This is a genomic window from Streptomyces marokkonensis, assembly GCF_039539045.1.
GTDB classification, from domain to species: domain Bacteria; phylum Actinomycetota; class Actinomycetes; order Streptomycetales; family Streptomycetaceae; genus Streptomyces; species Streptomyces marokkonensis.
Genome location: NZ_BAABCQ010000024.1, coordinates 1 through 55,863, shown reverse-complemented (window position 1 = coordinate 55,863; position 55,863 = coordinate 1). Strand labels below are relative to the sequence as shown.

Here is a 55,863-nt window from a genome sequence, read left to right as displayed (position 1 = left end):
CACCCAGCAGGCGATCAATCTCACCGGCGACCCGCGCCGCTGGGCCTCGGACAGCGGCACGGCCGGTGCCGTGCACTTCTGGGCGCCCTTCCTCTACCGCTCGCGCTTCTACGCCGAGACCGAGGAGCAGGAGTGCGCGCGGGCGCTGGAGCACCTGGAGACGACGATCGCCTTCGAGGGGCCCGGGACGATCGCCGCGATCATCCTGGAGACGATCCCGGGCACGGCGGGGATCATGACGCCCCCGGCCGGTTACCTGGCCGGGGTCCGCGAGATCTGCGACAAGTACGGGATCGTCTTCGTGCTCGACGAGGTCATGGCCGGGTTCGGACGGACCGGCACGTGGTTCGCGGCGGACCTGTACGACGTCGTGCCCGACCTGATGACCTTCGCCAAGGGCGTGAACTCGGGCTACGTCCCGCTGGGCGGCGTCGCGATCTCCGCGCGGATCGCCGAGACGTTCGCCGAACGGCCCTACCCCGGCGGGCTGACCTACTCCGGGCACCCGCTGGCCTGCGCCGCGGCCGTCGCCACGATCAACGTCATGGCGGAGGAGGGCATCGTCGAGCACGCCGCCCGGCTCGGGGCCGACGTCGTCGGACCGGCACTGCGGGAGCTGGCCGAGCGCCACCCGAGCGTGGGCGAGGTGCGCGGCACCGGCATGTTCTGGGCGCTGGAGCTGGTGCGGAACCGGGAGACCCGGGAGCCGCTCGTCCCCTACAACGCCGCCGGGCAGGCCGCCACGCCGATGTCCGCGTTCGCCGCCTCCGCCAAGGCGCACGGCGTATGGCCGTTCGTGAACATGAACCGGACCCACGTCGTGCCGCCGTGCAACATCTCCGAGGCCGAACTGAAAGAGGGCCTGGCGGTCCTGGACACGGCACTGTCCGTGGCGGACGAGTACACCGAGTGAGGGCCTGCCCACTCGCGGGCGGGGAGAGGGACCCGAGCGCGTAAGGTGTCGTGCTCGTACACGGTAGACATGTGTACGAGCACGCCACATACGTGTGGACGAACACGCCCGCATACGTGTGGACGAGTACGCCCGCAGACGCGTTGTGGACGAGCACTCCACCCGGACGCCATGAGGAGACGCCCGACCATGCCCGGCCCCAGCGGAACCGGCGCCGTCACGCGCAGCACCCTGCGGCAGCAGATCGCCGACGCGCTCCGCGACGAGGTGCTGGCCGGGCGGCTCCAGCCGGGGCAGGAGTTCACGGTCAAGGAGATCGCCGAGCAGTACGGGGTATCCGCGACGCCCGTGCGCGAGGCCCTGGTCGACCTGTCCGCGCAGGGGCTCCTCGACGCCGACCACCACCGCGGCTTCCGCGTGCACGAGTACTCGGTCGACGACTTCCGCGGCATGATCGAGGCCCGCGGCCTCGTCACCGACGGCATGTTCCTCGTCCTCATCGACGACCGCCGGGGCGGCCCCGATCCCGACGATCCGCGGATCGCCGCCGCCCTCGCCGGGGTCCGGCGGCGCGGCGAGGAGGCGCAGCGCGCCGCCGCGGCCGGCGACCTGACCATCCTCATCGGCTACGACCTGCGGTTCTGGCGCGAGCTGGCCGTCCTGTTCGGCAACCGGTACCTCTCCGACTTCCTGCACCGGCTGCGCGTGCAGAGCTGGGTGTGCACGGTTCAGCACCTGCGCCGGCTCAGCGATCTGCGCGGCGCGCTGTGGTGCGGGCACACCGAACTGGTCGACGCCCTCGCCCGCCGCGACGCCCCGCACGCGCGCTCGCTCGTCGACGCGTACAACGCCCACTCGCTCGCCCTCATCGAGCGGCTCGCCGGCGGATGACCGTGGGTACGCCGGGCGGATGACCAAGGCCCGTCGTGTCGTGGTCCGGCCCCAGATGGGTAGGGGAACTGCACGCAACGCGCACCGCCCACGAGCCGCCTGCACACCGACTACGCTTCCCTTCGCTGACCACTGCGCTGTGTGAGGAGCCCTCTTTTGGCCTGTGACCTGTGGCTGGTGCCGCTCGTCGACGTCTTGTGCCACACGCCGGACAACCCGTTCGCCGAAGAACTCGCGCAATACGACAAGGTGCTCGCCGAGGCCGGGCTGCCACCGGTGCCGGTGTACCAGTACATGCCGGGACTCTCCGGCGAAGTCGCCCCGGTGGCCGGCTTCGACTACGACGCGCTGCACTTCCTGCGCCGGTCGTACCTGCTCCAGGTGTGCGGGCTGCCGGTGACGCCGGTCGACGAACTCGGCGGCGACTACGAGCAGTTGCTGGAGATGTTCGAGGCAACGGCCCAGCAGTCGCACCTGGTCTGGCACTACGACCACGCGGGCGCCTACATCCCTGTCGACTTCCCGCACCCGCTTTCCAGTGACGAACTCCTGGCAGGCGGCGGCCCGTTGGGATCCTCGCGCGCCCTGCTGCGGGAGCTGGAGGCCGTGGCCCCGGCCCTGGGCATCGACCCGGCCAACCCCCCGGCACCACCGCGGCCGCCACTCGCCCCGACCGAACTGGAGGAGCCGGCCGTGCCCGCACCGTACGACTCCAGTCCCTTCGCCCGGGAGCGCCATGTATGGCTGGGCCTGCACACGGCGGCCACGCGGAGCCTGGCGCAGGGCTCGATGATCGTCTTCAGCTGAGCCGGGAAAGGCCCTTCCGCAGGTCCTCCGCGTTCATGATCGGGGAGATCTCGACCTCGGCGTTCAGCTGGGTGAAGAACGGCTCACCGGTGGGCGGCAGCTCCGAGCTGTCCTGCATGTCGAAGACCATGAGGGCCGTCCGCCGGCCGCCGAGGGGGCCGAAGTAGGCGGCTTCCGGCTCGAGGTGGTCGAGCGTCCGGTTGATCAGTTCGGGCAACTTGCCGCTGCGGATGGCCTCGTTCGCCTTCTCCGTGTCCAGCGTCGCCCTGAGCAGCACGCGCATCGCACTCACCTTCTCCGCTTCCTCTGCTGACGCGGCGTGTACGACCTCAGCTTATGCCCGCGATGTCCAGTTTGTTCAGGCGTTCCGGTTCCGCTATCACATCGATGCCGGTGATGAGACCGTCGTCCGCGAAGGTGAAGCGGAGCACCACGCGCAGCCGGCCGTTCTCGGCCATCGCCATGCCCGCCCGGCCGTCGACCAGGACGACACCGGCGGACCTGGCCCGGCCCATCGAGGCCATCGCTCCCCTGGCCACCTGCTCCACACCGCTGACGGCGAAGGGCTCGGGCGTCGGGACGACCGCCGCGTCGGCACGCAGGACGACGTCCGGGTGGAGCAGGGCGACCAGCGCGTCGAACTCGCCGCAGCGCGTGGCCGCCAGATACGCGTCGACCGCGCGGCGCCGGCGGGGCAGGTCGGCGTCGGGCGCGGGGACGCCCCGGACCCTGCGGCGGGCGCGACTGGCCAGCTGGCGGGTGGCCGCGGGCGTCTTCTCGAGCATCGCGGCGATGTCGTCGAAGGGCACGTCGAACATGTCGTGCAGGACGAACGCGAGCCGTTCCGCGGGGCCCAGGGTGTCCAGGACGATCAGCAGCGCGATACCGACGGACTCGGCGAGCTGCGCCTCCTCCTCCGGATCGGCGACGGAGGGCCCGCCGGGCAGCGGGGCCCCACCGGCCGGCCCGCGGTCCGTCCCGTCGTCCAACGGCTCCTCGCGACGCGTGTCCCGGGCGCGGAGCAGGTTGAGGCAGACCCGGGCCACGACCGTGGTGAGCCAGCCGGAAGGGTTCTCCACGTCGGAGGTGTCCGCACGGTCGGCACGCAGCCAGGCGTCCTGCAGGGCGTCATCGGCCTCGCCGAGAGAGCCGAGGATCCGGTACGCGACCGCCCGCAGCCGGGGCCGGTCCTGCTCGAACTGCCGGGCCACCGCGTCGGACCGGCCGTCGGACCGGCCATCCGGTCGGCCGTCGGAGCGGCTGACAGGGCGGCTGGCAGGGCTGCCGTCGGAGCGGCTGTCGGATGGTCCGGGCACCGTACGGCTTCCTTCCGCGTCCTTGGTCGCACGGGCCTGGAGCCGCCCGAGTCACCCAAGTGAACCACCTCGGACGAACGCGAGCCCCCAGCCGGCGCTCATCGGATCAGGCAGATCCCCGGCGGCCACAGCACCCCGTCCGCCGGCAGCAGGGACGGCCCCAGATGTACGGCGCACACCCGCAGCGGCACCCGCAGATGCCGGGCGACCTCGAAGCGCGCCGGGTCACCGCAGGCCCCGGCGTCGGTCTCACCGCCGTACGGGCCCTGACAGGACGCGGCACGGTCACGCCCGAACGTGCCCCCGCTCTCACGGTCGGTCGTGCCTCGATCCGACCCCACGCCGCACGCCGGCGCCCGGCGAAGGGAGCCGAACGGCTACAGGACGGTGGCGTCGCCCAGGCCGACGCACTTCCGCTCCTGCTGGATCCACTTCACGGCGGGATCCAGCGTGGCGAGGATGCCGCCCACTTCCTCGCGCGGACCGGAGTACGTGAACTCCACGGCCGGTGAGCGGCCGTACGTCCGCAGGACACTCACGCCGTCGCGCTCCAGCCGCTCCTCGTCCAGGACCCAGTCGACGCCGTCGGCCGTGACACAGAGGTTGATGTTCGGCGGCAGTTCCTCGGCGCCGCAGCGGAACACCGCCTTCTGGCCGCCCCAGGAGGCGACGCCGTCACCGAGGGCCCAGTCGCGCGACGCGCCGGGTATGTCGTCCGGGAGGCGGGAGACGACCTTGTCGCACTTGGCGTCGTCCGCGTGCGGGGCGGCGGAGACGCGGTGGCTGTCGACGTAGAGGAGGCCTCCGGTCACGGCGACGACCGCCACGGTCAGCCAGATCCACATCCGGGTGGTGGGCTTCCGCATGTTCCGATCCGATCCGCTCCGCGCTGTCCGTCCGCTGCCGCTGCCGGCACCAGTCAGCGTATCCGTCCATGGAAAACCGGCGGCCGGGACCCCGCTCGGGGTCCCGGCCGCCGGTGTCGGCCGCTGGTGTCGGCCCGTGGTTCTCTACAGGAACGAGTTGATCTCGATCGTCTCGTCCCGGCCCGGACCCACGCCGATCGCGGAGATCGGGGCGCCGGACATCTCCTCCAGCGCCTTGACGTACGCCTGGGCGTTCTTCGGCAGCTCGGCGAAGGTCTTCGCCTTGCTGATGTCCTCGCTCCAGCCCGGCAGCATCTCGTAGACCGGCTTCGCGTGGTGGAAGTCGGACTGCGAGTACGGCAGCTCCTCGACGCGCTTGCCGTCGATCTCGTACGCCACGCAGACCGGGATCTGCTCCCAGCCGGTCAGGACGTCGAGCTTGGTGAGGAAGAAGTCGGTGAGGCCGTTGACCCGGGTCGCGTAACGGGCGATCACCGCGTCGAACCAGCCGCAGCGGCGGTCGCGGCCGGTCGTCACACCACGCTCGCCGCCGATGCGGCGCAGCGCCTCGCCGTCCTCGTCGAAGAGCTCGGTCGGGAACGGACCCGCGCCGACACGGGTCGTGTACGCCTTGAGGATGCCGATGACCCGGCTGATCTTCGTCGGGCCCACGCCGGCGCCGGTGCAGGCGCCGCCCGCGGTCGGGTTCGACGAGGTGACGAAGGGGTACGTGCCGTGGTCGATGTCCAGCAGCGTGCCCTGACCGCCCTCGAAGAGGACCACCTTGTCGTCGTCCAGGGCCTGGTTGAGGACCAGGACGGTGTCGGCCACGTACGGCGCGAGCTTGTCCGCGTAGCCCAGCAGCTCCTCGACCACCTGGCCGACGGCGATGGCGCGCCGGTTGTAGAGCTTGGTGAGCATCTGGTTCTTGGCGTCGAGGGCCGCCTCGACCTTCTGGGTGAGGATCGACTCGTCGTAGAGGTCCTGGACGCGGATGCCCACACGGTTGATCTTGTCGGCGTAGGTCGGGCCGATACCGCGCCCGGTGGTGCCGATCTTGCGCTTGCCGAGGAAGCGTTCCGTCACCTTGTCGACGGTCACGTTGTACGGCGTGATGATGTGGGCGTTTCCGCTGATCAGGAGCTTGGACGTGTCGACGCCACGCTCGTTCAGCCCGCTCAGCTCGGAGAACAGGACCGACGGGTCGACAACGACGCCGTTACCGATGACCGGCGTACAACCGGGAGACAGGATTCCGGAAGGGAGCAGGTGGAGGGCGTACTTCTGGTCGCCCACGACTACCGTGTGGCCGGCGTTGTTGCCGCCCTGGTAGCGCACCACATAGTCGACGGAACCACCGAGCAGGTCCGTCGCCTTTCCCTTGCCTTCGTCACCCCACTGAGCACCGAGCAGCACAAGTGCGGGCACGCGCGTACACCCCTTCCGGGCGGGGCATGTCCATGGTCGAGGGCGTACGCGGCGATTTTTCGCCACGTGCACCGCGACCGTCGTTGGCCGCCAACCGTCGGACCGGATGCCCCGGAATAGACGAAACCCCTGGCGCAATAGCGCAAGGGGCTCTTGCACAAAGATGCTACCCGAGGAAGCGAGGCATGGCCGAGGTGGCGACTTCCGCGAGGTCCTCCGCGACGCCCGATCAGCTTCTGGTGGTCATCGATCCGGTTGCCCGGCGGGCGGACGGAGAGTCCGTCCGGATCGCGAAAGACGTGCTCAGCGCGGGTGCCGCGAGTACGAAGGTATGTCTGCCGGACAGCCCGGAGGAGTTCGCCCGGGCGCTGCGGCGACGCGGCTCGCGGCGGCCCGTGGTGATCGGTGACGACCGTACGCTGCTGCGGGCCGTCGGCCTGCTGCACCGGCAGCGGGAGCTGGAGGGCTGCGCGCTTTCGGTGGTGCCGGTGGGGTCGGCGCTGGGCCTCACCCGGTCACTCGGACTGCCGTCGGGCGCGGTGGCGGCGGCGCGAGCGGTGCTGGAGGGGGCGGAACGGCGCCTGGACCTGCTCGTCGACGACAGTGACGGGGTGGTGCTGGGGGCGGTGAGTATTCCGCCGGTCGCGGCGCACGACGGCGTGCGGGTGGGCCCGGGAGCGGGCACGGGGGTGGGGCCACCGGCCTCCGGTTCGGGGGCGGGGTCCGGTTCTGGGACGGGGTCCGGTTCCGGGGCGGGGTCCGGTTCCGGGGCGGGGTCCGGTTCCGGGGCGGCGTACTCCTGGCTTCGGACCTACCAGTCGCTCGTACGGACGCTGGCGTCCTCGCGGCCGTCCCGGGGCGTCGCGGCTCCGGGGACATCCGGTCCGGTCCGGCTGCGGGTGGAGGTCGACGGGGTGACGCTGGTGGACCTGGGCCAGCCGGTCGAGGGGGTGTCGGTGATGCCGGGCGTCGACGGGCTGGCCGTGGTGGAGGTGCGGCCGCTGTCGGTGGGCGCGGAGGCGTCACCGCTCACGGCGAGCGGACGGACGGTGACCGTGTCGGGGGCGCACTTCCGGTACCGGGCCGACGCGGTGGTGTCGGGGCCGGTGGGGACGCGCACGTGGACGGTGCGGGAAGGGGCCTGGGGGCTGACGCTGCCGGCGGGGTAGCGGGTGGGCGTGGCGTCAGGGGGCCTTGAAGCCGGTCGTGTCCAGCAGGAGGTCGAAGGGCTCGGGGATCGAGATCTTCTCGCCGAACGGCTTGGTGAAGCGGACCTCGTAGAGTCCCTCCGGGGAGGGGGACCCGTAGACGATGGCCTGCTCCTCCTGCATGTCCAGGATCAGGTACACGGGCACGCCTCCCTTGGCGTACACCTCGACCTTGTTGGTGAGATCGTCGTTCCTGGTGGCAGGAGAGGTCAGCTCGGCGACGAAGGACAGGCCCTCACCGCCCAGGTGGTGGCTTTCCGTCTCGAAGGCCCGCTCATGCGCCACGTGGATGTCCGGCCCGTACGCGCACTCGTCTCCTGGGAAGACGTAGAGGAACGGACCTCGTTCGATCACGTGCGACGCGGGGAGATGCGGCTCCAGTTGAGCGCATACCAGGCGCATGACCCGGTGGTAGTACCCCTTCGACCACGGCGACACGACGATGCTCCCCCTCACGACCTCGGCCCTGTAGCCCTCGGGCACACACAACTCGTCAAGGGTCTCCAACAACCCCTCGAAGCTCTGGGACTCGGTGCCGCTCATCGTCGGTCGCTCTGCCATGACTGTCATGATGCGCCCTCCCCCTGATGCGGACCAGTGGCAACTCAACGTAGCCGACCGAGTACGCAGCCGAGACCGCTTCCCTGATCCCCCTCAGCCGCCCCGCCCGAACCGTTCCTCCCGCCGCACCCGCCAGCGCTCCATCATGGCCGCGATCTCCTCGTCGACGAACTCGAAGAAGGCGAGCGTCTCGGCCATGCGGCGGCCCGCCGGGGTCTCGGCGCCCAGGCTGACGACGCCCTCGCTCAGCGCGCTCTCCCACCGCTTGAGGATGGCCTCGCGGTTGGTGAGCGCCTCGTACCACTGATTGCTGTGCACCCGATACCGCTCCCTGCGCGAGCCGGGTTCGCGCTCGCGCGAGACCATGTGCTGCTGCGAGAGGTAGCGCACGGCCCCGGAGACGGCGGCAGGGCTGACCTGGAGCTGCTCGCCGAGTTCGGCCGAGGTCAGCGAACCCGAGTCGGAGGCCAGCAGCGCGGCGAAGACCCGGGCCGGCATGCGCTGCATCCCCGCCTCGACGAGCTGGGCCGCGAAACCCTCCACGAACTTCGACACCGCCTCGGGGTCGCGCCCTGATGTCGTTGCTTCGGTCATCTTTCGATCATCCCTCACCATCCTGACTGTTTCTTAACTTCACAAGTTTCTGAAGGAAGAGTACTTTCAGAATCATGACGAAGGCAATCAGTGTCTCCGGACTCCACAAGTCGTTCGGCCGGACGCACGCGCTGGACGGCCTCGACCTGGAGGTCGAGGCCGGCGAGGTCCACGGCTTCCTCGGCCCCAACGGCGCCGGCAAGTCCACCACCATCCGCGTCCTGCTCGGCCTGCTGCGCGCCGACTCGGGCGCCGCCCAGGTGCTGGGCATGGACCCGTGGACGCAGGCGGTCGAGCTGCACCGCCGTCTCGCCTACGTCCCCGGCGACGTCGAGCTGTGGCCGGGCCTCACCGGCGGCGAGGCCATCGACCTGCTGGGGCGGCTCCGGGGCGGGCTGGACAAGCAGCGCCGGGCCGAACTCGTCGAGCGGTTCGGCCTGGACCCGACCAAGAAGGGCCGGGCGTACTCCAAGGGCAACCGACAGAAGGTCGCCATCGTCGCCGCGCTCGCCTCCGACGCCGAACTGCTGCTCCTCGACGAGCCGACCGCGGGACTGGACCCGCTCATGGAGGTCGTGTTCCAGGACGTCATCGCCGAGGCGAAGGCCGCGGGCAAGACCGTCCTGCTCTCCAGCCACATCCTGGCCCAGGTGGAGAAGCTGGCGGACCGGGTGAGCATCATCCGCCTCGGCCGGATCGTCCAGTCCGGCACGCTCGGCGAACTGCGGCACCTGACCCGTACCACCATCGAGGCGGAGACCGAGCGCCCCGCCACGAGCCTGGCGGAACTCCCCGGCGTCCACGATCTGCGGACCACCGACGGCCGGGTCCGCTTCGCCGTCGACGGCGGCGAGGTCGACGGTGCGGTCCGCAGGCTCACCGAGTTCGGCATCCGCAGCCTCACCAGCCATCCACCGACCCTGGAGGAGCTCATGCTCCGCCACTACGACGACGCCCTGCCCACCGCCACCGACCGGTACGGCGCGAACGGCACGCGGGGCACGGACGGCACGACGCGAAACCCGGACGGCACGCGGAGCGCGGACGGCACGAACGGCCCCAGTGGAGCCGTGCGATGACCTCCGCGACGACCACCACCGCCACCGCCCCGGCGCGCCCCGGCCCCGCCGCGGGCCGCGCGGACGTGCTGGCCGGCACCGGCACCCTGATCCGCTTCGCCCTGCGCCGCGACCGCGTCCGGCTCCCGGTGTGGGTGCTGGCGCTGTTCCTCGGCACCCTCGCGACGGCGAACAGCTACCAGGAGCTGTACGGCGCGCCCGAGGACCGGGCCAAGGCCGCGGAGTCCATGGGCAGCCCGGCGAGTCTCGCCATGTCGGGCCCCCGCCACTACCTCGACGACTACACCTCCGGCGCCATGCTCGGCCACCAGATGCTCGGCTTCACGGCCGTCCTCGTCGGCCTGATGAGCGTCCTGATCATCACCCGCCACACCCGCGCCGAGGAGGAGACCGGCCGGGCCGAGCTACTGCGTTCGACGGTCGTCGGCCGTCACGCCCACCTCGCCGCCGCCCTCTCCGTGGCGGTCCTCGCCAACCTGCTCCTCGCCGCGCTGCTGGCCCTCGGCCTGTCCGGCCTCGGCGTCGAGGGCATCGACACGGCCGGGTCGCTGCTGTACGGCGCCGACCACGCCGCCGCCGGCCTCGTCTTCGCCGGCGTCGCCGCGATCACCGTCCAGATCACCGCGCACGCCCGCGGCGCCTCCGGCATGGCGCTCGCGGTCATCGGCGTCGCCTACGTGCTGCGCGCCGCCGGCGACAGCGGCGAGAGCGGCGCCCTGTCCTGGCTCTCCCCGATCGGCTGGGTGCAGCGCACCCACGTCTACGTCGACGACGACTGGTGGCCGCTGCTGCTCTGCCTCGCCCTGGCCGTGGCCTGCGCGGCGACGGGGTTCGTGCTCTCCACCCGGCGCGACGTGGGCGCGGGGCTGCGCCCGGAGAAGCTGGGCAGCCCGGTCGCCTCCAACGCGCTGGGCACCCCCGTCGGCTTCGCGCTGCGGCTGCACCGCGGCATGCTCGTCGGCTTCGGCGCGGGCCTGTTCCTGATGGGCGCGATGTACGGCTCGATCCTGGGACAGGCCGAGGACATGCTGAAGGACATCGACGAGCTCCAGGAGGCCCTGGCACGCATCGGCGGCTCCAGCATGGCCGAGTCCTTCGCCTCCATGGTCATGGTGGTGATCACGGTGGTCGCCGCCGTGTACGTGGTGATGGCCGCTCTGCGGCCCCGCTCCGAGGAGACCGCGGGCCGCGCCGAGCCACTGCTCGCCACGGGGCTGTCGCGCGGCCGCTGGGTCGGTGGCCACCTGGCGGTGGCCATGGGCTGCGGCACGCTCGTCCTGCTGACGGCCGGCCTGGGCTTCGGCGTCGCGGGCGCCGCCTCCACCGGCGACGCCGTCCTGCTGCCCAAGCTGGTGGGCGCGGCCCTCGCCTACGCACCGGCCCTGTGGGTCACGGCCGGGGTGGCCGTCGTACTCTTCGGCTGGTTCCCGCGGGCGAGCGCGGCGGCCTGGATCGTGCCGGTGTACGCCTTCGTCGTCGGCTACCTCGGCCAGATCCTCCAGTTCCCGGACTGGATGAACAACCTGTCTCCCTTCGGCCACGTGCCCCGGCTCCCCGCCGCGGACATGGACTGGACGCCGCTGCTGGTACTGACCCTCGTCGCGGCCGGGCTGGTGTGGCTGGGGCTGGCGGGATTCCGCCGCCGGGACCTGGAGACGAAGTAGACCCGGCCGGGGTGATCAGGAAGCGACCAGGGGCGATCGCGGGTTGATCACGTCTCCACCATCAGTCCCTTCAGTCCCCGGATGACGAAGTTGGGCTTTCGCTCCGGCTCGGCGGCGAGCCGGAGCGCGGGCGCCCGCCGGAGCAGGGCCGCCATGGACGCGGCCAGTTCGATACGGGCCAGGGGCGCGCCGATGCAGTAGTGGACACCGGCGCTGAAGGAGACGTGCGGATTGTCGCGGCGGGTGAGGTCGAGGCGGTCCGGGGCGGTGAAGGCCGCCGGGTCGTGGTTGGCGGAGCCGAACAGCATCGCCACCTCCGCGCCGCGCGGGACGGTCGTGCCGTCGATCTCGATCTCGTCCAGCACCCAGCGCTCGAAGAGCTGGAGCGGGGTGTCGTAGCGGATCAGCTCCTCCACGGCGGAGGGGACCAGGGAGTGGTCCGCGCGCAGGGCGGCGAGCTGGCCCGGGTTGCGGAACAGCGCCCACCAGCCGTTGACCGTGGCGTTCACCGTGGCCTCGTGACCGGCGTTCAGGAGCAGGACGCAGGTCGAGATCATCTCCTGCTCGGTGAGCCGGTCGTCGTCCTCGTCGTGGGCCGCGATCAGGCCCGAGACCAGGTCGTCGCCCGGTTCCCTGCGGCGGGCCGCGATCAGTGCGCGCAGGTACTCCGAGAAGTCGACCGACGCGCGGACCGCCCTCGCCGCCGTCTCCTCGGACGGGTTCAGCTCGTACATCCCGCAGATCTCCGCCGACCAGGGGCGCAGCGGGGCCCGGTCCGACTCCGGGATGCCCAGCATCTCCGCGATCACGGCGACCGGGAGCGGTTCGGCCACGTCCCGCAGCAGGTCGCCGCCGCCGTCCGCGACCAGCCGGGACACCAGGTCGTCCGCCAGCCCGTGCACGTACGGCCTCAGCCGCTCCACCGTGCGCGGCGTGAACGCCTTCGACACCAGGCGCCGGATACGGGTGTGGTCCGGCGGCTCCAGGTCGAGCATCCCGTGGTCGTTGAGCGTGTGGAAGGGCTCCTGCTCCGGCGGGGGCGGGGTGCGGCCGAAGTCCTCGTGCGTGAAGCGGTGCTGGTAGGTCCGGCCGAGGCGGCGGTCGCGCAGCAGCGCCGACACGTCCGCGTGGTGCGGGACCAGCCACTGGTCGCTCGGCTCGTAGTAGAGCACGCGCCCCCGGGCCCGCAGCTCGGCGAAGGCGGGATACGGGTCGGCGACGAACGCCGGGTCCCACGGGTCGAATGCGGGATCGGGCACGGAGTCGGATACAGGGCCGGATGCGGGATCGGATGCAGCCGTCATGGACGGACAGTAGGACCTCGACCGGCCCTGTGCCCAGAGTCCCGCCCGCCCGCGTGCACGGGTCTTGACCTTGCGCCGCCGGAGCCTTAGCTTCCTTCACCAATGTTTCGGAAAGCGTTTCGAAACTTTCGGAGCACGTACGACGGAATGAGACTCCCGCATGAGAACCGTTCGTTTCGCCACCGTGGCCCTCGCCACCGCCGCCCTGACGCTGCCGCTCGTCGCGGGAACCGCCACGGCCGACCCGTCCTCCGGCCGGCACCCCGCCCCGCACTCCCACGCCAAGTTCGACCGGCTGCGCGAGGCCGCCCCCGACGGCTTCTACGTCGGCACCGCCGTGGCGGGCGGTGGCCACCATCTGGAGCAGGACTACCCGGACCCGTTCAGCTCGGACAAGAAGTACCGGAAGGTCCTCGAGCGCCAGTTCAACTCGGTGTCCCCCGAAAACCAGATGAAGTGGGAGTTCATCCACCCCGAGCGCGACCGGTACGACTTCGCGGCGGCGGACGCCATCGTCGACTTCGCCGAGCGCCACCGCCAGGTCGTACGCGGCCACACGCTGCTGTGGCACAGCCAGAACCCGCAGTGGCTGGAGCAGGGCGACTTCTCCGACGAGGAACTGCGCGCGATCCTGCGTGAGCACATCACCACCGTCGTCGGCCGCTACGCCGGCCGGATCCAGCAGTGGGACGTCGCGAACGAGATCTTCGACGACCAGGGCAAGCTCCGCACGCAGGACAACATCTGGATCCGCGAACTCGGCCCGGGCATCGTCGCGGACGCCTTCCGCTGGGTGCACGAGGCCGACCCGGAGGCGAAGCTGTTCTTCAACGACTACGGCGTCGAGAGCGTCAACGCCAAGAGCGACGCCTACTACGCCCTCACCCAGGACCTGCTCCGGCAGGGCGTGCCGGTGGACGGCTTCTCCGTACAGGCGCACCTGAGCACGCGGTACGGCTTCCCTGGGGACCTGGAGACGAACCTCGAGCGCTTCGACGCGCTGGGCCTGGAGACCGCCGTCACCGAGCTGGACGTACGGATGGACGTGCCGGCCGGCGGTGAGCCCACCGCCGCGCAGCAGAAGCAGCAGGCCGACTACTACCAGCGGGCCCTGTCGGCGTGCCTGGCCGTCGAGGACTGCAACTCGTTCACGATCTGGGGCTTCACCGACAAGTACTCATGGGTGCCGGTGTTCTTCGAGGGCGAGGGCCACGCGACGGTCATGACCGACGACTTCGACCGCAAGCCCGCCTTCCACGCCCTGCGGCACACCTTGAAGGCGGCGGCCCACAAGCACTGACGCCCGCCTGTCCGCCGGGTCCACCGTGTCCGTCGCGAGGCCGTCGCCCCACACCCCGCGGCGGGCTCGGCCCTCTCACTCACTCCCCTTGCCGGGAGCGTTGCTTGACGTTCTCGATGAAGACGGCGAAGGAGGGCGCGGACACGGAGAGGGTGGCGCGGGCGGGGGCCTTGGAGTCGCGGACGGCTATGTGGGTGGGAAGGGCGGCGATCTCGACACAGGTATTGCCTTCGCCGCCGCCGGAGTAGCTGGACTTCCGCCAGTACATAGCCTCTCTCGTCGCTCACCTCACAGTCACTTCTTCAAAGCGACGATGAAGGCCATGAAGGACGGGATGGGGATGGAAAGGGTAGCGCGGGCGGGCGCCTTGGAGTCGCGGACGGCTACGTGGGTGAGAAGCGGGGCGATCTCGACGCAGGCATCGCCGTCGCCGCCCCCGGAGTGGCTGGACTTCTGCCAGTGCATTACAGCTCCTTCATCAGCCGATGAATCAAGTCTCGCGATGCAGTGGAGTCCAGCGACGCCGCGCGCACTCTCCTGTAAAGCGAACGTAGTTGCTCCAGCTGAGGCTGCGCATCGATGTACGTGGCCCCAGTCGGAGCGTCCCGAAGCGCTGTGTCCAACTGAGGTACTGGGCCACCCAGGTACAGCATGGAAGCCCCGGCTCCGGCAAAGCCTTCGCGATCGATCGGCACGACCCGCACAGTGGCTTGCCTCGCCTCAATCCTGTTGAGCACAACGCATAGTTGAGTATGTGATGCCCGGCGATCGGCCACATGAACACGCAGGGCGAACTCATGCACGATCGTCTCGTAAAGAGTCGGAGTCTCCCGCTCAATGACAGCTTGGCGTTTCATCCGGTGCGCCACACGCAGAGCCACTTCGTCCTCGGACAGCTCGGGCCGCGTGTAGGTGAACACCGAGCGCGCATAGTCGGCAGTCTGCAGCAGCCCGGGGACGTAGTGGATCACGATCTCTCGCAGGAACGCCGCATGGTGCTCGGCCTCGGCGCCATCCAGGAACACCGGCGGGAGCACGCCTCGATACTCCTCCCACCATCCCCTCGAGCGGTCGGTCGCCATCGCGACAAGCGCCTCGATCAACGCCTCGTCTGTGCAGGCGTAATTGGCCGCGAGTCTGCGCACGCGCTTGGCGCTCACGCCCACCGTGCCGGACTCGATTTGGCTCATCTGGACAGCATCGGCCTCCAGCAGTTCTGCGGCCTCCCGAGCCGTCATACCCGTCGCCTCACGCAGTTTGCGCAGCTCAGCGCCCAATCTCACCCTTCGAGCAGTGAGCTGTCTTTTCGGCGGCAACCGGTGCCTCCTCGCTCCAACTTCCCAGCGGGCATCCCTCGTTCGAGCGTCAGAATACGGCAACGGTTGCACTTTCCTAAGGCTAGGAAATACCGTCAGTGACGCGACGCACACGCTGCGAGGCGCCGGGGCACCGGAAGCGCACCGCTCCGTCCTGTCATGACGGCTGCGGCATCGACACCGCCCGGCGGCAGCGACACCCCTCCCTCACGAACGGAGTCGACGCATGCCCGAAGACACTTCCTGGGAGTACTCCCTGCACATCCCGAACGACCCCCGTGCCGTCACCGTCAGTCGCCGCACCCTCCGCCTGATCCTGACCATGCACGGACTGATCGGCCTCGTCGACGTCGCCGAGTTGCTCGCGGCGGAGCTGATCGGCAACGCCGTACTGCACACCAAGGGTCCTGCGGCGCTGCGCGTGCGGTGGTCGGCCGGGGTGCTGCGGATCGGCGCGTGGGACGCGGACCCCGAACCTCCGGACGTTCCCGCCCGGCTGGCGGGCGTGGGCGACGAGGAGAGCGGCCGGGGGCTCGCCCTGGTCCGGGCCTGTTCCGACCCGTGGGGCTGGCAGCCGCTCTCCCGGTTCGGGAACCGGGGCAAGTACGTGTGGTGCGAGCTCGGCGCCCCTCAGCCCGGCGTCACCAGCCGGGCCTCGTAGGCGAAGACCGCCGCCTGGGTGCGGTCGCGCAGGCCCAGCTTCACCAGGACCCGGCTGACGTGTGTCTTGATCGTCGACTCGGCGACCACGAGGCGCTCGGCGATCTCCGAGTTGGACAGGCCCTGCGCGATGAGGACCAGAACCTCCGTCTCCCGCTCGGTCAGGTCGCCGTACGCACCCTGCGCGGGGGACATCAGGCGCGGGCCGTCGGACAGCTTCGAGAACTCGGTGATCAGACGCTTGGTGACCGAGGGGGCGAGGAGGGCCTCGCCGGCGGCCACGACCCGGACGCCGTCGGCGAGCTGGCGGGCCGAGGCGTCCTTGAGGAGGAAGCCGGAGGCGCCCGCGCGCAGCGCCTGGTACACGTACTCGTCGAGGTCGAAGGTGGTGAGGACGAGGACCTTCGCCGCGCCGTCCGCCGCGACGATCTCCCGCGTCGCCTCGATGCCGTTCAGCTCCGGCATGCGGATGTCCATCAGGACGACGTCCGGGGCCAGCTCCCGGACCTTCGCCACAGCCTCCCGGCCGTTGACCGCCTCGCCGGCGACCTCGATGCCCGGCATCGCGTTCAACAGGACCGAGAAGCCCTCGCGCACCATCATCTGGTCGTCGGCGATCAGGACGCGGATCGCGCGGTCGGTCATGCTTCCCCTTCGGTCTGCGCGCGGAAGGGCAGGAACACCGCCACCTCGTAACCCCCGTCATCGGTGGGGCCCGCCGTCATCTCGCCGTCCAGCATCGATACGCGCTCGCGCATGCCGGTGATGCCGTGCCCGGCGCCGGGCGAGGGCTTAACCAGGGAGGTCTGGGGTATCGAGCCGTTCACGATGCGAAGGCCCAGGCCGCCCAGCACGTAGGAGACCTCGACGCGGGCGGTCGCGCCGGGCGCGTGCCGCAGCGAGTTGCTCAGTGCTTCCTGCACGATCCGGTACGCCGACAGCTCCACACCCGGCGACAGCTCGCGCACCGCACCGGTCACCGTCTTGTCCACGCTCAGGCCGGCGTCGCGCACGTTGGCCAGCAGGGCGTCGAGGTCGGCGAGGGTGGGCTGCGGGGCGTCCGGGGCCTCGTAGTCCTCGGCGCGGACGACTCCGAGGACACGACGCAGCTCGGTGAGGGCTGCCACCGCGTTCTCCCGGATGGTGGCGAAGGCGCGCTCCAGCTCCTCCGGGGGATTCTCCACCCGGTAAGGCGCGGCCTCCGCCTGGATGGCGACCACCGACATGTGGTGGGCGACCACGTCGTGCAGCTCGCGGGCGATGGTGGTGCGCTCCTCCAGCAGGGTGCGCCGGGACCGCTCGTGCGCGGTGACCGTCTGCTGGGCCGTCACCTCCTGCCGCGCCTCGCGGCGAACGTGGAGGACCGCGACCATCAGCAGGGCCAGGGCGGAGAGCAGCAGCATGGGCGCGGAGGTGTTGTACTCGCCGTCGCCGATCACGGTCTCCGCGAAGAGGGCGTAGGCGGCGGTGAGGGCCCACATCCACGCGGCCGTGCGGGGCCGGGTACGTATCGCCACGACCACCAGCACCGTCAGGTGGCAGATGAAGACGCCGGGCTGCCACGGCCACTCGCCCAGGCGGCCGTCCAGCAACGCGACCAGCGGTGTCGCCGCCATCGACATCCAGAAGGCGCCGACCGGCCGGACCAGCGTGGCCATCACGGGTGCCGCGCACACCAGCCCGCTCAGCAGAGCCATCGGCCCGTCCATGCTGCCCCCGGCGGAACCGCCGAACATCGCGATCAGGGCGAGGGCCACCACCACCGCCTGCGGCAGGCGGGCGGCGTACCACCGCCGCTTGTCGGAGAGCCGCCGGGTCAGTCGGCCCTCCGTCCCCATGAGCGGCAGCGGACGGTAGGCGAAAGCGTCGTGGAAGAGGTCCTGGCGCAGCCCGCTCAGGACATCCATGGCCAGCCGGAACTCGGGGCTGCGCTCGCCGTCCCCGGAAGGGGCGGTCCGCGTCTGGGTCATCTCGGTCACGTTCGCAACGGTAGGCGTCCCCAAGTACCGCGGTCGTCCCCAGCGAGAGGGGTTCTTCGGTATCCGTCTCAGGTACTACGCACCCACCCCGCTCAGTACCCGGAGGGCCGCACCAGCCCCGACTCGTACGCGAACACCGCCGCCTGCGTCCGGTCCCTGAGCCCCAGCTTCACCAGGATCCGGCCGACATGTGTCTTCACCGTCTGCTCAGCGACCACCAGGCGCTGAGCGATCTCCGCGTTCGACAGGCCCTGCGCGATCAGGGCGAGCACCTCGGTCTCCCGCTCGGTCAGATCGCCGACACGCTCCTTCAGCGGCGCGCGCGGCCGGTCGTCCAGCCGGGAGAACTCGGCGATCAGCCGCCGCGTGACGCCCGGCGCGAGCAACGCGTCCCCGTCCGCCACCACCCGGACCGCCTCGGCGAGCTGGTCGGCGGAGGCGTCCTTCAGCAGGAACCCGGACGCGCCGGCCCGCAGCGCCTCGTACACGTACTCGTCGAGGTCGAAGGTGGTCAGCACCAGCACCCTGATCTGCGGGGTCGTTCCGGTGATGCGGCGGGTGGCCTCGATGCCGCCCAGCTCGGGCATGCGAATGTCCATCAGGACGACGTCCGGGGCGAGTTCGGCGACCTTGGCCACGGCGTCCAGGCCGTCCACCGCCTGCCCGATCACCTCGATGCCGGGCTGGGTGTTGAGCAGCACGGTGAAACCCTGCCGGACCATCTGCTGGTCGTCGGCGATCAGCACGCGGATCACGCGGCCGTTGCTGCTGGTCGTCATCGGGCGTCGTCCTCGGTGGAGTCGTGGGCGGGATGGTCGGGTGGAGCATGGTCGGGGGCGGAGTCGTGGGGAGGAAGGCCGGGGCCGTCGGTCGGCAGGAACGCCGCCACCTGGTAGCCGCCATCGGGCAACGAGTGCACCGTCAGCGAGCCGTCGAGCATCGCCACCCGCTCCTGCATGCCGAGCAGCCCGTGCCCCGCTCCGTGCGACGGTGCCGGGGCCCGCGTCGGACGGGTGTTGGTCACGTCCACGCGCAGCCCGATCGGAAGATGCGTGAGGTGGACCCGGGCGGTCGCGCCGGGCGCGTGCCGCAGGACGTTGCTCAGGGCCTCCTGCACGATCCGGTACGCCGACAGCTCCACACCGGGCGGCAGGGGTCTGCGCGACCCGCTCGTCTCGGTGGTGACGGTCAGCCCGGCGGCCCGAGTGTTCTCCACCAGCGCGTCGAGCCGGTCGAGGGTGGGCTGCGGGGCGTGCGGGGCGGCGTCGCCCCCGTCGGGCGTCTCCAGTGGGCCGGGGTGCTCGGAGCGCAGCACGCCCAGCACCCGGCGCAGCTCGGTGAGGGCCTCCAGCGCGTTCTGCCGGATGCCCGCGAGGTTCTCCTTCAGCTCGTCCGGCGGGTTCTCCACGAGGAGGGGGGCGACCTGGGCCTGGATGGAGATCACCGACATGTGGTGGGCGACCACGTCGTGCAACTCGCGCGCGATGCGGCCGCGCTCCTCCAGCAGGGTGCGCCGGGCTCTCTCCTCGGCGGTGAGCGAGGTCTGCTCCGCGAGCTCCGTCCGGGCCTCGCGGCGTCCGCGCAGGGCGGTTCCGAGCACCACGAAGACCGAGAAGAGGATGACGGCGAGCTGGCCGGTCGGCTGGTAGTTCACCCCGCCCACCAGGCCCTGCACGGCGTAGGTGGCGAGCGCGGTCAGACCCAGTGCCTCCGCGGACACTCGGGTACGGACCCGCAGAGCGAGCAGTAGCAGGACGAACAGGTGCCCGATGACCCCGGCGACCGTCCAGGCCCAGGTGAACTTGTAGCCGTCCACGACCATCTCGGCCCGCACCGCGAAGGCCCCCACCAGCATGGCCGCCATGGACAGCCACCACGCCGGGATCGGCCGCCACAGCGCCAGCACCATGGCGCCGGCCTGGCCGAGGGCGATCAGGAAGGCGAACCCGGGGTCGACTCCGCCGTTGTCGTTGAGCTGAGCCGCGTCGCCGAGCAGCACGCCGAGGGCGGCCAGACAGACGACTCCGTGCGGGAGCCAGAGAAGCCACACCGAAGGCGGCAGCGGGTCCGCCCGCCAGGTCCACAAGTCGTCGTGCAGCACCCGCAACACGCGCTCGACCCGGCCTCCGATACTCATCTGCCGGTTCCCCCGTCGCTTCACACGGCCCACCCTAGACATGACGTGCACCCGCCGCCCCCGTCCGACCCGGCGGACGATGCGCCCGGACGACCCGGGAGCGGCGTCGGCCGCCACCGCGCTCGAAGGAGCGAAAGGCGGCCCAACAACCGGCCAGGACCAGCGCGAACGCCGGAAGCCACGCGAGCCGGGCCGCGACCCAGCCCAGGCCGTCGGGGAACGTGTGCAGGCCGGGCAGACGGCCCGCGAGAAGGCCGGTGGCCGTGGTCGCCATCAACGCGGTCTGGTGCCACAGGAAGATCGTCATCGCTGAGAGGTTGACCAGCGCGACCACTGCCCACGCCATGGGCCGCCGCATCGCACGGCCCAACCACTCGCGCAGCAGCAGCGCCAGCCCGCACTGCGCCAGGCCGAAGGTGACGGCGGCCAGCGTCGGCGGGTTGAGGTTCGATATGTCGGCGCCGGGGACGCCGACCATCGACGCCGGATAGCCCGCCCAGGCGACGAGGGCCACGGTCGCCGCCGTACCGCCGGTGAGCAGGAACCGGCCCGCGCGGCGATGGTCCAGTTCGCCGCGGGTCCAGGCGGCGCCGAGGGTGTAGGGGACCAGCCAGCCGGCGGCGAGGTTGATCCAGCCGAGCCAGGAGGGGGCGCCGAAGCCGAAGCGCAGCAGGTCCGCATGGAGGACGACGACCAGCGGCCACAGCGGGTGCAGCCGGGCCAGGAGTGGGGTCGCCGCGGTCAGCGCGGCGAAGACGAGGAGGAACCACAGCGGGGACAGGGCCAGCTTCAGCAGGGTGTGGACGGTCACGAACTCCGCGCCCGTCAGGAGCAGCAGCGCCGCCGTCACCGTCCACAGGGTGAGGACGGCCGCGACCGGCCGGAACAGGCGGGACAGCCGGGCGGACAGCCAGCGGCCGTAGGACGTGCCGCGGGCTCTGGCCGACGCGTAGCTGCGGGTGGCGACGTGACCGCCGACCAGGAAGAACACGGCGAGGGTCTGGAAGACCCAGGAGACCGGGGAGAACCAGGGCATGTCCTGCAACGGGCTGGCCGCGTGCAGGCTGTTGCCGTCGGCGACCAGGGCCGTCACCAGCCAGTGGCCGAGGACCACGCCGAGGATGGCGAAGGCGCGCAGGGCATCGACGGCCCGGTCCCGCGACGCGGGCGTGGCGGCGTCGATCCGGGCGGCGGCACGGCGCAGCCCTTGCCTGTCGGTGGCGCGGCTCAGCCCTTGCTTGATGGCTGCACGGCGTAGCTCCTGGCTGGGGGTTGCACGGCGCAGTCTCTTACGGTCGGCGGGGCCGTGCCCCCGGTCCGGGGCGGTGTGCGGAGAAGTCGGTCGTGTGGATCGGGTCGCGTCAGTCATGGGTCACCTCCGTGACCTCGCCCAGGGCGATCCGGGCCAGGTTCGTCAGGGATACGGAGCCGGTGTCGAAGTAGTCGCTGTGGCCGCCGTCGCCGGCCGCGAAGACCCGGGCGCCGAAGTCCGGCGAGAGGGGGTCGGTGCCGAAGCCGACGGTGGTGCCGAAGAGGTCGGCGCTGAGGTGCGGCACGTGCTCCACCCAGTCGTCGGCGCCCCGCGCCGCCCAGACCCGGGCGCCCGTGTGCAGACCTGCGGCGGAGTCGCCGCCGGTGCCGGGGCTGCCGACCAGGGCTATGTCGGTGGCGTCCAGTCCGTCGGCGGCGCGGGCGCACACGACGGAGCCGTAGGAGTGGCAGAGCAGGGCGACACGGGCGGTGGGACCGGCGATCCCGTGCAAGGTGTCGACCAGGGCGCGCAGCTTCGGGGCGGCCCGGTCGGCGCGGCCGGTGGTGGCGACCGTGGCGCTGACGGTGCCCGGTGTCTCGTAGCCCAGCCAGGCCACGACCGCGGTGCTCGTGCCCTCGGGCGCTTCCTCGGCGAGCTGCCGGTGCAGGGAGAGGGCGGCGGCACGGAACCGGCCGTACGTGTCGAGGTTCGTGTCGGAGCCCGGGACCAGGACGGCGACGCGGTCCGCGTGGGCCAGGTCACCGAAGATTTCCGTGGCCAGTCCGGCGCCACGGCCGTCGAAGGCGAGCAGGCGCCGGGACGGGTCGGCCATCGAGCGGTCCGCCGCCGCGCGGTGCCGGTCACCGTGGGCGGCGGCCATCCGGGACGCCTCGGCGGCGTTGGCCCGGTTGGCGGCGTACGCCTCGTCCAGCGTGCCCGCCGTCGGGACGGCGAGCGCGGCGGGGGCCGGAGCGGGGATCTCGGGACGCGCGGCGCCGGAGAGAGGAAGAACCACGGCACCACAGATGAGCGCGGCGAGGACAGTGCGACGCACTCTGTTCACGCGCCGCCGCCAACGTACCGCCGTCCCGGACGCCATGGCCTCTCCCCTCCGGCTCGCCCGACCATCGGGCGTGCCTGTAAGGGAAGTTATGAGTCGCGCCGGGTAACCCGCGTCCCGCCAGGGGACTCACCTGCGGGGTAGCTCTCAGGTACTACGGGTACGCCCCTGACACGGTCAGGAAACCCGCACATGGCTCATCTGAGCGGGCCGAGGACAGAACAAGGGAAAAGTTCGCGGATTCCTGCACCACACCCTCCCCCGCCCCCACGCTCACCAAGCCAGCTGCGCGATCTCCTCCGCGACCACCGCGCACGCGTCCGCAGCCGGGTCGATCAGCGGGTAGTGGCCGACATCCTCCAGCAGCGTCACGCCCACCACCTCTCCGGCCTTCGCCGCCGCGTCGGCATACGCCTCGGCGACCGCCTGCGGGACATCCACGTCGTCACGGCCCTGGACCAGGGTCGTCGCGATGCCGGTGGGCAGCAGCAGGGCCGGGTCGGCGTAAGGCCTACGCTCCGCGAACAGCTCCGCACCGCCCAGGAACTGCCGCGCCGCACCGCCGCACACGTCGAGCTTGTCGGCGACCCCGAAGTCCGCGATCGGCGCGAGGGCGACGACACCACGCAGGGGCGCTGGGCGGTCGGTACGCCAGGGTGCGTCGGCGGGCAGCAGGTGCCGGGCGGCCGCCCACAGGGCGAGGTGACCGCCGGCCGAGTGGCCGGCGAGCACGACCCGGCGCGCGTCGGCACCGGGGAGGTACTGCCGCACCAGGGCCGGCAGCGCGTCCAACGCGGCGGCCACGTCGTCGAAGGTGTCGGGCCAGCGCCCCGCGACAGGTCCTTCTCCCGCCACGTCCGCCTCCCCGCCCTGCCCGACGCCTTCCGTGCCACGCCGGTACTCCACACTGGCCACGGCGAGGCCCCGGTGGGCCAGGAAGCCGGCGAACGGGCTGACATGACGACGGTCGTACGGTGCTCGCCAGGAGCCTCCGTGCAGAACCACCACCACGGGAGCGGCACCGCCCGGGCCCCCGCCTCCGTGCGGGGCGTAGAAGTCGATCACCTGGTCGGGGTGGTCGCCGTACACAGCGGTGCTGTCGGGATCGACCGCCGGGTGCGAAAAGGCCGACTCCTCCTCCGCGGCGCCCCTCGCGGCAGCGGTGCCCGGTTCTGCTGCGGCGTCCGGCATGCTCAACCTCTCAGCGGCGAAACGGTGTTGGCGGACCAGGCAAAGGAAACCGGCCGTTGGCGGGACGCTATCAGGCCGGTGACGTGCCCGGACATGGGGATATGACGCTGGGTGAGGGCAGCCGGTCCAGCGGACGCCGGGACTACCCCATGAACTCGGGCCGCTCGTACGGCGTCCACCAGGCGGTCAGTCCCCACACCCCCAACCCGAGCGCGGCCACCGCCACGAGCGCCGCGGCCCACGCCCGGTCCAGCAGGCGCAGGCCCAGCATCCACGCGACGGCCGGCACGAGCGCGCCACCGAGGGCGACGAGCGGCAGGTCGACGTACAGCACGCTGAGATCGCGGTGCTGGTCCTCGAAGCCGCCGGTGACGCTGACACGGGCGAGCGGTGCCCAGGCGAGCAGCGCGGTCGTGGCGCCGGCCACGCCGGCGACGAGGCATCCGGCGCAGCCACGGGTCCGGTCGTTCACATGATCCACACCCACGTTCACGCGCCGGAGCCCGCAGCGGTTCCTCAGGCCCGCTCCATCCCCCTCAGCCGCCCGTCACACCAGCGTCGTGGCCAGCACGCGCGCCGCCCGCTCCACGTCCGCGAAGCCGACGTACAGCGGGGTGAAGCCGAAGCGCAGGACGTCCGGGGAGCGGAAGTCCCCGACCACACCGCCCGTGATCAGCCTCTTCATGACGTCACCGGCGTCGTCACAGCGCAGGGCGACCTGGCTGCCCCGCTCGGCGTGCGCCGCCGGAGTCAGGGACTCCACCCGGCCGTCCGGGACGTACTCCCCGACACAGCGCAGGAAGAAGTCGGTCAGCGCCAGGGACTTGACCCGCACCGCCTCCACCGACACCCCGTCCCACACCTCCAGCGCCGCCTCCAGGGCGAGCAGCGAGAGGATGTCCGGCGTGCCGACCCGGCCCCGCAGCGCACCGGACGCCGGGGCGTACGCGGGCCGCATGCCGAAGGGCTCGGCGTGCGAGTTCCAGCCCGGCAGCGGGGAGTCGAAGCGGTCCTGAAGGCCGCGGCGCACGTACAGGAACGCGGGCGAACCGGGGCCGCCGTTGAGGTACTTGTAGGTGCAGCCGACCGCCAGGTCGACGCCGTGCTCGTCGAGGCCTACCGGCAGCGCGCCCGCGCTGTGGCACAGGTCCCAGACGACGTACGCCCCCGCCCCGCGCACCGCGGCCGTGAGCGCGGGCAGGTCGTGCAGCCGGCCCGTGCGGTAGTCGACGTGATTGAGCAGGACGGCGGCGGTGCGGTCGCCGAGCGCCGACGGCAGCTCGGCGGGGGTCACGGGGCGCAGGGAACAGCCCGTCATCCGGGCCGCCGACTCGGCGATGTACCCGTCCGTCGGGAAGGTGGCGGAGTCGACGAGGATCTCGTCCCGGCCCGCGCCGTCACCCTTCCCCCGGCCCGCGCCGTTCTCCCGGACGGCGCCATGCGCACGGCCCGCACCGTCGTCCTCCCCCGCCATGCGTACCGCCGCGACGAGCGCCTTGAACACGTTGACGCTGGTCGAGTCGCCCACCACGATCTGCCCGGCCGCCGCCCCGACCAGCGGGGCGATCCGGTCGCCGATCCGCTCGGGCGCCGTCCACCAGCCGCTCTCCTCCCACGACCGGATGCGCAGCTCGCCCCACTGGCGGCGTACGACGTCCTCCACGCGCGCGGGGACACCGGCCGGCAGGGCACCGAGCGAGTTGCCGTCCAGATAGACGACGTCGTCCAGGACGAACCGGTCACGCAGGGCCGACAGCTCGTCGGCGGCGTCCAGCTTCGCGGCCTCGGCCGCCAGTGCGAGAAGTTCAGACATACGACCGCGCCGTCCACAGCTCGGGGAACACATTGCCGCGGGCCCGCTTCTCCAGCCAGGCCACCCCGGCGGAGCCGCCCGTACCGGTCTTGGAGCCCATCGCGCGGCGGGTGGCGACCAGGTGGTCGTTGCGCCAGCGCCAGACCAGCTCGGCGACGTCGGTGAGCGCCTCGCCGAGGCGGGCCAGCTCGCCGTTCTGGTCGCCCGCGTAGACGGCCGTCCAGGCGGCCTCCACCTCGGGCGCCGCCTCGTACTTCCGGGTGACGTCGCGCCGAAGGACGGCGTCCGGGATGTCGTACCCGTGCCGGGCGAGCAGCCGGACGACCTCGTCGTACAGGCTCGGCTCGTGCAGCGCCTTCTCCAGCTCCGCGTGGACACGCGGGGAGCCGCGGTGCGGGACGAGCATGGACGCGGACTTGTCGCCGAGCAGGAATTCCAGGCGGCGGTACATCGCCGACTGGAAGCCGGACCCCTCGCCGAGGGAGCCGCGGTACGAGTTGAACTGGGCGGGCGTGAGGCCGGCCAGCGGCGTCCAGGAGGCGTTCAGCGCCTCCAGCTCCCGCACCGAGCGCTTCAGCGCGTCGGTCGCCACCTGGATCCGGTCCTCGCGCAGGGCGCCGGCGGCCGTCTCCCACTCGTGGACGATGACGGTGAACCACAGCTCCATGACCTGGGTCGTGACCAGGAAGACCATCTCTCCGGGATCGTCGGAGAGGGTGTGCTGGAGGTGGGTGAGCACGTCCGCCTTGACGTAGTCCTCGTACGGCGTGCTGCCCTCGAAGTCGAGATTCGGGGCTTCGTGGGACATCGCTGTCTCCTGATGTGCACTTCGGGTAGCGGTCCGCCCTGCCGTTACCGACACGGGGCCCCGGTCCCCAACGTCATCCTCCGCAATCGTCGCAGGAAACCGCAAGGCCCGCCTGCGCACGGCAGACGGGCCGGGGAGCGTGCGGTGTCCGGTCCGGGGTCAGCCCAGTACCTCGGCCGCCGCCGGCGAGGAGTCCTTCAGGAACTGGCTGCAGCGCTCGTACTCCTCCTTCTCGCCGATCGCCTGGGCGGCGCGGGCGAGGGCGTGCAGGGCGCGCAGGAAACCGCGGTTCGGCTCGTGCTCCCAGGGCACCGGGCCGTGCCCCTTCCAGCCGCTGCGGCGCAGGGAGTCCAGGCCGCGGTGGTAGCCGGTACGGGCGTACGCGTACGACTCCACCACGCCGCCCCGCTCGAACGCTTCGTCGGCCAGCTGTGCCCAGGCCAGCGAGGACGTCGGGTACTTCGCGGCGACGTCGGCGGGCGAGGTCCCGCCCGCCAGCAGCTCGCGCGGCCCCGGGTCGTCGGGGAGGTGGGTCGGGGGCGGTCCCCCGAGAAGGTTCTCGTGAATGGCCATGGGCACAAGTCTGCGTCATGCCGGCGGCATACGTACGCGGGCCCGGCACCTCAGGAGAATCCTGAGGTGCCGGGCCCGGCGCGAACGGCATGGCGCGGACGGCGCACGGCGATCGTCACCTGTTCCGCGGTGACCCGTGCCTGTTCCACGGTGACCGTATTTGTCCCGCGGTGACCGTTACTTGATCTTCTGGCCCGCCGAGCGCAGGTGGCCGCAGGCCTCGAGGACGCGCGCGGCCATGCCGGCCTCGGCCAGCTTGCCCCAGGTGCGCGGGTCGTAGGTCTTCTTGTTGCCGACCTCGCCGTCGACCTTCAGGACACCGTCGTAGTTGCTGAACATGTGGTCGGCGACCGGACGCGTGAAGGCGTACTGGGTGTCCGTGTCGATGTTCATCTTGACCACACCGTTCTCCAGGGCGGTCGCGATCTCCTCGGCGGAGGAGCCGGAACCGCCGTGGAAGACGAAGTCGAACGGCTTGCTGCCGGCCGGCTGACCGTACTTCGCGGCGATGCCCTCGTTCAGCTCCTTGAGCAGCTCGGGGCGGAGTACGACGTTGCCCGGCTTGTACACGCCGTGCACGTTGCCGAAGGACGCGGCGAGCAGGTAGCGGCCCTTCTCGCCCAGGCCCAGGGCCTCGACGGTGCGGACCGCGTCGTCGACCGTCGTGTAGAGGGAGTCGTTGATCTCGTGGGTGACGCCGTCCTCCTCGCCACCGGTCGGGGTGATCTCGACCTCGAGGATGATCCTGGCGGCGCGGGCGCGCTCCAGCAGCTCCTGGGCGATGGAGAGGTTGTCGGCCAGCGTCTCGGCCGAGCCGTCCCACATGTGGGACTGGAACAGCGGGTTGCGGCCGGCCTTGACTCGCTCCTCGGAGACGGCCAGCAGCGGACGCACGTACCCGTCGAGCTTGTCCTTCGGGCAGTGGTCCGTGTGCAGGGCGACGGTGACGTCGTACTTCTCGGCCACGATGTGCGCGAACTCGGCGAGGGCGACGGCGCCGGTCACCATGTCCTTGCTGTGCTGGCCGCCCAGGAACTCGGCACCGCCGGTGGAGATCTGGACGATGCCGTCGCTCTCCGCCTCCGCGAAACCGCGCAGGGCGGCGTGCAGCGTCTGGGAAGAGGTCACGTTGATGGCCGGGTAGGCGAACTTTCCTGCCTTCGCCCGGTCCAGCATCTCGTTGTAGACCTCGGGAGTTGCGATGGGCATGTCCGCTCCTTGTATGTGCGGGGGGCGCGATTGGTGCTTACGGCCCTGACCTAGACCTGGGGGGCGACGTCATCGTCGGCCCCATCCTTCCAGACGACGCGGGATACTCCGAGCGGACGTCCGTCCCGGCCCCCGGGGACCGCCTCAGTCCAGGCCCAGCTCGTCCTTGTCGTACGCGTACCGGTACGGCACCCCGGCACCCTCCTGGATCTTCTCGGCGGCGCCCGTCGCCCGGTCGACGATCGTCGCCACGGCCACGACCTGGGCACCGGCCTCGCGCACGGCCTCGACGGCGGCGAGCGGGGAGCCGCCGGTGGTGGAGGTGTCCTCGACGACCAGGACGCGGCGGCCCCTGATGTCCGGACCCTCGACGCGCCGCTGCAGGCCGTGCGCCTTGGCGGCCTTGCGGACGACGAAGGCGTCCAGCCTGCGCCCCCGCGCGGCGGCCGCGTGCAGCATGCTCGCGGCGACCGGGTCGGCGCCCATGGTCAGCCCGCCGACCGCGTCGAAGTCCAGGTCGGCGGTCAGGTCCAGCAGCACCTGCCCGACCAGCGGCGCGGCCTCGCCGTCCAGGGTGATGCGGCGCAGGTCGACGTAGTAGTCGGCCTCGAGACCCGAGGAGAGGGTCACCTTGCCGTGCACCACGGCCTTGTCCTTGATCTGCTGCAGCAGCGCCGCGCGTACTTCCGTCATGTACGTCAGCTTAAAGGCGGCGCCAGCTCCAGGTCGTCGTGGCCTCCAGCGGCTCCAGGGGCGTGACCAGGCGCGGGAGGGTGTTCAGGCCGTTGGGCGGGCCGGTCTGCGGCTCCACGCAGACGGCGGCCGCCTGCTCGTCGTAGACCACGGCCCACTGCTCCCGGCTGGTCACCCTCAGTTCCAGGCGCTCGGGCCAGGTGAGGGTGACGTCGACACCGTCCGGCATGCCGAAGCAGTCGTCCCAGGGGCCCGGCTTCGGGTCGACGCGGTTGCCGGTGGGCAGGTGGTCGTCGCCGCGCTCCTCCTGCCAGGCGGGGTCGAAGGCGATCGTCACACCCGCGGCGTCCCCGCCCTTCCGGCCGTCCTCGCCGTCCTCGCCGTCCTCGCCGTCCTCGCCGCCGAGGGTTCGGTTGAACCACGGGTGCCAGCCGATCTGCGCCGGGAAGGACGAGTCGTACGTCTCCACGGACATGGACAGCGTCAGCCCGTCCTCGGCGAGCGCGATCACCTGGGTGACGCGGCCGGAGTAGGGCCAGGGGTCGGTGAGGTCGTACGTGATGACGGCCTCGTTCCCGGTGACGCGGGCGGTGCGCCAGGCGGCGTCGCGGGCGGTGCCGTGGATGGCGTGCGGCGGGGAGTTGAGCGGCATCTGGTGGACGAGGGCCCCGTCCCGGAAGCGGCCCTCGCGGATCCGGCCGCACCAGGGCACCATCGGGAAGCAGCCGTATCGCTCGCCCTGACGCAGCAGTTCCGTGCCGCCGACGCGCAGCCCGCCGATCCGGCCGCCGTTGCCCGGCAGCACGGTCGCCTCCGCGTCACCCGCGGTCAGCGTGATGGGTTCGTTACTCACGCCATGACCCTACTGGGGTGATCAAGGCCGCCCCACCCGGCCGGGTGCGAAGACGGTCGGTCCGACGGCTGCCCGACGCTGCTCAGCGGCGTCTGCGCAGCGCGCGGCCCAGCACGATCGCCGACGCCACGATCAGCGCCGCCGCGGGGGCGGCCCAGCGCAGAGGGGCACCGATCCCGCCCGCCTGGGGCGCGGGGACAGGGGCGTACCGGCCGCGCGGCGGGGCGTGGTCCACCTCCTCGGCACTGCGGCCGATCATCGTGCGGCGCGCGTGCGCGGCCTCGGCGGGCGGCTCGGGGGCTTGGGGGACTTCGGGAGCTTCGGGGACTTCGGGGGCTTCGGGGACTTCGGGGGCTTCGGCAGCGGCGGGGACTTCGGGGGCTGCCGGGGCGCTCGGGGCCGTAGGGGCACCCGGCTCGTCCCCGACGTCCTCGTCCGGGTCCGTGAGGGAGGGCGGCGGGACCTCGGTGTCGAAGACCGAGGTGTGCTGCGGCTCCGCTTCCACGGCGGGCCGTTCCTCCGGCTCCTCCGCCGCCGTGCCCAGGTTCTCCCCGAACCGGGTGAGCAGCCGGGCCGCGGCCGACGCCACCGACTCATCCGGCAGCTCCGTGACGCGCCCGCCGGCGGTGGCCGACCCGGTGAACGCGAGGGTGGAACCGCCCTCGGCTTCCCGCACGCGCAGGGTGAGGGCGAGCGTGACCGTGCCGGTGCCGCGCGCCTCGGTGGCGTCGCCCTCGACGGCGTACGCACCGTCCTCCCGGGCGGACAGGCGCAGGACGCCCCGGTAGGTGATGGAGTGACTGCCGATACGCACCTTCAGCCGTCCCGCGACGGGCTCGGCGCCGGCGTCCTGCTGGAGCCCCGGAACCGCCCGGGCGACCCGAACCGGGTCGGCCAGCGCGTCCCTGAGCCGCTCGGCCGGAACCGGAACGAACACCTCATGTTCCATGTCAGCGCAGCCTACCCAGCGGGCGCCCGGTACACCCCCCGGCCGCGCAAAGTCACCCGCGACCGGCCCTGCCTCCCGCCTCTCCCGGCCCTCCCATGCCGCCCGGCGTCACCAGCCCCGACTCGTACGCCACCACCACCGCCTGCGCCCTGCTGGTCAGGCCCAGCTTGGTCATCGTGCGGTTGAGGTGGGTCTTCACCGTGGCCTCGCTGATGAACAGGCGGTCGGCGGCGTCGGCGTTGCTCAGGCCGCGGGCCACCAGCTTCAGGACCTCGGCCTCCCGGGTGGTCAGTGCCGTCAGCCCGGGCGGCGGTCCGGCGTCCGACGGCTCCGGCCGCCTCGTGTCCGACATCTGCGTGAACGCCTCCACCAGCCGCCGGGTGACCGCGGGAGCGAACAGCGCGTCACCCCCGTGCACCGCGGTGACGGCGGCCAGCAGCCGTTCGGGGCCGGCGTCCTTGAGCAGGAATCCGGAGGCCCCGGCGCGCAGGGCGCCGTACACGTACTCGTCCAGGTCGAAGGTGGTCAGGACCAGGACGCGGGGCGCCGGGTCCACCGCCTCGGCGAGGATCCGCTCGGTGGCCTGGATACCGGTCATGCCGGGCATGCGGATGTCCATCAGGACGACGTCCGGCCGGGTACTCGCGGCCAGCGTCACCGCCTCGGCACCGTCGGCCGCCTCACCGACGACCTCCATGCCCGGCGCCGCGCGCAGCAGCGTGGCCAGTCCGCTGCGGACGAGGAACTGGTCGTCGACGACGAGCAGCCTTATCGGGTCGTCGTACGGCCCGTCCGGCGGGCGCTCCCCCGGCCGGTCCGCCGGGCGGTCCGTCGAGCGGTCTGCGTCGGTCATTCCCTGACGGCGTCTCCCCGGCGTGCGGTCTGTACCGGCGTCGGCAGGGTCAGGCGCACGCCGAAACCCCCCTCGCTGCGCGGGCCGACGGCGATCGTCCCGCCGTAGAGCTTGGCCCGCTCCCGCATTCCGATCAAGCCATGGCCACCGCGCTCGGGGATTGTGGCCGAATCCGTGCCCTCGCGGATCCCCTCGCGGACCCCCTCGCGGACACTTCCCTCCGGGCCGTCGTCGGTCACCGAGACAGCGACCTCGCCCGCGCGGTACGCGAGCTCGACGGTGGCACACGCCCCCGGCGCATGCTTGAGCACGTTGGTGAGAGCCTCCTGCACCACCCGGTAGACGCACAGCTGGACGCCGGGTGGCAGGGGTCGCGGTGCGCCGGCGACGCGCAGCTCCACACCCACGCCGCCGGAACGCACCCGGGTGACCATCTCGTCCAGCTGGTCGAGACCGGGAGCGGGTGCGCCGACCGCGCCCTGGACACCGTCGGCGCGCAACAGGCCGAGCATGCGGCGCAGTTCGGCGAGAGCCTCGCCGCTGGCACCCTCGATGGTGTCCAGGGCGCCGCGTGCGGTGGGGGCGTCGGAGTGGAAGACGAAGCGGGCCAGTCCGGCCTGGACGTTGATGACGGCGATGTGGTGGGCGACCACGTCGTGCAGCTCCCGTGCGATCCGGACGCGTTCCCCGGCGACCTCGCGGCGGGCCCGGTCGGCCTGTTCGGCACGGAGCTGCCGGGTGAGTTCGCTGGTCCGGCGGGCAACGTACCCGAAGCGCCACAGCACCAGCGGGAAGCCCACGGCCTGCCCCACGACCGACGCCATCGCCTCGGCGTCGCTGACCACTCCGGCGTAGACCCAGACACCGGCGAGCAGGGCGGCGCACGCGGCGGCGATACGGGTGGGGCGCAGGGAGGCGACGGTGTAGACGGCGAGCATGGGACCGAACGAGCCGACGACGGGCCAGTAGCCGAGGGTGACGTAGACCGCCCAGCAGGCGTGGACGGCGAGGCAGACGGTGACAGGGGCCCGGGTGCGCAGGGCGAGCGGGAGGTTCAGCAGGGCGACGAGTGTCCAGGCGAGCGGGTCGAGCGCGGGCCACCCCTGGGCGACGGCCTCGGTACCGAGCAGGACGGCCACGGTCGTCAGCGCCGCGGCGATCAGGCCGTCGGCCGCCAGGGGGTGCAGGCGCATTGCGGCAGCGTAAGTCCGCCCGCCCGGCGGCCGCGTCCCCCTTCCGCCGTACCGCGGAAGTTGCAGGAACCGGGCGCCTACCGCGCTGGGTGGGGTCCCGTGTCCACCCACTGCGGGATTCCGGGACGTGCGGTGCGGCCATAGGTTCTCGGTGCGAACGATCCGCAGGGGGTGTGGCGGTCCGTCCCGTATCCGGGGGAGGGCCGGACCGCCGCACGAGGCCCGTGACGAGGCCCGTAACGGGCTCGCACGGGGTTCGCACGGGGGTGGGACGGCGGCTCGTGCTGGGGGGCGCGGGTGAGCCGTTCCGGGAGCCTGTCCGGGCGGGGTGCCCGAGGGAGAGAGGACGGGCGGCCACGCGGACGTATACGCGGACGGGGGCGGGGGCGCGGGCGAGGGCGCGGGGGCGCCCCGCCCCCGCGCCTTCGCGCACTCCCCTCTTCCCTCTCTCCTCATCCCCTCCCCGGCGCGCTCAGTACCGCGGATGCACCAGCGTCGACGGCGGCAGGCCGGCGATCCGGGTACGGGACGCCGACCGGGCGTCCCGGGCCAGAGCCGGGGACGTGAGGGTGTGCGGGCGGGGAGCCGTCGGGTCCAGGCACAACTCGGGGGTTTCGCGGGCGGCCAGGAGGAAGCCCCAGTCGCGGGGGGTGCGCGAGGTGGCGGGCGTACGGTCGGGGCCCGGTGCGAAACCGGTGTCCCGGGCGTCGACACGGTAGGGGGCGGTCCGCAGACCGGCCACGCGGAGCGTCGCGTCCACCGTCCAGAAGGCCCGGGTACGTGCGGCCACCGGGCCGGCGTGCACGACCAGCCGCCCGTCAGGGGCGAGCAGCCGCCGGAGCAGGCCGTAGAACTCCTGTGAGTACAGCTTCGTGCTGGCTGTGATGCCGGGATCGGGCAGGTCCGAGATCACCACGTCGTACCGCGCGGTGGGTGTCGAGCGCAGTCGGCGGAAGGCGTCCGCCGTGGTGACGTGGATGCGCGGATCGCCGTAGGCGTGCTCGTTCAGCTCGGACAGGCCGGGGTCGTGCCGGGCCAGCCGGGTGAGCCCGGGGTCGAGTTCGACGACGTCGACGCGGCGCACGTCCGGGTGGCGCAGCACCTCGCGCGCGGCGAGGCCGTCACCGCCGCCGAGAATCAGCACGCGTGCGCGCGGGCCGCTCATCGCCGGGTGCACCAGCGCCTCGTGGTAGCGCCGCTCGTCGCTGCCGCTGACGCGCAGCCGGCCGTCCAGGAACAGGTCGAGGGGCCGCCCGTCGGGTTCGCCGGTCAGCACCACTTCCTGTACGTCGGTCTGGACGGCCACGCGGACGTCCTGGCCGTACACCGCGTGACGGGCGGCGCGCTCGAAGTCGTCGGCGAGGACGGTCGCCGTGGCCAGGAGGGCGAGCACGACGACGTTGGCGGCCAGCAGCAGCCAGCGGGCCCGGCGGGTCATGTCCCGCCGGAACAGGCCGAAGACCAGGGCGGCGCCGACGAGCGCGTTGACGGTGCCGGTGAGCAGCGCGCCGGTCAGCTGGCCGAGGAAGGGCAGCAGCACGAAGGGGAAGGCGAGGCCGCCGACGAGCGCGCCGACGTAGTCCGCGGCGAACAGGTCGGCGACGGCGCCGCCCGCGTCCTGGCGGCGGACGCGCTGGATCAGCTCCATCAGCAGCGGCACCTCGGCACCGATCAGCATGCCGATCGCGAGCGAGAAGGCGACCAGGAGGAAGCGCGGACCGTCGGCCCACAGACCGCCCCATCCGCCGGTCCAGGCGAACACGGCGTACAGCACCATCGCGCTGGAGCCGCCGACGAGGGCGAGGACGGCCTCGACCGCGCCGAAGCCGGCCGCCGCGAACCGGCGCAGCCGTTTGGCGGCGAGCGAGCCGAGACCCATGGCGAAGACCATGACGGACAGGACGACGGACGCCTGGGTGACCGAGTCGCCGATCAGGTACGAGGCGAGGGCCACGAGTTCGAGTTCGTACACGAGCCCGCAGGCCGCGCAGACGAACACGCCCGCCAGGACCAGGAACCGCCCGGTCGCCGGCCGGACGGGAAGCCGCGCCGGTGCCCCGGGCCCGTGCGGGGGGCCACCGGAGACACCAGGGGGGCCATCGGAGCCGTCCGGGGCACCCCCAGAGGTGCCGGGGCCTCCGGGGCCGCCGGAGCCGCCCCAGGACGGCGGTGAGCCGGGCGGGGCGGGCGCGTGCGGTTCGATCACGAGGTGACGTTACGTCACTCCCGCACTGCGCTTCGTCACCCACACGTGTGAAACTGGCGTTCCCTTGGCCACCGCAGGTTTATCCCGCCCGGGCCCGCAACGCACCCACTCACACCCCGGACCGACTGAGCTGCGACGTCGGCACCCGGACACCCACCCGGGTCCGGGTCGCCACCAGGTGGCCGTCCTGCGGATAGGCGTGCCACGTTCGCCAGTGCACCTGCCCCCCGCACCGCTGGGCCAGCAGCGCGGTGAAGGCGTGCGGGCTGCCGGGGAAGACGCCGGCCAGGCCCTGCGGGTGGTCGGCGACCAGAGCCAGCAGCTCCTGGGCGCGCCCGGCGAAGGAGCCCGGCGTCAGCACCTCGACGCGGGCGGCGAACTCGTACTCCCAGTCGCCCACCCGCTTGGCAACGCCCAGCGGGAGGGGAGTACTGCTGCCGGGGATGCACGCCACTGTCTCGGAACAGCTGCCCTGCTCCTCCTCGAGCAGGACTTGGTGCGAGGCCCCCAGAAGTCTCAACTGCATTTTGGCGCCAGTCAGTTCGAGGTCGAGACTGGCGAGCGCGGGCAGCGGCTCGCGCCCCAGGGCCCAGGCCAGGTCGGCCGCGCGCGTGTCGGTGTAGGCGGTTTTCAGGGTCGTGAGCATGGATCGGCTCCGCAAGCACACAAGGAGAGGAAGGTGTGGGGCCTGCGCATCCCGGCCACTGCCGGGGATGCGGCCCGCTCAGCCCAGTCGGCCGGTCAGGAGGGGGGTCAACAGGTCGTCCGAGGAGCTGCGTTGGTGATGGAGAGGGAATCATGAACTGTGGCGCCGCCACAGCGTTTTTACCCAACTTCGTGGCGTTTCCATCCCTCAGGGGGCTCCACAGCTCAACTGTTCAACCAAGGCGCACACCCCGCCCGCGATGCGCGCGCCGGTGCGTGGGAGCGCCCACCGGGTGTGTTTCCCGGTGGGCGCTCGTGATGGGGCACCGGGCCCGGCCCCAGGCACGGGCCCCGTGACGGGAATGCGGTTCCCCCCGCGGGAGCTCAGCTGCCCCGTGTCAGCCGCCTCCGCCGCCTCCACCGCATCCGCCGCCGCCTCCGCCCCCACCCCCGCAGGACGACGACCCGCCTCCGCAGGACGAGCCACCTCCGCAGGAGTGGCCTGAATCGCTCCCACCGGAGGTGGAACCGCCGTCTCCCTCGCAAGAGGGCGAGCCGCCGTCTCCCCCGCCGTAGGGCGAACCGCCGGCTCCTCCGCCGACCCACCAGCTGTTGACGTTTCCGTCGCCGCCGCCGCTCGACGCCCGCGAGTGCCGACCACGCGACCGGCCCGTGGACGAACCGCTCCCCGCCGCGGAACGCCGCACTCCGGACAGCAACCCTCCGATCACCAGTACGGCGAACACGATCAGGATGATGCCGACGACCATGGCTCACCCTCCTTCCGCTTCCCGGGCTCGCACCCGGATCCCCCGAAGCAACCCCCCGTTGGGCGCCTCGCACTCTGTGCGCTGTCTCTGTGCGCTGTCGCTGCCTGAAGCCCGGTGAAGCTCATCGCGTGAACGGGAGATGCCCCTCTCCGCCACGCCCCAAAGCAGAGTTGAGGAACATCTGAGGGTCTATCGACAAAAACCGCCCCTGACCTGCACCGACGTGCGAGTCGCGGGCCGTCGGCGGCTCACTGGGCCGTCTGTGGGCCGTGGCCTCTTCCGGGCCGTACCGGAACACGGGGGGACTCGTTCACGCGCCGGTCCCCGCCCGACGGCGGGAGGCGGAGGCGGTGTGGCCGGTGCCCTTGCAGGCCGGGCAGGGCAGGCGGCGGGTCGCGCGGGTACCGTCGCGGTGCCGGGTACTGGTGGACGCCAGCGTGCTGGGCTGCCGGATTCCCGGCTCTCACCTGCACATGGTGCGACGGAACAACGACAACGGCGCCTGGGCGAAGTCAAGCGTTCGCGCGCCGTCCCGGTCGAGACCTCGCATCCGCACACTGATTCGCCGCGTCGATACCGACCTCACCCGACGACGAACGCGAGCAGATCAAGGACGCCACCCCAAGCTATGCGCGCCTGGGTACGGATGACCGTGCTCAGGCCCTGGCGATTCGACGGAAGGCGTCGGCGTTCTCCGAAGCCCACTGCCGGAACGGGCGAGCCGACGTTCCGGTGACCTGAGAAACCGTGTCGCGCACCATCAGCAGCTCGGGGTTCACGTCTCCACCAGTGACGTCGAGCACCGCGTCCGCGGCCTCGGCCCCGAAGACCGCGACCATCTGCGCGCGGGCCTGCCGACGGTTGATCTCGGCGAAGGGAACCTCCCGACCCAGTACTGCCGCGATGGCCTCTACCTGCTGTCGGGCGGTTATCGGCTCTGGCCCGGTCAAGGCATACGTGCGTCCGTGGTGGCCGGGCTCGGTCAGTGCCACCCGTGCCACCGATGCGATGTCCGCGGGGTGGATGGTCGGCAGCGCGGTCTCGGCGTACGGCGCGTGGACGGTCTCGCGGCCACGGATGGACGCAGCCCACATCAGGGCGTTCGACGCGAACTGCGTCGGCCGCAGGATCGTCCAGGCCATGCCGGTTTCCTTGAGCAGTTGCTCCACCGCCAGGTTCTCGTCAGCGGGGCCGAGGTGCGGGTGGGTCTGTACGGTGATGGACGACACCAGCACGACGTGCTCTACTCCCGCCTGCCGGGCGGCTTCGAGGACGTCGGCGTCCGAGCCCAGACCCGACACAAGAAACAGCGAACGCACCCCCTCCAGCGCGGGCTTCAACGACGTCGGCTCTGCGAAGTCGCCCTCCACAGCCTCGACCCCGTGAGGGAAGACGGCCCGTGCGGCATCACGGGTGAACCCTCGCAGCGGCCCGACACCGTGTGCGTGCAGCTCCCTCAGCAGGGCACTGCCTATGTTTCCAGTGGCTCCGGTCACGAGGATCACGAGCGGGTCTCCCATCGTCGGACGATCGAGTAGGAGACACGCTAGAACCTCAACAATGCTTCAGGTCAAGAAGACGCCGGCGGCGTGTCCCGCACGGCCGGAAGCTCCCGTCCCAGGCGTGCGAGCGGGGACAAAGCCATCAGCGCCGGGGACAACATCATTCCCGCAGCCATCACCAAGAGGCTGGTGCGCAGCCCCCACTCGATCGCGAGAAACCCGCCGAGCAGGGAGCCGAGCGGAGCCGTCCCCATGCCGACAAACGTGATCGTCGCGGCCGCTCGGCCCTGCAGCTCATCCGGAGTGACGGCCTGCCGCACCGCCATGACCGTGACATTCACCAATTGGCCGGCGATCCCGAACACGAAGTTGATCAGCAGGAGCGCGGAAACCGTCACCGCCGAGGAACCGTGCAGCGCAGGCACACACAGGAACACACCGTCCCCGAGCGTCGCCGCGGTCACGAGCACCGCACCGTATCCGAACCGGCTCGGCAGGCGAGCGGCCAGCATCGACCCCACAAGCGCGCCCGGCCCCGTCGCCGCGAGCGCCAGCCCGACTGCGGTGCCCGACAGGTGCAGTTCCCGCGGCAGGAAGAGCAGATAGACGGTCATCACCGCCGCGAAGGAGAACTGGAAGGCAGCCGAGGCCAGACACACGGTCCGCAGCGAGGAATCGCCGACGACAAAGCGGAGGCCCTCTTGGATCCGTCGCCATACCCGAGGAGGGCGTTCTGAGCGTTCCGGGATCGATTCGGTCCGGCGGATCCGTCGGATCGACAGGAACGACAACGCGAAGAACACCGCGCTGGAGGCGGCAGCGATCGGCGCCGACAGCAGTGAAATCAACGCACCGCCGAGGGCGGGCCCGCCGATCTGTGCAGCGGACCGGCTGCCCTCGAGCGCGCTGTTGCCCTGCAGCAACTGGTCGCGTTTCACCAGTCGTACGAGAGACGCCTGGTATGCCACGTCGAAGAACACGGAGAGGGCCCCGACGGCGAAGGCGACCACGAGCAGCGCGGGCAGGCCGAGCCAACCGAGGAGACCAGCCACAGCGGCGGCGCCCAGTATCAGGGCCCGGCCGGCGTCCGTCAGCACCATCACCGTGCGGGTCCGCCACCTGTCCACCCAGGCGCCGACGACGAGCGAGAGCAACAGGATCGGCGCCTGCCCCACCGCGCGGAGGACTCCCATCTCGCCGGCGCCGGCGTTTAGCGTCAGGACGGCGAGGAGCGGGAGAATGATCAGAGTGGTCTGTTCGCCAAGTTGGGAGGCCGTCTGCCCCACCCAGAGTCTGCGGAAGTCGCGATCCCGCCACAGACTTGGTGAAACAGATCGACTGGAATCGGATACAGCGAAGGAAGTGGGCGGCACGGAGATCCCTTGGTTGCCGACGACGAAGCCCATCACCCGGCGCACACCAGGTACGCCTGCGATTCAGACAGGGGGAGGCTCGCTGTGCCGCAACATCAAGGGCAGCACGCGATGACAGGCCGATCACGGCCTACAACGTCAACGCGCGCTCGGACGACCGACCATGCTGTCATCTCCTCGTGGGTCACTCGCTGCCCGAAGATTAACCCTCGCAGGCTCGGAGCGAAAGACGATTCCCGTGGCAGAAGGCCGGGCACCGGGCCGGCATGCCCCCCGCGCCCCAACGTGAAGGTCTCCTAGACAACGTTCGGAACCAGGCCGAGATGCCGCAGGTGCTCTGGGACATTGCGGGTCGTGCACAAGCGACGTCCCGTGTGGCCGTTAGGCATGAGAAGTTCGAAGCGACCGGCAATGCCGTGGTGGGCGAGGTCTTGGCACGCCGCACCGCCGTCCTGCGGGAGAGCCGTGCCGTCCTGGAACAGAGCGTCACGGCTCTCGAGGAGTACGCCACGCAGGTCGACACCATTGACCAACTCCTGGCATTGCGCGATGAGGCGGAGCGGGATGAGGCGGAAGCGTCGACGTACACCCACTTGCTTGCGTCGGCTGCCACGGATACAAGCACAGAGGCCGTTGATGCCATCAGGAAGGAAGCGGAGGTTGCCGCCTCAGTCCTCTGTAGCCGCGGTGCCATGAGCAGTAGCCGTAGGTCATGGGTTCCGTCGTGGCCGCAGCCGGGCTGTTCTCGACGTTCTGGTCCTGCATACTCTCGTTCACGTCGGCTCCTGGTCGGGAGCCGGGTTCCCGGCGGCCTCGCGATTCAGGGCGAGTTCGGCATCGCGCAGGTGACGGCCCGACGTGTCCTCACGGAAGCTCCGGGCAGCAGGGTTGGCTCAAATGCAACCGGGCATCGGGACGTTCGTCACCGAGCTGCCGAAGCCGTAGCGGTAGCCGCCCGGCGGGACCGTTCTGACCACGGGTTTCGCGAAGGCCGGGCCCTCTCCCCGTGCAGGCCGCCAGGCCGTCCCTGGGCCGTGCGAGGGGGGCCGACGACGACCGACGATGACAAACGTCGACCGGCCACCCCCAGGTCAGAGGGGGTTTCTGGAAGATCGCCGCAGGTGGCCGGGACCGAAGGTGAGTTGAGGAACTCCAGAGCTTCGGCGCAGGATGACCGCCATGACCCCCATGAGCTCCAGCGCCCGCCCCTTCCTCAACCGCCGGCTCGCCGAGTTCGGGACGACGATCTTCGCCGAGATGTCCGCCCTGGCCGTAGAGACCGGGGCGATCAACCTGGGCCAGGGCTTCCCCGACACCGACGGTCCCGAGGAGATCCGGGAGGCCGCCGTACGGGCACTGCGCGACGGACGCGGCAACCAGTACCCGCCCGGCCCCGGCGTTCCCGAGCTGCGCGCCGCCGTCTCCGACCACCAGCACCGCCGGTACGGCCTGTCCTACGATCCTGACACCGAGGTCCTGGTCACCGCCGGAGCCACGGAGGCCATCGCCGCATCCCTGCTCGCCCTGCTGGAACCCGGCGACGAGGTCGTCGCGCTGGAGCCGTACTACGACTCGTACGCGGCCTGCATCGCGATGGCGGGCGGCACGCGCGTACCGGTGACTCTGCGCCCGGAAACCACGGACGGGCGGGCGGCCTTCCGGCTGGACCTCGACGAGCTGCGCGACGCGATCACCGACCGCACCCGGCTGCTGCTGCTGAACACCCCGCACAACCCGACGGGCACGGTCCTGACCCGCGACGAACTGGCCTCGATCGCCGAGCTGGCCGTCGAGCGGGACCTGCTGGTGGTGACCGACGAGGTTTACGAGCACCTGGTCTTCGACACGGCCGAGCACATCCCGCTCGCGTCCTTCCCGGGGATGCGCGAGCGCACGGTGACCATCGGGTCGGCCGGCAAGACGTTCTCGTTCACAGGCTGGAAGGTCGGCTGGGTCACCGCCGCGCCCGCACTGGTCACGGCGGTCCGTTCGGCCAAGCAGTACCTGACGTACGTGGCCTCCGGGCCCTTCCAGTACGCCGTGGCCGAGGCCCTGCGCCTGCCCGACTCGTACTTCGCGGACTTCCGCGCGGACATGCTGGCCAAACGGGACCTGCTCGCGGGCGGCCTGGAGCGGGCGGGTTTCAAAGTCTTCCGCCCGGCCGGCACGTATTTCATCACCACCGACATCCGCCCCCTCGGCGAGAGCGACGGCTTCGCCTTCTGCCGCGCCCTGCCGGAGCGCGCGGGCGTGGTGGCGATTCCGAACGCCGTCTTCTACGACCACCGGGAGGAGGGCGCGCCCTTCGTGCGGTTCGCCTTCTGCAAGCGGGCGGATGTGTTGCAGGCAGCAACAGATCGACTACTCAAGCTGTGGAAGGACTGAGCCTCGAACTCGCCACACTGTCCGCTCTTCTGTGGGCTGCGAACGGTTTTCCGTAGCCAGACAACTCAACGCGCGGACCAACTCGGCAGGCGAGCACTCGCACTTCGTCAGCGGGCGTCTGCCTCGGGCTCCGGGCGCGGGAGCTCGTCGAGGTCGAGGGTGAAGGTGCGGCCGTCGGCCAGGGGGACGGGGAGCTTGCCCGTGCCGTACTTGTGGATGTGTGCCGCGATGTACCCCGTGGCGGTCGGCTGGGTGTGGAGGACGACTTCCTGCGCGTACGGGTCGACAACCAGGTAGACCGGGATGCCGTAGCGGCCGTACTTGGCGGTGCAGTCGTCGTAGTCCTTGCGCGCGGAGGAGGTCGAGACGACCTCGGAGATCAGCAGGACGTCCTCGAAGCTGTAGCGCCTGCCCTCCTTGCGTGCCTCCTCGCGCAGGATCGCGAGGTCGGGAGCGGAGTTCTCGTCGGCGGGGAAGTCGATGTACGGTCCGGGCAGGTCGCCGCGCGACCCGTGAACAAGTGTGCGAACGAGGAGTCGGCCGGATCATCGCCGCGCCGGCACTGGTCACGGCGGTCCCCTCGGTCAAGCAGTACCTGACGTACGTGGCCTCCGGGCCCTTCCAGTACGCGGTCGCCGAGGCCCTCGCGCTGCCCGACTGGTACTTCGCCGCCTACCGCGAGGACGTCACCACCGACATCCGCCCCCTCGGCGAGAGCGACGGCTTCGCCTTCTGCCGCGCCCTGCCGGAGCGCGCGGGCGTGCCTGGGCGGGTGAGCGGAGGGGGAGGGGCGTGTGCCGGGAGCTGGAACGGCGAGAGCCCGGCCCCGGCACACGACCTCGGTGGGTCGGTGCCCGGCCGGGCTCTCCTCACGCAGGGCGGACTATTCGCCGTCCTCGTCCGTCGGCTTGTCCGACTCGTTGACCTCCTGCTCCAGGCCGAGCTGCTCCACGAGCCACCGGTCGAACTCGATGGCGGCGCGGACCCAGCTGACCGTCGAGGAGACGAAGTGCTCCAGGCTGACGCCCATGCCGATCAGCATCTGGGCCTCGCCGATCAGGCGGACCGTGCCGTCGTCGTGGGTGTGGGAGTACACCTTGGGCCACAGGGTGCGCCGGTTCCAGTCGTCGATCGACTCCAGCAGCTGCGGCTTCTCGTCGATCTGGTGGGGCCGGTCGTAGAACGTCCGCACCGAGAAGACCTGCTGGTCCCCCTCGCCGCGGAACATGAAGTACGTACGGAACTGCTCCCACGGCGCCGCGAGGTCACCCTCGTCGTCGACGACGTACTTCAGCTCCATCTGTTCGAGGAGCTGCTTCACAAGATCCTGATCCGGGACGACGGGGCCCGCAGGTCCTTGGGACTGCGGCTCGGGCTGCTTGCCCCCGAAGTTCGGAATCGAGGACGGGTCGATGGTCACCGTGAATTTCCCTTCGTACGGATCTCGCCATCCTCTCCCATGCGGGGAGGGGCGTGGCAAGCCCGCCGTGGCCCTGTCAGCCCTGGGCTGACATGATCCGGCCGGTCGGGTGGACGTACGGCGGACGGAGGCGGGTCGTGAGACGGACCCGGAACGCGGTGGTGACGCCCGAGGACAGCGAAGTGGTACCGCGGGGACGGACCAGGTGGTGGCTCTTCGCGGCGCTCGCGACGCTGCCGGCGCTCGTCCTGCTCCCCTTGCTCCTCGTGTTCGTAGGCATCCTCCTGTCCGACGAGAACGGCCCGGGCGGTGGCCGGAAGTCCGACCACTCGCCCTGCTCCGAGGCGCTCGCGTTCGGCGGCGCCACCTTGCCGGACGGCGCGCGGCCGGTCGGGAAGTGCACACTCCACGGCTTCCAGGACACTCACTACGGCACGTCCTTCCGCATGCCGCGCACGGGTGTCCAGGTCTGGCCGGCGCACACCTACCCGGACGCCCCGGCACCGGAGACGGAGTTCTGCGCGGGGGACGACGTCGACCTGTGTCTGGGTCTGGGCCATGCCCGGGGCCTGCCGGACGGTGTGCGGGCCCATGCCGTGGAGGTGCGGGTGGTGTACGAGGACGATGCCCGGACGGCACTGGTGCGGTTCGCGGCGTTCACGACGTGACGCGCGCCGGCCCGCCACCCACCGGGGGCGACGGGCCGGGCATCGAGTCGGCGCTACAGCGTCTTGCCGCTCGCCGGCCCCACGATCAGGTCGTCGCCGACACGGTCCACGCGGACCGTGTCGCCGTCCTTGATCTCGCCGGAGAGGATCTCCCGGGCGAGCCGGTCGCCGATCGCGGTCTGGACGAGGCGGCGCAGCGGCCGGGCCCCGTACGCCGGGTCGTTGCCCTCCTCCGCCAGCCAGTCCAGGGCCTCGTCGGTGACCTCCAGCGTGAGCCGGCGCTCGGCGAGGCGCCGGGCCAGGGCGCCGATCTGGAGCCGCGCGATCCGGCTCAGCTCCTCCTTCGACAGCGCCGAGAAGACGACCAGGTCGTCCAGCCGGTTGAGGAACTCCGGCTTGAAGGAGGCCCGTACCACCTCCAGGACCCGCTGCTTCTTCTCCGCCTCGCCGGTCGTCGGGTCGACCAGGTACTGGCTGCCGAGGTTGGAGGTGAGGACCAGGATGGTGTTGCGGAAGTCGACGGTGCGGCCCTGACCGTCGGTGAGGCGTCCGTCGTCCAGTACCTGGAGCAGGATGTCGAAGACCTCGGGGTGCGCCTTCTCGACCTCGTCGAGCAGCACGACGGTGTACGGCCGCCGCCGCACGGCCTCGGTCAGCTGGCCGCCCTCCTCGTACCCGACGTATCCGGGCGGGGCACCGACCAGCCGGGCGACGCTGTGCTTCTCGCTGTACTCCGACATGTCGATGCGGACCATGGCCCGCTCGTCGTCGAAGAGGAAGTCGGCGAGCGCCTTGGCCAGCTCGGTCTTGCCGACGCCGGTGGGGCCGAGGAAGAGGAAGGACCCGGTGGGCCGGTCCGGGTCGGCGATCCCGGCACGACTGCGGCGCACGGCGTCGGAGACCGCCCCCACGGCCTCCTTCTGCCCGATGAGCCGCTTGCCCAGCTCGTCCTCCATCCGCAGCAGCTTCTGCGTCTCCCCCTCCAGCAGCCGCCCGGCGGGGATACCGGTCCAGGAGGCGACGACGTCCGCGATGTCGTCGGCGCCGACCTCCTCCTTGACCATGGTGTCCTTCGCGACCTCCTCCTCGGCCTCCGAGGCGGCCTCCAGGTCGCGCTCCAGGGTCGGGATCTCGCCGTACAGCAGCTTGGAGGCGGTGTCGAAGTCGCCGTCGCGCTGGGCGCGTTCGGCCTGTCCCCGCAGATCGTCGAGCTTCTCCTTCAGCTCGCCGACGCGGTTGAGGGACTGCTTCTCCTTCTCCCAGCGGGCGGTGAGGCCGCGCAGTTCCTCCTCCTTGTCGGCGAGGTCGCGGCGCAGTCGCTCCAGGCGTTCGAGCGACGCGGCGTCGGTCTCCCTGCCGATCGCCAGCTCCTCCATCTTGAGCCGGTCGACGGCGCGCTGGAGTTCGTCGATCTCGACGGGCGACGAGTCGATCTCCATGCGCAGCCGCGAGGCGGCCTCGTCGACGAGGTCGATGGCCTTGTCGGGCAGGAAGCGGGAGGTGATGTACCGGTCGGACAGGGTGGCGGCGGCCACCAGCGCGCTGTCCGCGATCTGCACCTTGTGGTGCGCCTCGTACCGCCCCTTGAGCCCGCGCAGGATGGCGATCGAGTCCTCGACGGTCGGCTCGGCGACCAGCACCTGCTGGAAGCGCCGCTCCAGCGCCGGGTCCTTCTCGATCCGCTCCCGGTACTCGTCGAGCGTGGTCGCGCCGACCATGCGCAGCTCACCGCGCGCGAGCATGGGCTTGAGCATGTTCCCGGCGTCCATGGCGGAGTCGCCGCCGGCCCCGGCCCCCACGACGGTGTGCAGCTCGTCGATGAAGGTGACGATCTGCCCGTCGGAGTCCTTGATCTCGGCGAGGACGGTCTTCAGCCGCTCCTCGAACTCGCCGCGGTACTTGGCCCCGGCGACCATCGCGCCGAGGTCGAGCGCGACCAGCCGCTTGTTCTTGAGGGACTCGGGCACGTCCCCCTTGACGATGCGCTGGGCGAGCCCCTCGACGACGGCGGTCTTGCCGACGCCGGGCTCGCCGATGAGGACGGGGTTGTTCTTGGTGCGGCGGGACAGCACCTGCACGACGCGCCGGATCTCCTGGTCCCGCCCGATGACGGGATCGAGCTTGCCCTCTCGGGCGGCGGCGGTGAAGTCGGTGCCGAACTTCTCCAGCGCCTTGTACTGACCCTCGGGGTCGGCGGTGGTCACTCGACGCCCTCCCCTGGCCTTGCGGAAGGCCTCTTGCAGCTTCTTCGCACTGGCACCCTGCCCCTCCAGTACCTCACCGGCCGCGCCGCCCTTCGCGGCGATGCCGAGGAGCAGGTGCTCGGTGGAGAGGTACTCGTCCCCGAGATCCTTGGCGCGGGCCTGGGCGTCGGCGACCACGGCGAGCATCTCACGACTGGGCTGCGGCGGCGCGACCGTGGACCCGGTCACGCTGGGCAGGCCGGCGACGATGCGCTCGGCGCCGGAGCGCACGGCGGCGAGGTCGGCCTCCACGGCGGCGAGCAGATCGGTGATGTTCTCGTTGTCCTGCCCCTGAAGCAGGGCCAGGAGCAGGTGGGCGGGGGTGAGGTCGGCGTTCCCCTCGGTCACGGCCCGGTTGCTGGCCGCGTTGATCGCGTCCCGGCTCCGGTTGGTCAGCTCGGCGTCCACGTTCTGGCTTCCCTCCTCGCGTCGGCCGTCGGCGGTCGGCCGTGTCTCCCAGTGCTGACTCGGACAACGTACACAAAGTTGAGCCTATTCCGCTCAAGGAAGAGCCGCGGGTTGTGCCCCCTCCGTACGATCACCGGCTTCCCCTCCGCGAGTGCCCACACGGCGCGAGAAGATTTCCAGCCAGGTCGGCGACAGGGAGGTACAGGGAGGTACTCCGAAATGTCACCGCAAACGACAGCGGCGTCACCGTGTTCAGGTCACGGTGACGCCGCTGCCGGGGGGAAGCACCTGAGCGATCTGTTGCGACGGGGGAATCGCGTCAGGCACTGCGGGGGGTGGCTGAGATGGTCCTCACTTCGGGGATCTCCGGCTGCGCGAGCCGGTGGTCCCGCTGGTCCAGGTTCACAAAGATCATTCCGTACCGGATGGCACACCGCACGGGCTGCGGCGCCCCCCGAGGCCGCCGCAGACACCGGTAGGCGCGCACGTCGCCGTCCTCGTCCAGCGTGACGACGACCGGCTCACCGAAGACGGTCACCATCAGGGAGTCACCGGAGTGGGGAATCGCGGTGACCAGGTCGATGAAGTGCCAGCCGGAGCGATAGGCGGTGGCCATCTCGCGCCGGAAGGAGCGGTCGTCGGGTGGCGTCGTCATCGCGATCAGTTCCAGGAGGTGTCGTCGGTGTGATCTCCGCCAACGACCACTCGGATCGACTCGGTACCCGCCTGGACATCACTGGACTCGCCGGCCAGGCCGCTCGCGGCCCCAAACACCACGACGGCGGAAAGAGCAGCGGCAAGTACCGAGCGAAGCATTCTCTTACTCATAGTCGGCTTCGTCCTCACTCGATGGTCTCCTCTTCCCCCGTCAGATAAGACGATGGCTCATTCAGGCACGTCATGGCCACACAATCGGTGCATCATGTTCCTGCATGTTCAGGACCCTGGGGGGTGGACAATTGGGGACAAACGAGACACAGACGGCACATCCCCATGCCATAACCGAACTGTGTGACGAAGGCAGCCGAATATACGTCGGTGCCCTACGTGCCGGTCGTGTCGCTCGTGCGGACATCGAGTCGGCCCCCTGCCTGATGGAATTCGCCCTGCTCCACCCTGATCCCGACGACGCCACCTGGCTGCGCCCCGTGCCTCCGACGGTCGCCCTCGCACAGCGTCTTCATCCGATTGAACGGGAGATCACGGAGCGCAGGCGCCTCTCCGTCCAACTGGCTGACGTCTTCGAGCCGTTCATGGCCGCGAGCACCCAGAGCAACGCGTCCGCCCACGCCATCACTGTGCTGGAGGGCAGGGACCGGATCAACTCGGCGCTCAACCTCGCAACCTCCGAGTGCCAGACCGAGGTACTCGCCGTGCAGCCCGGTGGCCGTCGGCTGGAGAGCAACCTCTTGAAGGGGCTCGAGCGCGACAGACCGCTGATCGAGCGCGGAGTGCGATTGCGGACGCTGTACCAACATACCGCCCGACACAGCCCCGAGACCTTGGCCTACGTGGACCAGATCGCCAACGGCAAGGTCGAGGTACGCACGATCGATGAACTGGTGGAGCGGCTCATCATCTGCGACGAGACCGTGGCCTTCATCCCGACAAGAGAGGACCGGCAAGTCGCCCTGGAACTGCGCCACCCCGGTCTTGTCCAGTATCTGATCAAGGTCTTCGAGTTCATGTGGTCACGCGCGGTGCCGCTCAAGACCGGAACGCCGTATGAGACCGCCCCCGACGGCATCACCGACATCCAGCACTCCATCGCCAAGCTCCTCGTGGAGGGCCACGTCGACGAAGCCATCGCCCGCCGCCTCGGCATGAACGTCCGCACCTGCCGGGCGCACATCGCAAAACTGGCGACAGCCCTGGGAAGCGGAAGCCGCGCCCAGCTCGGCTACCTCATAGCCCAGTCAGGGATCCTCGAGCAGGCGCACCGGGATCTCGGGGGGGAAAGCCACGCATGACTGACGGGACGCACCGGCACGGAGACGAGGCACTGTGCGAGACGGGTCTCGAGCTGTACTCCCGCGCACTGCGTGAAGGCGGTGTGCCCAGCACCACGGCAGCGACGGCGCCCTGTCTGATCGACATCGGTCTCCTGCACCCAGTCATCGACGACCTGGACCGGCTGGAGCCGACCGCACCGACCGTCGCCCTGCAACGACTGCTGCGCACGTCGGAAGACCGCATAGCCCGTGAGCGACGGCGTGGTGAACACCTGGCGGATGTCTTCGAACCCCTCATGCGCCTAGGCACGCGTGCGGCGGCGAGCGAGGACACTCCGGCACTCAGAATCCTCAGTAGCAAGGAGCGGACCGGACAGGCCATCGAGGACGCCATGGCCGAGGGCAGGCAGGAGTTGCTGGCGATTCAGCCCCACGATTCGAAGGTCACCAGGCGCCCTGACATCCTCGCAGGAGCCATCAAGCGGGACCAGGCCTTTCTCGACCGTGGCGCTCGCATGCGCGCTCTCTATCAGCACACCATCCGTCACGCCCCGTACGCACGCGCCCGTTACGAGCGCCTGACAGGCGACGTGGAAGCCCGCACCCTCGACGAAGTGACCGAACGCCTCATCATCGTGGACCGCACCGTCGCCTTCATCCCCGCCAGCGCCGACCGCACCCTCGCCCTCGAAGTACGCCACCCCGCCCTGATCGCCTACTTCATCAACACCTTCGACCGGCTCTGGCACCTGGCCACCCCCATGCACCCCCAAGCCGTCCGCCGACCCACCCTCAACGGCATCACCCCCCGTCAACGTGCCATCGCCGCCCTCCTCGTCGAAGGACACACCGACACCGACATAGCCGACCGCCTCGGCATGAACGTCCGTACCGCCCGCGTCCACATCGCCAAACTCGCCGCCACCCTCGGCAGCGAGAGCCGGGCACAGCTCGGCTACCTCATCGGGCGGTCGGGGATTCTGGACCAGGAACACTGACGGGGGCGGCCGGCGCCGTGCCGCGCGGGGAGCCGTCCAGGCCCGCATGGGCGATGCGTACCCCCAACTGCGTGCGACTGGTCGCGCCCAGGGTCTCCGAGAGGCGAGCGATGTGGGCGCGGGCCGTGCGGACGCTTATCCCCAGGCGCTCCGCGATCACCGCGTCCTGGTGGCCCTCCGCCAGGAGTGCCGCGATGGACTGCTCGCGGTGGGAGATGCCCTCGATGCCGGTGTCGGGGAGTGGGGCGGTCAGGGGGATCGCCAGGCGCCACAGGCGCTCGAAGACGGTGCCCAGGTAGGCGACCAGTGCGGGGTGGCGCAGCTCCAGGGCCATCGTGCGCTCGTTGTTGGCGGGGATGAAGGCCACCGTGCGGTCGAAGAGGATGAGGCGGTCGACGACCTCGTCGAGGGTGCGGGCCTCCACCGTGTCGCCCATCAGCTCCAGGTAGTTGAGCAGGCCCTGCCCGTGCCGGGCGACGTGCGTGTACAGGTCCCGCATCCGCACCCCGCGCCCGCGCAGCGCCAGCGCCCGGTGCAGCCCTTCCGACAGTTCGGCCTCCCGCCGGATGCCGCCGGGCTGGACGGTGAGCACCTCCGTCGTGCACGCCTGTGTCGCCTCGTCCATCGCCGCCTGGATGCGGGCCAGGCCGTCGAGGACCCGGATCGCCGTCCCCTCGGCACCGGCCGACGTCTGGATCTGCCGGCCGAGGCCCGCGTACCACTCGAAGGCCTCCACCGCGGAGCCCACCCGCCGCTGACTGGCGCTGACCTCGTCGTGGACCCCGCGCAGCAGGCGGGTCATGACCTCCTGCGGGGAGGTCGGCACCAGCCAGTCCATGTCGTCGGGGTCCGGGTGCAACAGAGCCAGTTCCAGGAGGCAGGGGACCGGCTCGGCGTCCCGGCGCTGCAACCGGCCGCGTCGTACGGCCCGGGAGTACACGCGGTCCCCGGCAGCGCACAGCCGGTCGGCACCGTGTGGATGCTCATCCGCCCCGTGCCCGGCCATCACCCATCCCACCCCCGGTTCCGGCTCTTTCCGCAGCGCAACTATGCGCGGCCGGGACCGGGTCCGCAACACGGCTCCGCACGGGACAGCGGCCGGAAAACACCGGTTACCACCGGTATGCCAGGGGTGACCTGTCGGGCCGGTCGGGGACTACTTCAGCCCGATCTCCGCGCATTCCTCCGCGTACTTGGCGGTGCAGATGTCGGAGACCTTATAGAAGCCGTCGGCGATGACGGTCTCCTCGATGTTGTCCTGGGTCAGGGCGACGACCGGGACGAGCTGTGCGGGGATGCCCTTGTGCGTGGGGCTGTCGACCTTGTCGTGGGCGAGCGCGTCGAACTGGATGTCCCGGCCCTGGATCCGCGCCACGGCCATCTCCGCGGCGCTCTCGGCCTGCTGCGGGTAGGACTTGTACACGCTCATGTACTGCTCGCCGGTGACGATCCGCTGCACCGCCGTGAGTTCCGCGTCCTGGCCGGTGATCGGCGGCAGGTCGGTGACGCCCGCGTCCTCCAGGGCCTTGATGACGCCGCCCGCCATGCTGTCGTTGGCGGAGTAGACGCCCGCGATGTTCTTCAGGCCGATCTTCTCGATCGCCTCGATCATGTTGGCTTCGGCGTTCTGCGCCTTCCAGTCCTTGGTGTCGAAGGACTGGGCGATCGTCACCTTGCCGTTCAGCTCGGCCATCGCACCCGCCTTGAACTGCTTGGCGTTCGGGTCGGTGGACGCGCCGTTCATCATGACGATCTTGTCGGAGCTGTCCGCGTCGCCGCCGAGCGCCTCGACGAGGGAGCGGCCCTGGACCTCGCCGACCAGCTCGTTGTCGAAGGAGATGTACGCGTCGACCGGGCCCTCGGCCAGCCGGTCGTAGGCGATGACCGGGATGCCCGCGTCGTCGGCCCTCTCCACACTGGTACCGATGGACTTCGCGTCGACCGCGTCCAGGACGATCACATCGACCTTCTCGTCGATCATCTGCTGCATCTGGGCGGCCTGCTTCGCGGCCTTCCCCTCGGCGTTGGCGTACTTGACGTCGCCCTGCTCGCGCGTGAGCTCGGCGACCTTCGCCTTGAAGAAGGGGTAGTCGAAGTGCTCGTACCGCGTGTTCTCCTTCTCCGGAAGCAGCAGGCCCACGGTGATGTCGTCGCCCTTGGTCGGACTCGCCTCGTCACTGGTCTCCGACGCGCCCAGCACGCCACAGGCGGACAGCGAAAGGGCCATCATGGAAGCGGCCACGGATATGGCGATACGACGGGCACGGCTGTTCACTGCACTTACCTTCCGACACACGGGCGTTGTGGTGACCCAGGTGAAGGAAGCCAACGCTGTCTTCACTAAATCGTCAAGAAGTACTAGACCAATGAGACAGCAACGTTGCGAACAGGCCCGGAGGTTCGGTCGAACCTCCGGGCCTGTCGTCGCCGTTCTGCCTTGTGGGAGCGGTCAGTCCGGGGACTGACCGCGCCGCTTCGGCCGCCACACCACCAGGGCGCTGGTCTGCTGTACCTCTTGGTACGGGACCAGGTCGCGGCGGTAGGACGCGTGCACCGCCGCCTCGCGCTGGCGCATCGCCGTCGCCGCGCCGTCGAGGGCGTCCTGCAGCTCCGCCATGCGGGCCTGGAGCGCGGCGACCTGGTTCTCCAGTTCGATGATGCGCTTGATTCCGGCCAGGTTGATGCCCTCGTCCTGCGACAACTGCTGCACCGTACGGAGCAGGTCGATGTCGCGGGCCGAGTAGCGCCGACCGCGGCCGGCCGTGCGGTCCGGGGAGACCAGGCCGAGACGGTCGTACTGGCGCAGGGTCTGCGGGTGCAGGCCGGAGAGCTGGGCCGCCACCGAGATGACGTAGACCGGGGTGTCCTCGGTCAGTTCATACGGATTGCGTCGACGACCGTCCATCTCCGTCATGCTCCCTTCGCGGCCTGGAACAGCTCCGCCCGCGGATCCTCGTCCGCGGTCGCCTCGCGATACGCCTCCAGCGCATCACGAGCCTTCCCCGACAAGTCCTTCGGAACACTCACCTCCACGGTGACCAGAAGGTCACCGCGGGTGCCGTCCTTACGGACCGCTCCCTTGCCCCGGGCGCGCATGGTGCGCCCGCCCGGTGTGCCCGCCGGCAGCTTCAGCGTGACGGGCGGGCCGCCCAGGGTCGGGACCCGGACCTCGCCGCCCAGGGCGGCCTCGGCGTAGGTGACCGGGACCGTGACGGTGAGGTTGTCGCCCTTGCGGCCGAACACCGGGTGGTCCTTGACGTGCACGACCACGTACAGGTCACCCGCCGGGCCGCCACGCTCGCCCGGCGTGCCCTTGCCGCGCAGCCGGATGCGCTGACCGTCCGACACTCCTGCCGGGATGCGGACCTGCATGGTCCGGGAGGACTTGGCGCGTCCGGAACCCTTGCAGACGTCGCAGGGGTCCTCCGCGATCAGACCGCGGCCCTTGCAGTCCGGGCACGGGTCGGTGAGCGAGAAGCCACCTCCCGAGCCCCGGGCGACCTGACCGGTACCGACGCAGGTCGGGCACACGCGCGGTGTGCCGTTCTTGTCGCCGGTGCCCGAACAGGCCTTGCAGGGTGACTGCGAGGACATCCGCAGCGGGACCGTCGCGCCCTCGATGGCCTCCATGAAGCTCAGGGTGACCTCGGACTCGATGTCCTGGCCGCGCCGCGGCTGGGTCCGCGTGCCGGTGCCGGCGCCGCCGGCTCCGGTGCGGTTGAACAGGCCCCCGAAGACATCACCGAGCCCGCCGCCGAAGCCGCCGGCCCCGCTCTGGCCCCCGCCCCCGCCCTGGGCGCCGCCTCCGAAGAGGTCGCCCAGGTCGAAGTTGAAGGTGCCGCCGCCGCCCGCGCCCGGCCCCGGACGGAAACCGCCGTTGCCGAAAAGGCTGCGGGCCTCGTCGTACTCCTTGCGCTTCTTGGGGTCACCGAGGATGTCGTTGGCCTCGGAGATCTCCTTGAAGCGCTCCTCCGCCCTGGCATTCCCCTTGTTGGCGTCCGGGTGGTACTCGCGGGCGAGCTTCCGGTACGCCTTCTTGATCTCGGCCTCGGTGGCGTCCTTGGGGACGCCGAGGACCTTGTAGTAGTCCTTCTCGATGAAGTCCTTGGTGCTCATCCCCGACGTCCCTCCTCTCTCGTCACTTCGAGCTCAGCCCTCCTCCGGGCCACCGCTCTCCTTGTTCCCGGCGGACCCGGCGTTCCCGGCGTTCCCGGCGTTCCCGGCGTCCTCGGCGTCAGCAGTGCCTCCGCCGTTCGCGGCGTTCTCCGTGGAGTCGGCCTGTGCCTCGGTGCTCTCCTCGGCCGGTTTGCCCGGCTGCGCGCCCGGCTGCGGCTCGGCGACCGCCACCCGCGCGGGGCGGATGGTGCGCTCGCCGATCCGGTACCCGGGCTGCAGAATCGCCACGCACGTCGTCTCCGTGACGTCCGGCGCGTAGGAGTGCATCAGGGCCTCGTGGATCGTCGGGTCGAAGGGCTCGCCCTCCTTGCCGAACTGCTGGAGGCCCATCTTGGCGATGACCGCCTCCAGCGACTCCGCGACCGACTTGAAGCCGCCCACGAGTTCGCCGTGGTCCCGGGCGCGACCGATGTCGTCGAGTACGGGAAGCAGCTCGGACAGGAGGTTCGCGACAGCGACCTCCTTGACCGCTACGCGGTCCCGCTCGACCCGGCGGCGGTAGTTCTGGTACTCGGCCTGGAGTCGCTGGAGGTCCGCCGTGCGCTCGTTCAGCGCGGTGCGTACCTGGTCCAGCTGGGCCACCAGGCCCGCGTTCTCGTTCGCGTCCCCGGCCGGGGCCGCCCCCTCTTCGGAGGCGGCGGCCTGCGGCTCGGCGTCGTCAGGAGTGGCGCCGGAAGGGACGTCGGGCTTCTCTTCAAAACCCGGGGTCTCCTCCGTCACGCGGCACCGTCCTTGCGCTCGTCGTCCACGATCTCGGCGTCGACGACGTCGTCGTCGCCACCCTTGTCACCGGGGGCACCCGCGCCCGCGCCCGGAGCCTCGCCACCGGCGGCCTGCGCGCCCTGGGCGTCGGCGTACATGGCCTGGCCCAGCTTCTGCGAGACGGCGGCGACCTTCTCCGTGGCGGTGCGGATCTCGGCGCTGTCCTCGCCCTTGAGCTTCTCCTTCAGCTCGGCGACGGCGGACTCGACCTCGGTCTTCACCTCGCCCGGGACCTTGTCCTCGTTGTCCTTGAGGAACTTCTCGGTCTGGTAGACGAGCTGCTCGCCCTGGTTGCGGGACTCGGCGGCCTCGCGGCGGGCGTGGTCCTCCTCCGCGTACTTCTCGGCCTCCTGGCGCATCCGGTCGACCTCGTCCTTCGGCAGCGAGGAGCCGCCGGTGACGGTCATCTTCTGCTCCTTGCCGGTGCCGAGATCCTTCGCCGTGACGTGCATGATGCCGTTGGCGTCGATGTCGAAGGCGACCTCGATCTGCGGGACGCCGCGGGGCGCCGGCGGCAGACCGGTCAGCTCGAACATACCGAGCTTCTTGTTGTACGCCGCGATCTCGCGCTCGCCCTGGTAGACCTGGATCTGCACGGAGGGCTGGTTGTCCTCGGCGGTGGTGAAGATCTCCGAACGCTTCGTCGGGATCGTCGTGTTCCGCTCGATCAGCTTGGTCATGATGCCGCCCTTGGTCTCGATACCGAGGGACAGCGGGGTGACGTCGAGGAGCAGGACGTCCTTGACCTCGCCCTTGAGGACACCGGCCTGCAGGGCGGCGCCGATGGCGACGACCTCGTCCGGGTTGACGCCCTTGTTGGCGTCCTTGCCGCCGGTCAGCTCCTTGACGAGCTCCGCGACGGCGGGCATCCGGGTGGAGCCACCGACGAGAACGACGTGGTCGATCTCGGACAGCTGGATGCCGGCGTCCTTGATGACGTTGTGGAACGGCGTCTTGCAGCGCTCCAGCAGGTCGGACGTCAGCTGCTGGAACTGGGCCCGGGTGAGCTTCTCGTCCAGGTGCAGCGGGCCCTCGGCGGACGCCGTGATGTAGGGCAGGTTGATCGAGGTCTCGGTGGACGAGGACAGCTCGATCTTGGCCTTCTCGGCGGCCTCGCGCAGGCGCTGGAGGGCCATCTTGTCCTTGCCGAGGTCCACGCCGTGGCCCGACTGGAACTGCTTGACCAGGTAGTCGACGACGCGCTGGTCCCAGTCGTCACCACCGAGGTTGTTGTCACCGTTGGTGGCCTTCACCTCGACGACACCGTCGCCGATCTCCAGCAGCGAGACGTCGAACGTACCGCCACCGAGGTCGAAGACCAGGATGACCTGCTCGTCCTTGTCCAGGCCGTACGCCAGCGCGGCGGCGGTCGGCTCGTTGACGATACGCAGGACGTTGAGGCCCGCGATCTCACCGGCCTCCTTGGTGGCCTGGCGCTCGGCGTCGTTGAAGTACGCCGGGACGGTGATGACCGCGTCGGTCACCTTCTCGCCCAGGTAGGACTCGGCGTCCCGCTTCAGCTTCTGCAGCACGAAGGCGCTGATCTGCTGCGGGTTGAAGTCCTTGCCGTCCAGGTTGACCTTCCAGTCGGTGCCCATGTGGCGCTTGACCGACCGGATGGTCCTGTCGACGTTCGTGACCGCCTGGCGCTTGGCCACCTCGCCGACCAGCACCTCGCCGTTCTTGGCGAAGGCGACGACGGACGGCGTGGTCCTGGCGCCCTCGGCGTTGGTGATGACGGTGGGCTCGCCGCCCTCCAGAACGCTGACGACGGAGTTAGTCGTGCCCAGGTCGATGCCGACCGCACGTGCCATGGTGAATAACCTCCAGCTGACTTGAGTGGAACAGGCTCAAGTGTGCACGACGCCCGCCGCGGGGTCAACAG

Annotated in this window: 54 protein-coding genes and 1 pseudogene (1 of these 55 only partly in view); 13 read left to right on the top strand and 42 right to left on the bottom strand. The window is 70.9% G+C overall.

Going from position 1 to position 55,863, the window contains the following annotated elements:
* The 3 genes from ABEA26_RS08925 to ABEA26_RS08915 all read left to right on the top strand — a co-directional run.
* Positions 1-913: the 3' portion of an aspartate aminotransferase family protein gene (locus ABEA26_RS08925; protein WP_345590803.1), read on the top strand. The gene continues 443 nt to the left of window position 1, outside the view; the window shows 913 of its 1,356 coding nt (coding positions 444-1,356); its start codon lies beyond the left edge, outside the window; the stop codon is at positions 911-913.
* Between the two features lie 189 nt (positions 914-1,102).
* Positions 1,103-1,804 carry a GntR family transcriptional regulator gene (locus tag ABEA26_RS08920; protein ID WP_345590801.1) on the top strand — a complete coding sequence of 234 codons (702 nt, stop codon included), beginning with the start codon at positions 1,103-1,105 and terminating at the stop codon, positions 1,802-1,804.
* Between the two features lie 156 nt (positions 1,805-1,960).
* Positions 1,961-2,611 carry a hypothetical protein gene (locus tag ABEA26_RS08915; RefSeq protein WP_345590800.1) on the top strand — a complete coding sequence of 217 codons (651 nt, stop codon included), beginning with the start codon at positions 1,961-1,963 and terminating at the stop codon, positions 2,609-2,611.
* Here ABEA26_RS08915 and ABEA26_RS08910 read toward each other — a convergent pair.
* From ABEA26_RS08910 to ABEA26_RS08890, 5 genes are all read right to left on the bottom strand, one after another.
* Positions 2,604-2,894, bottom strand: coding sequence for a hypothetical protein (locus tag ABEA26_RS08910; protein WP_345590817.1), 291 nt, complete (start codon positions 2,892-2,894; stop codon positions 2,604-2,606). The genes ABEA26_RS08915 and ABEA26_RS08910 overlap by 8 nt on opposite strands.
* Before the next feature lie 46 nt (positions 2,895-2,940).
* Positions 2,941-3,822, bottom strand: a complete 882-nt coding sequence (locus tag ABEA26_RS08905) for a sigma-70 family RNA polymerase sigma factor (RefSeq protein WP_345590816.1) — start codon at positions 3,820-3,822, stop codon at positions 2,941-2,943.
* Positions 3,823-4,025: 203 nt separating this feature from the next.
* The gene (locus ABEA26_RS08900) at positions 4,026-4,268 is read right to left on the bottom strand and encodes a hypothetical protein (protein WP_345590798.1); all 243 of its coding nucleotides are present in this window, start codon (positions 4,266-4,268) and stop codon (positions 4,026-4,028) included.
* Between the two features lie 36 nt (positions 4,269-4,304).
* On the bottom strand, positions 4,305-4,793 hold the full coding sequence (locus tag ABEA26_RS08895; RefSeq protein ID WP_345590796.1) for a DUF3515 family protein: 489 nt from the start codon (positions 4,791-4,793) through the stop codon (positions 4,305-4,307).
* A gap of 144 nt (positions 4,794-4,937) precedes the next feature.
* Positions 4,938-6,221, bottom strand: a complete 1,284-nt coding sequence (locus ABEA26_RS08890) for an adenylosuccinate synthase (protein ID WP_345590795.1) — start codon at positions 6,219-6,221, stop codon at positions 4,938-4,940.
* Between the two features lie 185 nt (positions 6,222-6,406).
* On the opposite strand from ABEA26_RS08890, the gene ABEA26_RS08885 reads away from it, so the two are divergent.
* Positions 6,407-7,390, top strand: a complete 984-nt coding sequence (locus tag ABEA26_RS08885) for a diacylglycerol kinase family protein (protein ID WP_345590793.1) — start codon at positions 6,407-6,409, stop codon at positions 7,388-7,390.
* Positions 7,391-7,405: 15 nt separating this feature from the next.
* On the opposite strand, the gene ABEA26_RS08880 is transcribed toward ABEA26_RS08885, so the two are convergent.
* Together ABEA26_RS08880 and ABEA26_RS08875 are read right to left on the bottom strand one after the other, a co-directional pair.
* Positions 7,406-7,999 (bottom strand): Uma2 family endonuclease, encoded by a 594-nt coding sequence (locus ABEA26_RS08880; protein ID WP_345590791.1) that lies wholly within the window; start codon positions 7,997-7,999, stop codon positions 7,406-7,408.
* An 84-nt stretch (positions 8,000-8,083) separates the two neighbouring features.
* The gene (locus ABEA26_RS08875) at positions 8,084-8,584 is read right to left on the bottom strand and encodes a GbsR/MarR family transcriptional regulator (protein ID WP_345590789.1); all 501 of its coding nucleotides are present in this window, start codon (positions 8,582-8,584) and stop codon (positions 8,084-8,086) included.
* A gap of 74 nt (positions 8,585-8,658) precedes the next feature.
* Between ABEA26_RS08875 and ABEA26_RS08870 the strand changes: the two genes are divergently transcribed.
* Together ABEA26_RS08870 and ABEA26_RS08865 are read left to right on the top strand one after the other, a co-directional pair.
* Positions 8,659-9,663: an ABC transporter ATP-binding protein gene (locus ABEA26_RS08870; protein ID WP_345590787.1), complete on the top strand. Its 1,005-nt coding sequence runs from the start codon at positions 8,659-8,661 to the stop codon at positions 9,661-9,663.
* Positions 9,660-11,327 (top strand): ABC transporter permease, encoded by a 1,668-nt coding sequence (locus ABEA26_RS08865; RefSeq protein ID WP_345590786.1) that lies wholly within the window; start codon positions 9,660-9,662, stop codon positions 11,325-11,327. The genes ABEA26_RS08870 and ABEA26_RS08865 overlap by 4 nt, the downstream gene beginning before the upstream one ends.
* Positions 11,328-11,374: 47 nt before the next feature.
* Here the strand turns inward: ABEA26_RS08865 and ABEA26_RS08860 are convergent, their stop codons facing one another.
* Positions 11,375-12,631, bottom strand: a complete 1,257-nt coding sequence (locus ABEA26_RS08860) for a cytochrome P450 (protein ID WP_345590784.1) — start codon at positions 12,629-12,631, stop codon at positions 11,375-11,377.
* A gap of 160 nt (positions 12,632-12,791) precedes the next feature.
* Between ABEA26_RS08860 and ABEA26_RS08855 the strand changes: the two genes are divergently transcribed.
* A complete protein-coding gene (locus ABEA26_RS08855) occupies positions 12,792-13,931 on the top strand; it encodes an endo-1,4-beta-xylanase (RefSeq protein WP_345590782.1) in 1,140 nt (379 codons plus the stop codon).
* Between the two features lie 79 nt (positions 13,932-14,010).
* On the opposite strand, the gene ABEA26_RS08850 is transcribed toward ABEA26_RS08855, so the two are convergent.
* From ABEA26_RS08850 to ABEA26_RS08840, 3 genes are read right to left on the bottom strand one after another with little or no spacing between them, the layout of a single operon-like run.
* Positions 14,011-14,199, bottom strand: a complete 189-nt coding sequence (locus tag ABEA26_RS08850) for a DUF397 domain-containing protein (RefSeq protein WP_345590780.1) — start codon at positions 14,197-14,199, stop codon at positions 14,011-14,013.
* 26 nt (positions 14,200-14,225) lie between these two features.
* Positions 14,226-14,396: a DUF397 domain-containing protein gene (locus ABEA26_RS08845; protein WP_345590779.1), complete on the bottom strand. Its 171-nt coding sequence runs from the start codon at positions 14,394-14,396 to the stop codon at positions 14,226-14,228.
* Positions 14,396-15,214, bottom strand: coding sequence for a helix-turn-helix domain-containing protein (locus ABEA26_RS08840; RefSeq protein ID WP_345590777.1), 819 nt, complete (start codon positions 15,212-15,214; stop codon positions 14,396-14,398). Before ABEA26_RS08840 ends, ABEA26_RS08845 begins: the two co-directional genes overlap by 1 nt.
* A gap of 259 nt (positions 15,215-15,473) precedes the next feature.
* Here ABEA26_RS08840 and ABEA26_RS08835 point away from each other — a divergent pair, with 259 nt between their 5' ends.
* Positions 15,474-15,908: an ATP-binding protein gene (locus tag ABEA26_RS08835; protein ID WP_345590775.1), complete on the top strand. Its 435-nt coding sequence runs from the start codon at positions 15,474-15,476 to the stop codon at positions 15,906-15,908.
* Here ABEA26_RS08835 and ABEA26_RS08830 read toward each other — a convergent pair.
* The 21 genes from ABEA26_RS08830 to ABEA26_RS08730 all read right to left on the bottom strand — a co-directional run bounded on the left by ABEA26_RS08830 (position 15,878) and on the right by ABEA26_RS08730 (position 38,999).
* Entirely contained in the window at positions 15,878-16,552 is a 675-nt protein-coding gene (locus ABEA26_RS08830; protein WP_345590774.1) for a response regulator, read from the bottom strand. The two genes, ABEA26_RS08835 and ABEA26_RS08830, sit on opposite strands and share 31 nt — an antisense overlap.
* Entirely contained in the window at positions 16,549-17,886 is a 1,338-nt protein-coding gene (locus tag ABEA26_RS08825) for a sensor histidine kinase (protein ID WP_425587801.1), read from the bottom strand. Before ABEA26_RS08825 ends, ABEA26_RS08830 begins: the two co-directional genes overlap by 4 nt.
* A gap of 92 nt (positions 17,887-17,978) precedes the next feature.
* Complete coding sequence (locus ABEA26_RS08820; RefSeq protein WP_345590772.1) at positions 17,979-18,665, bottom strand: response regulator; 687 nt, start codon at positions 18,663-18,665, stop codon at positions 17,979-17,981.
* Positions 18,662-20,065, bottom strand: coding sequence for a sensor histidine kinase (locus tag ABEA26_RS08815; RefSeq protein WP_345590771.1), 1,404 nt, complete (start codon positions 20,063-20,065; stop codon positions 18,662-18,664). The genes ABEA26_RS08820 and ABEA26_RS08815 overlap by 4 nt, the downstream gene beginning before the upstream one ends.
* Positions 20,058-21,392 carry an acyltransferase family protein gene (locus ABEA26_RS08810; protein ID WP_345590770.1) on the bottom strand — a complete coding sequence of 445 codons (1,335 nt, stop codon included), beginning with the start codon at positions 21,390-21,392 and terminating at the stop codon, positions 20,058-20,060. Before ABEA26_RS08810 ends, ABEA26_RS08815 begins: the two co-directional genes overlap by 8 nt.
* Entirely contained in the window at positions 21,385-22,374 is a 990-nt protein-coding gene (locus ABEA26_RS08805; RefSeq protein WP_345590768.1) for an alpha/beta hydrolase, read from the bottom strand. The genes ABEA26_RS08810 and ABEA26_RS08805 overlap by 8 nt, the downstream gene beginning before the upstream one ends.
* A 234-nt stretch (positions 22,375-22,608) precedes the next feature.
* A complete protein-coding gene (locus ABEA26_RS08800) occupies positions 22,609-23,526 on the bottom strand; it encodes an alpha/beta hydrolase (RefSeq protein ID WP_345590765.1) in 918 nt (305 codons plus the stop codon).
* Positions 23,527-23,668: 142 nt separating this feature from the next.
* Positions 23,669-23,998, bottom strand: a complete 330-nt coding sequence (locus ABEA26_RS08795) for a hypothetical protein (protein WP_345590763.1) — start codon at positions 23,996-23,998, stop codon at positions 23,669-23,671.
* A gap of 75 nt (positions 23,999-24,073) precedes the next feature.
* Positions 24,074-25,339, bottom strand: a complete 1,266-nt coding sequence (gene kynU / locus ABEA26_RS08790) for a kynureninase (RefSeq protein ID WP_345590761.1) — start codon at positions 25,337-25,339, stop codon at positions 24,074-24,076.
* Entirely contained in the window at positions 25,332-26,147 is an 816-nt protein-coding gene (locus ABEA26_RS08785; protein WP_345590759.1) for a tryptophan 2,3-dioxygenase family protein, read from the bottom strand. Before ABEA26_RS08785 ends, kynU begins: the two co-directional genes overlap by 8 nt.
* 159 nt (positions 26,148-26,306) lie before the next feature.
* Complete coding sequence (locus tag ABEA26_RS08780; RefSeq protein WP_345590757.1) at positions 26,307-26,720, bottom strand: DUF3151 domain-containing protein; 414 nt, start codon at positions 26,718-26,720, stop codon at positions 26,307-26,309.
* Between the two features lie 177 nt (positions 26,721-26,897).
* Positions 26,898-27,929 carry a class II fructose-bisphosphate aldolase gene (gene fbaA, locus ABEA26_RS08775; RefSeq protein ID WP_345590755.1) on the bottom strand — a complete coding sequence of 344 codons (1,032 nt, stop codon included), beginning with the start codon at positions 27,927-27,929 and terminating at the stop codon, positions 26,898-26,900.
* Positions 27,930-28,073: 144 nt separating this feature from the next.
* Complete coding sequence (gene pyrE, locus ABEA26_RS08770) at positions 28,074-28,622, bottom strand: orotate phosphoribosyltransferase (RefSeq protein ID WP_345590753.1); 549 nt, start codon at positions 28,620-28,622, stop codon at positions 28,074-28,076.
* Positions 28,623-28,632: 10 nt separating this feature from the next.
* Positions 28,633-29,475 (bottom strand): aldose epimerase family protein, encoded by an 843-nt coding sequence (locus ABEA26_RS08765; protein WP_345590751.1) that lies wholly within the window; start codon positions 29,473-29,475, stop codon positions 28,633-28,635.
* Positions 29,476-29,557: 82 nt separating this feature from the next.
* A complete protein-coding gene (locus ABEA26_RS08760; protein WP_345590750.1) occupies positions 29,558-30,424 on the bottom strand; it encodes an SRPBCC domain-containing protein in 867 nt (288 codons plus the stop codon).
* 52 nt (positions 30,425-30,476) lie between these two features.
* Positions 30,477-31,277 (bottom strand): response regulator, encoded by an 801-nt coding sequence (locus tag ABEA26_RS08755; protein ID WP_345590749.1) that lies wholly within the window; start codon positions 31,275-31,277, stop codon positions 30,477-30,479.
* Positions 31,274-32,470 carry a sensor histidine kinase gene (locus tag ABEA26_RS08750; RefSeq protein ID WP_345590748.1) on the bottom strand — a complete coding sequence of 399 codons (1,197 nt, stop codon included), beginning with the start codon at positions 32,468-32,470 and terminating at the stop codon, positions 31,274-31,276. Before ABEA26_RS08750 ends, ABEA26_RS08755 begins: the two co-directional genes overlap by 4 nt.
* Positions 32,471-32,942: 472 nt before the next feature.
* A complete protein-coding gene (locus tag ABEA26_RS08745; RefSeq protein ID WP_345590747.1) occupies positions 32,943-34,676 on the bottom strand; it encodes a polyamine aminopropyltransferase in 1,734 nt (577 codons plus the stop codon).
* Positions 34,677-34,785: 109 nt separating this feature from the next.
* Complete coding sequence (locus ABEA26_RS08740) at positions 34,786-35,322, bottom strand: DUF2617 family protein (protein WP_345590745.1); 537 nt, start codon at positions 35,320-35,322, stop codon at positions 34,786-34,788.
* A gap of 1,425 nt (positions 35,323-36,747) precedes the next feature.
* Complete coding sequence (locus tag ABEA26_RS08735; RefSeq protein WP_345590814.1) at positions 36,748-37,596, bottom strand: SDR family oxidoreductase; 849 nt, start codon at positions 37,594-37,596, stop codon at positions 36,748-36,750.
* Between the two features lie 65 nt (positions 37,597-37,661).
* Positions 37,662-38,999, bottom strand: coding sequence for an MFS transporter (locus ABEA26_RS08730; protein WP_345590743.1), 1,338 nt, complete (start codon positions 38,997-38,999; stop codon positions 37,662-37,664).
* Positions 39,000-40,145: 1,146 nt separating this feature from the next.
* On the opposite strand from ABEA26_RS08730, the gene ABEA26_RS08725 reads away from it, so the two are divergent.
* A complete protein-coding gene (locus ABEA26_RS08725; protein ID WP_345590741.1) occupies positions 40,146-41,351 on the top strand; it encodes a pyridoxal phosphate-dependent aminotransferase in 1,206 nt (401 codons plus the stop codon).
* Between the two features lie 107 nt (positions 41,352-41,458).
* Here the strand turns inward: ABEA26_RS08725 and ABEA26_RS08720 are convergent, their stop codons facing one another.
* Entirely contained in the window at positions 41,459-41,833 is a 375-nt protein-coding gene (locus tag ABEA26_RS08720) for a Uma2 family endonuclease (RefSeq protein WP_345590813.1), read from the bottom strand.
* A gap of 53 nt (positions 41,834-41,886) precedes the next feature.
* Here ABEA26_RS08720 and ABEA26_RS08715 point away from each other — a divergent pair.
* A pseudogene (locus ABEA26_RS08715) lies at positions 41,887-42,114 on the top strand (aminotransferase); the annotation flags it as partial.
* Positions 42,115-42,234: 120 nt separating this feature from the next.
* Here ABEA26_RS08715 and ABEA26_RS08710 read toward each other — a convergent pair.
* Entirely contained in the window at positions 42,235-42,771 is a 537-nt protein-coding gene (locus ABEA26_RS08710) for a YbjN domain-containing protein (RefSeq protein WP_279566060.1), read from the bottom strand.
* Positions 42,772-42,908: 137 nt separating this feature from the next.
* Here ABEA26_RS08710 and ABEA26_RS08705 point away from each other — a divergent pair, with 137 nt between their 5' ends.
* The gene (locus ABEA26_RS08705) at positions 42,909-43,439 is read left to right on the top strand and encodes a hypothetical protein (protein WP_345590739.1); all 531 of its coding nucleotides are present in this window, start codon (positions 42,909-42,911) and stop codon (positions 43,437-43,439) included.
* Positions 43,440-43,492: 53 nt separating this feature from the next.
* Here the strand turns inward: ABEA26_RS08705 and clpB are convergent, their stop codons facing one another.
* Both clpB and ABEA26_RS08695 read right to left on the bottom strand, forming a co-directional pair.
* Positions 43,493-46,090: an ATP-dependent chaperone ClpB gene (clpB, locus tag ABEA26_RS08700; RefSeq protein WP_345590737.1), complete on the bottom strand. Its 2,598-nt coding sequence runs from the start codon at positions 46,088-46,090 to the stop codon at positions 43,493-43,495.
* A gap of 319 nt (positions 46,091-46,409) precedes the next feature.
* Positions 46,410-46,745, bottom strand: a complete 336-nt coding sequence (locus tag ABEA26_RS08695; protein WP_279566063.1) for a hypothetical protein — start codon at positions 46,743-46,745, stop codon at positions 46,410-46,412.
* 277 nt (positions 46,746-47,022) lie between these two features.
* On the opposite strand from ABEA26_RS08695, the gene ABEA26_RS08690 reads away from it, so the two are divergent.
* Positions 47,023-48,060, top strand: coding sequence for a helix-turn-helix transcriptional regulator (locus tag ABEA26_RS08690; RefSeq protein ID WP_345590735.1), 1,038 nt, complete (start codon positions 47,023-47,025; stop codon positions 48,058-48,060).
* Positions 48,057-49,040 (top strand): helix-turn-helix transcriptional regulator, encoded by a 984-nt coding sequence (locus ABEA26_RS08685; RefSeq protein WP_345590733.1) that lies wholly within the window; start codon positions 48,057-48,059, stop codon positions 49,038-49,040. Before ABEA26_RS08690 ends, ABEA26_RS08685 begins: the two co-directional genes overlap by 4 nt.
* Here the strand turns inward: ABEA26_RS08685 and ABEA26_RS08680 are convergent.
* The 6 genes from ABEA26_RS08680 to dnaK form a co-directional block, all read right to left on the bottom strand.
* The gene (locus tag ABEA26_RS08680; protein ID WP_345590731.1) at positions 49,003-50,046 is read right to left on the bottom strand and encodes a helix-turn-helix transcriptional regulator; all 1,044 of its coding nucleotides are present in this window, start codon (positions 50,044-50,046) and stop codon (positions 49,003-49,005) included. The genes ABEA26_RS08685 and ABEA26_RS08680 overlap by 38 nt on opposite strands.
* Before the next feature lie 150 nt (positions 50,047-50,196).
* Complete coding sequence (locus tag ABEA26_RS08675) at positions 50,197-51,315, bottom strand: sugar ABC transporter substrate-binding protein (protein ID WP_345590730.1); 1,119 nt, start codon at positions 51,313-51,315, stop codon at positions 50,197-50,199.
* A gap of 174 nt (positions 51,316-51,489) precedes the next feature.
* Positions 51,490-51,945, bottom strand: coding sequence for a heat shock protein transcriptional repressor HspR (locus ABEA26_RS08670; protein WP_345590728.1), 456 nt, complete (start codon positions 51,943-51,945; stop codon positions 51,490-51,492).
* 5 nt (positions 51,946-51,950) lie between these two features.
* Positions 51,951-53,156 (bottom strand): molecular chaperone DnaJ, encoded by a 1,206-nt coding sequence (gene dnaJ, locus ABEA26_RS08665; RefSeq protein ID WP_345590726.1) that lies wholly within the window; start codon positions 53,154-53,156, stop codon positions 51,951-51,953.
* A gap of 33 nt (positions 53,157-53,189) precedes the next feature.
* Positions 53,190-53,936: a nucleotide exchange factor GrpE gene (grpE, locus tag ABEA26_RS08660; protein ID WP_345590725.1), complete on the bottom strand. Its 747-nt coding sequence runs from the start codon at positions 53,934-53,936 to the stop codon at positions 53,190-53,192.
* Complete coding sequence (gene dnaK / locus ABEA26_RS08655) at positions 53,933-55,792, bottom strand: molecular chaperone DnaK (RefSeq protein ID WP_345590723.1); 1,860 nt, start codon at positions 55,790-55,792, stop codon at positions 53,933-53,935. The genes grpE and dnaK overlap by 4 nt, the downstream gene beginning before the upstream one ends.
* Positions 55,793-55,863 lie beyond the last annotated feature (71 nt).

What these genes read in the sequence shown, in the direction of transcription:
- ABEA26_RS08690 (WP_345590735.1), top strand. Translation starts at nt 47,023, where the DNA reads ATGTTCAGGACCCTGGGGGGTGGACAATTGGGGACAAACGAGACACAG.
- kynU (WP_345590761.1), bottom strand. Translation starts at nt 25,339, where the DNA reads ATGTCTGAACTTCTCGCACTGGCGGCCGAGGCCGCGAAGCTGGACGCC.
- ABEA26_RS08670 (WP_345590728.1), bottom strand. Translation starts at nt 51,945, where the DNA reads ATGGACGGTCGTCGACGCAATCCGTATGAACTGACCGAGGACACCCCG.
- ABEA26_RS08740 (WP_345590745.1), bottom strand. Translation starts at nt 35,322, where the DNA reads ATGCTCACGACCCTGAAAACCGCCTACACCGACACGCGCGCGGCCGAC.
- pyrE (WP_345590753.1), bottom strand. Translation starts at nt 28,622, where the DNA reads ATGACGGAAGTACGCGCGGCGCTGCTGCAGCAGATCAAGGACAAGGCC.
- ABEA26_RS08750 (WP_345590748.1), bottom strand. Translation starts at nt 32,470, where the DNA reads ATGCGCCTGCACCCCCTGGCGGCCGACGGCCTGATCGCCGCGGCGCTG.
- ABEA26_RS08920 (WP_345590801.1), top strand. Translation starts at nt 1,103, where the DNA reads ATGCCCGGCCCCAGCGGAACCGGCGCCGTCACGCGCAGCACCCTGCGG.
- ABEA26_RS08865 (WP_345590786.1), top strand. Translation starts at nt 9,660, where the DNA reads ATGACCTCCGCGACGACCACCACCGCCACCGCCCCGGCGCGCCCCGGC.
- ABEA26_RS08780 (WP_345590757.1), bottom strand. Translation starts at nt 26,720, where the DNA reads ATGGCCATTCACGAGAACCTTCTCGGGGGACCGCCCCCGACCCACCTC.
- ABEA26_RS08805 (WP_345590768.1), bottom strand. Translation starts at nt 22,374, where the DNA reads ATGGCGTCCGGGACGGCGGTACGTTGGCGGCGGCGCGTGAACAGAGTG.
- ABEA26_RS08755 (WP_345590749.1), bottom strand. Translation starts at nt 31,277, where the DNA reads ATGACCGACGCAGACCGCTCGACGGACCGCCCGGCGGACCGGCCGGGG.
- ABEA26_RS08855 (WP_345590782.1), top strand. Translation starts at nt 12,792, where the DNA reads ATGAGAACCGTTCGTTTCGCCACCGTGGCCCTCGCCACCGCCGCCCTG.
- fbaA (WP_345590755.1), bottom strand. Translation starts at nt 27,929, where the DNA reads ATGCCCATCGCAACTCCCGAGGTCTACAACGAGATGCTGGACCGGGCG.
- ABEA26_RS08870 (WP_345590787.1), top strand. Translation starts at nt 8,659, where the DNA reads ATGACGAAGGCAATCAGTGTCTCCGGACTCCACAAGTCGTTCGGCCGG.
- ABEA26_RS08835 (WP_345590775.1), top strand. Translation starts at nt 15,474, where the DNA reads ATGCCCGAAGACACTTCCTGGGAGTACTCCCTGCACATCCCGAACGAC.
- ABEA26_RS08685 (WP_345590733.1), top strand. Translation starts at nt 48,057, where the DNA reads ATGACTGACGGGACGCACCGGCACGGAGACGAGGCACTGTGCGAGACG.
- ABEA26_RS08810 (WP_345590770.1), bottom strand. Translation starts at nt 21,392, where the DNA reads ATGACTGACGCGACCCGATCCACACGACCGACTTCTCCGCACACCGCC.
- ABEA26_RS08845 (WP_345590779.1), bottom strand. Translation starts at nt 14,396, where the DNA reads ATGCACTGGCAGAAGTCCAGCCACTCCGGGGGCGGCGACGGCGATGCC.
- ABEA26_RS08815 (WP_345590771.1), bottom strand. Translation starts at nt 20,065, where the DNA reads ATGTCTAGGGTGGGCCGTGTGAAGCGACGGGGGAACCGGCAGATGAGT.
- ABEA26_RS08860 (WP_345590784.1), bottom strand. Translation starts at nt 12,631, where the DNA reads ATGACGGCTGCATCCGATCCCGCATCCGGCCCTGTATCCGACTCCGTG.
- ABEA26_RS08910 (WP_345590817.1), bottom strand. Translation starts at nt 2,894, where the DNA reads ATGCGCGTGCTGCTCAGGGCGACGCTGGACACGGAGAAGGCGAACGAG.
- ABEA26_RS08725 (WP_345590741.1), top strand. Translation starts at nt 40,146, where the DNA reads ATGACCCCCATGAGCTCCAGCGCCCGCCCCTTCCTCAACCGCCGGCTC.
- ABEA26_RS08830 (WP_345590774.1), bottom strand. Translation starts at nt 16,552, where the DNA reads ATGACCGACCGCGCGATCCGCGTCCTGATCGCCGACGACCAGATGATG.
- dnaJ (WP_345590726.1), bottom strand. Translation starts at nt 53,156, where the DNA reads ATGAGCACCAAGGACTTCATCGAGAAGGACTACTACAAGGTCCTCGGC.
- ABEA26_RS08785 (WP_345590759.1), bottom strand. Translation starts at nt 26,147, where the DNA reads ATGTCCCACGAAGCCCCGAATCTCGACTTCGAGGGCAGCACGCCGTAC.
- ABEA26_RS08800 (WP_345590765.1), bottom strand. Translation starts at nt 23,526, where the DNA reads ATGCCGGACGCCGCAGCAGAACCGGGCACCGCTGCCGCGAGGGGCGCC.
- ABEA26_RS08680 (WP_345590731.1), bottom strand. Translation starts at nt 50,046, where the DNA reads ATGGCCGGGCACGGGGCGGATGAGCATCCACACGGTGCCGACCGGCTG.
- dnaK (WP_345590723.1), bottom strand. Translation starts at nt 55,792, where the DNA reads ATGGCACGTGCGGTCGGCATCGACCTGGGCACGACTAACTCCGTCGTC.
- ABEA26_RS08895 (WP_345590796.1), bottom strand. Translation starts at nt 4,793, where the DNA reads ATGCGGAAGCCCACCACCCGGATGTGGATCTGGCTGACCGTGGCGGTC.
- ABEA26_RS08885 (WP_345590793.1), top strand. Translation starts at nt 6,407, where the DNA reads ATGGCCGAGGTGGCGACTTCCGCGAGGTCCTCCGCGACGCCCGATCAG.
- ABEA26_RS08880 (WP_345590791.1), bottom strand. Translation starts at nt 7,999, where the DNA reads ATGACAGTCATGGCAGAGCGACCGACGATGAGCGGCACCGAGTCCCAG.
- ABEA26_RS08760 (WP_345590750.1), bottom strand. Translation starts at nt 30,424, where the DNA reads ATGGAACATGAGGTGTTCGTTCCGGTTCCGGCCGAGCGGCTCAGGGAC.
- ABEA26_RS08695 (WP_279566063.1), bottom strand. Translation starts at nt 46,745, where the DNA reads ATGACGACGCCACCCGACGACCGCTCCTTCCGGCGCGAGATGGCCACC.
- ABEA26_RS08850 (WP_345590780.1), bottom strand. Translation starts at nt 14,199, where the DNA reads ATGTACTGGCGGAAGTCCAGCTACTCCGGCGGCGGCGAAGGCAATACC.
- ABEA26_RS08820 (WP_345590772.1), bottom strand. Translation starts at nt 18,665, where the DNA reads ATGACGACCAGCAGCAACGGCCGCGTGATCCGCGTGCTGATCGCCGAC.
- ABEA26_RS08730 (WP_345590743.1), bottom strand. Translation starts at nt 38,999, where the DNA reads ATGGGCTTCGTCGTCGGCAACCAAGGGATCTCCGTGCCGCCCACTTCC.
- ABEA26_RS08875 (WP_345590789.1), bottom strand. Translation starts at nt 8,584, where the DNA reads ATGACCGAAGCAACGACATCAGGGCGCGACCCCGAGGCGGTGTCGAAG.